Source organism: Paenibacillus sp. 276b (assembly GCF_900107875.1).
In the GTDB taxonomy this organism is placed as follows: domain Bacteria; phylum Bacillota; class Bacilli; order Paenibacillales; family Paenibacillaceae; genus Paenibacillus; species Paenibacillus marchantiae.
Map to the genome: position 1 here is coordinate 692,056 of NZ_FNRR01000002.1, position 57,671 is coordinate 749,726.

The 57,671-nt window shown below is 38.3% G+C and carries 63 protein-coding genes and 3 pseudogenes (2 of these 66 only partly in view); 60 read left to right on the plus strand and 6 right to left on the minus strand.

All coding sequences use genetic code 11. The features are described from left to right. The 9 genes from BLV50_RS13955 to BLV50_RS13995 form a co-directional block, all read left to right on the plus strand. Positions 1 to 289, plus strand: partial view of a YjbQ family protein gene (locus tag BLV50_RS13955; RefSeq protein ID WP_090808287.1) — the 3' portion only. 119 nt of this gene lie to the left of the window's left edge; only the last 289 of its 408 coding nucleotides appear in the window; the start codon falls outside the window, past its left edge; its stop codon occupies positions 287 to 289. A 28-nt stretch (positions 290 to 317) separates the two neighbouring features. Then, positions 318 to 1,454 carry a pyridoxal-phosphate-dependent aminotransferase family protein gene (locus BLV50_RS13960; protein WP_090808819.1) on the plus strand — a complete coding sequence of 379 codons (1,137 nt, stop codon included), beginning with the start codon at positions 318 to 320 and terminating at the stop codon, positions 1,452 to 1,454. After that, a complete protein-coding gene (locus BLV50_RS13965) occupies positions 1,447 to 1,716 on the plus strand; it encodes a glutaredoxin family protein (protein ID WP_090808289.1) in 270 nt (89 codons plus the stop codon). Before BLV50_RS13960 ends, BLV50_RS13965 begins: the two co-directional genes overlap by 8 nt. Beyond that, positions 1,713 to 2,384 (plus strand): metallophosphoesterase family protein, encoded by a 672-nt coding sequence (locus tag BLV50_RS13970; protein ID WP_090808291.1) that lies wholly within the window; start codon positions 1,713 to 1,715, stop codon positions 2,382 to 2,384. Before BLV50_RS13965 ends, BLV50_RS13970 begins: the two co-directional genes overlap by 4 nt. Positions 2,385 to 2,400: 16 nt before the next feature. Further along, the gene (locus BLV50_RS13975) at positions 2,401 to 3,630 is read left to right on the plus strand and encodes an ATP-grasp domain-containing protein (protein ID WP_177031187.1); all 1,230 of its coding nucleotides are present in this window, start codon (positions 2,401 to 2,403) and stop codon (positions 3,628 to 3,630) included. Beyond that, positions 3,623 to 5,932 (plus strand): hypothetical protein, encoded by a 2,310-nt coding sequence (locus tag BLV50_RS13980; protein WP_090808295.1) that lies wholly within the window; start codon positions 3,623 to 3,625, stop codon positions 5,930 to 5,932. The genes BLV50_RS13975 and BLV50_RS13980 overlap by 8 nt, the downstream gene beginning before the upstream one ends. Positions 5,933 to 6,017: 85 nt before the next feature. Further along, positions 6,018 to 7,256, plus strand: coding sequence for an ATP-grasp domain-containing protein (locus tag BLV50_RS13985; protein ID WP_218135396.1), 1,239 nt, complete (start codon positions 6,018 to 6,020; stop codon positions 7,254 to 7,256). Further along, on the plus strand, positions 7,249 to 8,502 hold the full coding sequence (locus tag BLV50_RS13990) for an MFS transporter (RefSeq protein WP_090808299.1): 1,254 nt from the start codon (positions 7,249 to 7,251) through the stop codon (positions 8,500 to 8,502). The genes BLV50_RS13985 and BLV50_RS13990 overlap by 8 nt, the downstream gene beginning before the upstream one ends. Before the next feature lie 92 nt (positions 8,503 to 8,594). Further along, positions 8,595 to 9,728 (plus strand): aminoacyl--tRNA ligase-related protein, encoded by a 1,134-nt coding sequence (locus BLV50_RS13995; protein WP_090808301.1) that lies wholly within the window; start codon positions 8,595 to 8,597, stop codon positions 9,726 to 9,728. Positions 9,729 to 9,873: 145 nt separating this feature from the next. On the opposite strand, the pseudogene BLV50_RS14000 reads toward BLV50_RS13995, so the two are convergent. Continuing rightward, positions 9,874 to 10,165 (minus strand): annotated as a pseudogene (locus BLV50_RS14000) (ATP-binding cassette domain-containing protein); the annotation flags it as partial. A 147-nt stretch (positions 10,166 to 10,312) separates the two neighbouring features. On the opposite strand from BLV50_RS14000, the gene BLV50_RS14005 reads away from it, so the two are divergent. The 14 genes from BLV50_RS14005 to BLV50_RS14065 all read left to right on the plus strand — a co-directional run bounded on the left by BLV50_RS14005 (position 10,313) and on the right by BLV50_RS14065 (position 22,544). Further along, entirely contained in the window at positions 10,313 to 10,816 is a 504-nt protein-coding gene (locus tag BLV50_RS14005) for a tyrosine-type recombinase/integrase (RefSeq protein ID WP_090808303.1), read from the plus strand. A 92-nt stretch (positions 10,817 to 10,908) separates the two neighbouring features. Next, entirely contained in the window at positions 10,909 to 11,475 is a 567-nt protein-coding gene (locus BLV50_RS14010) for a hypothetical protein (RefSeq protein WP_090808305.1), read from the plus strand. 153 nt (positions 11,476 to 11,628) lie between these two features. Continuing rightward, the gene (locus BLV50_RS14015; protein WP_090808308.1) at positions 11,629 to 12,279 is read left to right on the plus strand and encodes a hypothetical protein; all 651 of its coding nucleotides are present in this window, start codon (positions 11,629 to 11,631) and stop codon (positions 12,277 to 12,279) included. Positions 12,280 to 12,501: 222 nt separating this feature from the next. Beyond that, the gene (locus BLV50_RS14020; RefSeq protein ID WP_090808310.1) at positions 12,502 to 12,729 is read left to right on the plus strand and encodes a hypothetical protein; all 228 of its coding nucleotides are present in this window, start codon (positions 12,502 to 12,504) and stop codon (positions 12,727 to 12,729) included. A 232-nt stretch (positions 12,730 to 12,961) separates the two neighbouring features. Continuing rightward, positions 12,962 to 13,729, plus strand: coding sequence for a nucleotidyltransferase domain-containing protein (locus BLV50_RS14025; RefSeq protein WP_090808312.1), 768 nt, complete (start codon positions 12,962 to 12,964; stop codon positions 13,727 to 13,729). Between the two features lie 168 nt (positions 13,730 to 13,897). Continuing rightward, positions 13,898 to 14,302, plus strand: a complete 405-nt coding sequence (locus BLV50_RS14030; RefSeq protein ID WP_063563997.1) for a hypothetical protein — start codon at positions 13,898 to 13,900, stop codon at positions 14,300 to 14,302. 56 nt (positions 14,303 to 14,358) lie between these two features. Further along, positions 14,359 to 14,565 carry a DUF3885 domain-containing protein gene (locus BLV50_RS33795; protein WP_371129261.1) on the plus strand — a complete coding sequence of 69 codons (207 nt, stop codon included), beginning with the start codon at positions 14,359 to 14,361 and terminating at the stop codon, positions 14,563 to 14,565. Positions 14,566 to 14,635: 70 nt separating this feature from the next. Beyond that, positions 14,636 to 14,911 carry a DUF3885 domain-containing protein gene (locus tag BLV50_RS33800; protein ID WP_371129259.1) on the plus strand — a complete coding sequence of 92 codons (276 nt, stop codon included), beginning with the start codon at positions 14,636 to 14,638 and terminating at the stop codon, positions 14,909 to 14,911. Between the two features lie 158 nt (positions 14,912 to 15,069). After that, positions 15,070 to 15,327 (plus strand): hypothetical protein, encoded by a 258-nt coding sequence (locus tag BLV50_RS14040; RefSeq protein ID WP_090808314.1) that lies wholly within the window; start codon positions 15,070 to 15,072, stop codon positions 15,325 to 15,327. Between the two features lie 690 nt (positions 15,328 to 16,017). After that, a complete protein-coding gene (locus tag BLV50_RS14045) occupies positions 16,018 to 17,070 on the plus strand; it encodes a LacI family DNA-binding transcriptional regulator (protein WP_090808316.1) in 1,053 nt (350 codons plus the stop codon). A 629-nt stretch (positions 17,071 to 17,699) separates the two neighbouring features. Further along, a complete protein-coding gene (locus BLV50_RS14050) occupies positions 17,700 to 18,662 on the plus strand; it encodes an ABC transporter permease (RefSeq protein ID WP_090808317.1) in 963 nt (320 codons plus the stop codon). Between the two features lie 15 nt (positions 18,663 to 18,677). Next, positions 18,678 to 19,562 (plus strand): carbohydrate ABC transporter permease, encoded by an 885-nt coding sequence (locus tag BLV50_RS14055; protein ID WP_090808319.1) that lies wholly within the window; start codon positions 18,678 to 18,680, stop codon positions 19,560 to 19,562. A 41-nt stretch (positions 19,563 to 19,603) separates the two neighbouring features. After that, entirely contained in the window at positions 19,604 to 21,229 is a 1,626-nt protein-coding gene (locus BLV50_RS14060; RefSeq protein WP_090808321.1) for a type 2 periplasmic-binding domain-containing protein, read from the plus strand. Positions 21,230 to 21,272: 43 nt separating this feature from the next. Then, on the plus strand, positions 21,273 to 22,544 hold the full coding sequence (locus BLV50_RS14065; RefSeq protein WP_072734220.1) for a Gfo/Idh/MocA family protein: 1,272 nt from the start codon (positions 21,273 to 21,275) through the stop codon (positions 22,542 to 22,544). Positions 22,545 to 22,629: 85 nt separating this feature from the next. Here the strand turns inward: BLV50_RS14065 and BLV50_RS33445 are convergent. After that, a pseudogene (locus BLV50_RS33445) lies at positions 22,630 to 22,807 on the minus strand (transposase); the annotation flags it as partial. Positions 22,808 to 22,864: 57 nt separating this feature from the next. Between BLV50_RS33445 and BLV50_RS14070 the strand changes: the two are divergent. The 5 genes from BLV50_RS14070 to BLV50_RS14090 all read left to right on the plus strand — a co-directional run bounded on the left by BLV50_RS14070 (position 22,865) and on the right by BLV50_RS14090 (position 28,526). Beyond that, the gene (locus tag BLV50_RS14070) at positions 22,865 to 23,989 is read left to right on the plus strand and encodes a GntR family transcriptional regulator (RefSeq protein ID WP_090808323.1); all 1,125 of its coding nucleotides are present in this window, start codon (positions 22,865 to 22,867) and stop codon (positions 23,987 to 23,989) included. A 436-nt stretch (positions 23,990 to 24,425) separates the two neighbouring features. Further along, complete coding sequence (locus BLV50_RS14075) at positions 24,426 to 25,727, plus strand: ABC transporter substrate-binding protein (RefSeq protein WP_090808325.1); 1,302 nt, start codon at positions 24,426 to 24,428, stop codon at positions 25,725 to 25,727. Between the two features lie 72 nt (positions 25,728 to 25,799). Continuing rightward, the gene (locus BLV50_RS14080; protein ID WP_072734217.1) at positions 25,800 to 26,735 is read left to right on the plus strand and encodes a carbohydrate ABC transporter permease; all 936 of its coding nucleotides are present in this window, start codon (positions 25,800 to 25,802) and stop codon (positions 26,733 to 26,735) included. A gap of 17 nt (positions 26,736 to 26,752) precedes the next feature. Further along, positions 26,753 to 27,589 (plus strand): carbohydrate ABC transporter permease, encoded by an 837-nt coding sequence (locus BLV50_RS14085; protein WP_072734216.1) that lies wholly within the window; start codon positions 26,753 to 26,755, stop codon positions 27,587 to 27,589. A gap of 340 nt (positions 27,590 to 27,929) precedes the next feature. Beyond that, a complete protein-coding gene (locus tag BLV50_RS14090; protein ID WP_076290163.1) occupies positions 27,930 to 28,526 on the plus strand; it encodes a chloramphenicol phosphotransferase CPT family protein in 597 nt (198 codons plus the stop codon). Between the two features lie 173 nt (positions 28,527 to 28,699). Here the strand turns inward: BLV50_RS14090 and BLV50_RS14095 are convergent, their stop codons facing one another. Further along, complete coding sequence (locus BLV50_RS14095) at positions 28,700 to 29,230, minus strand: hypothetical protein (protein ID WP_090808327.1); 531 nt, start codon at positions 29,228 to 29,230, stop codon at positions 28,700 to 28,702. A gap of 276 nt (positions 29,231 to 29,506) precedes the next feature. Between BLV50_RS14095 and BLV50_RS14100 the strand changes: the two genes are divergently transcribed. From BLV50_RS14100 to BLV50_RS32770, 9 genes are all read left to right on the plus strand, one after another. Then, complete coding sequence (locus tag BLV50_RS14100; protein ID WP_090808329.1) at positions 29,507 to 29,785, plus strand: hypothetical protein; 279 nt, start codon at positions 29,507 to 29,509, stop codon at positions 29,783 to 29,785. Positions 29,786 to 29,921: 136 nt separating this feature from the next. Beyond that, positions 29,922 to 30,962: an ABC transporter substrate-binding protein gene (locus tag BLV50_RS14105; protein ID WP_090808331.1), complete on the plus strand. Its 1,041-nt coding sequence runs from the start codon at positions 29,922 to 29,924 to the stop codon at positions 30,960 to 30,962. Between the two features lies 1 nt (position 30,963). Beyond that, entirely contained in the window at positions 30,964 to 31,740 is a 777-nt protein-coding gene (locus tag BLV50_RS14110; RefSeq protein WP_090808332.1) for an IucA/IucC family C-terminal-domain containing protein, read from the plus strand. Positions 31,741 to 31,785: 45 nt separating this feature from the next. Beyond that, positions 31,786 to 33,510: a helix-turn-helix domain-containing protein gene (locus tag BLV50_RS14115; protein ID WP_090808334.1), complete on the plus strand. Its 1,725-nt coding sequence runs from the start codon at positions 31,786 to 31,788 to the stop codon at positions 33,508 to 33,510. A gap of 293 nt (positions 33,511 to 33,803) precedes the next feature. Next, positions 33,804 to 34,541: a UMP kinase gene (gene pyrH, locus BLV50_RS14120; protein WP_090808336.1), complete on the plus strand. Its 738-nt coding sequence runs from the start codon at positions 33,804 to 33,806 to the stop codon at positions 34,539 to 34,541. A gap of 584 nt (positions 34,542 to 35,125) precedes the next feature. Beyond that, positions 35,126 to 35,725, plus strand: a complete 600-nt coding sequence (locus BLV50_RS14125; protein WP_090808338.1) for a hypothetical protein — start codon at positions 35,126 to 35,128, stop codon at positions 35,723 to 35,725. A 599-nt stretch (positions 35,726 to 36,324) separates the two neighbouring features. After that, positions 36,325 to 36,702 carry a hypothetical protein gene (locus tag BLV50_RS33450; RefSeq protein ID WP_256337951.1) on the plus strand — a complete coding sequence of 126 codons (378 nt, stop codon included), beginning with the start codon at positions 36,325 to 36,327 and terminating at the stop codon, positions 36,700 to 36,702. 222 nt (positions 36,703 to 36,924) lie between these two features. Then, positions 36,925 to 37,338 carry a hypothetical protein gene (locus tag BLV50_RS14135; RefSeq protein WP_090808340.1) on the plus strand — a complete coding sequence of 138 codons (414 nt, stop codon included), beginning with the start codon at positions 36,925 to 36,927 and terminating at the stop codon, positions 37,336 to 37,338. 37 nt (positions 37,339 to 37,375) lie between these two features. After that, positions 37,376 to 38,014: a hypothetical protein gene (locus BLV50_RS32770; protein ID WP_090808341.1), complete on the plus strand. Its 639-nt coding sequence runs from the start codon at positions 37,376 to 37,378 to the stop codon at positions 38,012 to 38,014. 418 nt (positions 38,015 to 38,432) lie between these two features. On the opposite strand, the gene BLV50_RS14145 is transcribed toward BLV50_RS32770, so the two are convergent. Further along, a complete protein-coding gene (locus BLV50_RS14145; protein ID WP_090808343.1) occupies positions 38,433 to 38,873 on the minus strand; it encodes a hypothetical protein in 441 nt (146 codons plus the stop codon). Positions 38,874 to 38,961: 88 nt separating this feature from the next. Beyond that, on the minus strand, positions 38,962 to 39,795 hold the full coding sequence (locus BLV50_RS14150; RefSeq protein WP_090808345.1) for a hypothetical protein: 834 nt from the start codon (positions 39,793 to 39,795) through the stop codon (positions 38,962 to 38,964). 288 nt (positions 39,796 to 40,083) lie between these two features. Between BLV50_RS14150 and BLV50_RS14155 the strand changes: the two genes are divergently transcribed. The 15 genes and pseudogenes from BLV50_RS14155 (at position 40,084) to BLV50_RS14225 (ending at position 51,578) form a co-directional block, all read left to right on the plus strand. Next, positions 40,084 to 40,332: a hypothetical protein gene (locus BLV50_RS14155; protein ID WP_090808347.1), complete on the plus strand. Its 249-nt coding sequence runs from the start codon at positions 40,084 to 40,086 to the stop codon at positions 40,330 to 40,332. Positions 40,333 to 40,768: 436 nt separating this feature from the next. Further along, positions 40,769 to 40,993, plus strand: coding sequence for a hypothetical protein (locus BLV50_RS14160; protein ID WP_256337952.1), 225 nt, complete (start codon positions 40,769 to 40,771; stop codon positions 40,991 to 40,993). 227 nt (positions 40,994 to 41,220) lie between these two features. Continuing rightward, positions 41,221 to 41,685 carry a hypothetical protein gene (locus tag BLV50_RS14165; RefSeq protein WP_090808348.1) on the plus strand — a complete coding sequence of 155 codons (465 nt, stop codon included), beginning with the start codon at positions 41,221 to 41,223 and terminating at the stop codon, positions 41,683 to 41,685. 47 nt (positions 41,686 to 41,732) lie between these two features. After that, the gene (locus BLV50_RS14170; RefSeq protein ID WP_090808350.1) at positions 41,733 to 42,188 is read left to right on the plus strand and encodes a hypothetical protein; all 456 of its coding nucleotides are present in this window, start codon (positions 41,733 to 41,735) and stop codon (positions 42,186 to 42,188) included. A gap of 51 nt (positions 42,189 to 42,239) precedes the next feature. Further along, on the plus strand, positions 42,240 to 42,671 hold the full coding sequence (locus BLV50_RS14175) for a hypothetical protein (protein ID WP_256337953.1): 432 nt from the start codon (positions 42,240 to 42,242) through the stop codon (positions 42,669 to 42,671). 168 nt (positions 42,672 to 42,839) lie between these two features. After that, positions 42,840 to 44,063, plus strand: coding sequence for a WXG100 family type VII secretion target (locus tag BLV50_RS14180; protein ID WP_256337972.1), 1,224 nt, complete (start codon positions 42,840 to 42,842; stop codon positions 44,061 to 44,063). Positions 44,064 to 44,075: 12 nt separating this feature from the next. Next, on the plus strand, positions 44,076 to 44,369 hold the full coding sequence (locus tag BLV50_RS14185) for a hypothetical protein (protein WP_256337954.1): 294 nt from the start codon (positions 44,076 to 44,078) through the stop codon (positions 44,367 to 44,369). A 354-nt stretch (positions 44,370 to 44,723) separates the two neighbouring features. Further along, positions 44,724 to 45,695, plus strand: a pseudogene (locus BLV50_RS33455) (tyrosine-type recombinase/integrase). 179 nt (positions 45,696 to 45,874) lie between these two features. After that, complete coding sequence (locus BLV50_RS14195; RefSeq protein ID WP_090808356.1) at positions 45,875 to 46,165, plus strand: hypothetical protein; 291 nt, start codon at positions 45,875 to 45,877, stop codon at positions 46,163 to 46,165. Between the two features lie 177 nt (positions 46,166 to 46,342). Continuing rightward, positions 46,343 to 46,807, plus strand: coding sequence for a hypothetical protein (locus tag BLV50_RS14200; RefSeq protein WP_090808358.1), 465 nt, complete (start codon positions 46,343 to 46,345; stop codon positions 46,805 to 46,807). 218 nt (positions 46,808 to 47,025) lie between these two features. After that, a complete protein-coding gene (locus BLV50_RS14205; protein ID WP_090808360.1) occupies positions 47,026 to 47,493 on the plus strand; it encodes a hypothetical protein in 468 nt (155 codons plus the stop codon). Positions 47,494 to 47,684: 191 nt separating this feature from the next. Beyond that, on the plus strand, positions 47,685 to 48,137 hold the full coding sequence (locus BLV50_RS14210; RefSeq protein ID WP_090808362.1) for a hypothetical protein: 453 nt from the start codon (positions 47,685 to 47,687) through the stop codon (positions 48,135 to 48,137). A gap of 164 nt (positions 48,138 to 48,301) precedes the next feature. Continuing rightward, on the plus strand, positions 48,302 to 49,075 hold the full coding sequence (locus tag BLV50_RS14215) for a hypothetical protein (protein ID WP_090808364.1): 774 nt from the start codon (positions 48,302 to 48,304) through the stop codon (positions 49,073 to 49,075). A gap of 204 nt (positions 49,076 to 49,279) precedes the next feature. Further along, on the plus strand, positions 49,280 to 50,092 hold the full coding sequence (locus BLV50_RS14220; protein ID WP_090808366.1) for an HNH endonuclease: 813 nt from the start codon (positions 49,280 to 49,282) through the stop codon (positions 50,090 to 50,092). Between the two features lie 262 nt (positions 50,093 to 50,354). After that, complete coding sequence (locus tag BLV50_RS14225) at positions 50,355 to 51,578, plus strand: SIR2 family protein (RefSeq protein WP_090808367.1); 1,224 nt, start codon at positions 50,355 to 50,357, stop codon at positions 51,576 to 51,578. Between the two features lie 418 nt (positions 51,579 to 51,996). Here the strand turns inward: BLV50_RS14225 and BLV50_RS14230 are convergent, their stop codons facing one another. Beyond that, positions 51,997 to 52,284 (minus strand): DUF6809 family protein, encoded by a 288-nt coding sequence (locus BLV50_RS14230; protein ID WP_090808369.1) that lies wholly within the window; start codon positions 52,282 to 52,284, stop codon positions 51,997 to 51,999. A 153-nt stretch (positions 52,285 to 52,437) separates the two neighbouring features. Between BLV50_RS14230 and BLV50_RS14235 the strand changes: the two genes are divergently transcribed. The 8 genes from BLV50_RS14235 to BLV50_RS14270 form a co-directional block, all read left to right on the plus strand. Continuing rightward, the gene (locus BLV50_RS14235; protein ID WP_090808371.1) at positions 52,438 to 52,674 is read left to right on the plus strand and encodes a helix-turn-helix domain-containing protein; all 237 of its coding nucleotides are present in this window, start codon (positions 52,438 to 52,440) and stop codon (positions 52,672 to 52,674) included. A gap of 107 nt (positions 52,675 to 52,781) precedes the next feature. Then, a complete protein-coding gene (locus BLV50_RS14240; RefSeq protein ID WP_090808373.1) occupies positions 52,782 to 53,378 on the plus strand; it encodes a DarT ssDNA thymidine ADP-ribosyltransferase family protein in 597 nt (198 codons plus the stop codon). 31 nt (positions 53,379 to 53,409) lie between these two features. Beyond that, positions 53,410 to 54,438, plus strand: coding sequence for a type II toxin-antitoxin system antitoxin DNA ADP-ribosyl glycohydrolase DarG (locus BLV50_RS14245; protein ID WP_090808375.1), 1,029 nt, complete (start codon positions 53,410 to 53,412; stop codon positions 54,436 to 54,438). Between the two features lie 198 nt (positions 54,439 to 54,636). Further along, positions 54,637 to 55,332, plus strand: a complete 696-nt coding sequence (locus tag BLV50_RS14250) for a GNAT family N-acetyltransferase (RefSeq protein WP_090808377.1) — start codon at positions 54,637 to 54,639, stop codon at positions 55,330 to 55,332. A 180-nt stretch (positions 55,333 to 55,512) separates the two neighbouring features. Beyond that, the gene (locus tag BLV50_RS14255; RefSeq protein ID WP_090808378.1) at positions 55,513 to 56,154 is read left to right on the plus strand and encodes a hypothetical protein; all 642 of its coding nucleotides are present in this window, start codon (positions 55,513 to 55,515) and stop codon (positions 56,152 to 56,154) included. A 108-nt stretch (positions 56,155 to 56,262) separates the two neighbouring features. Next, the gene (locus tag BLV50_RS14260; protein WP_218135397.1) at positions 56,263 to 56,697 is read left to right on the plus strand and encodes a contact-dependent growth inhibition system immunity protein; all 435 of its coding nucleotides are present in this window, start codon (positions 56,263 to 56,265) and stop codon (positions 56,695 to 56,697) included. 177 nt (positions 56,698 to 56,874) lie between these two features. Beyond that, entirely contained in the window at positions 56,875 to 57,363 is a 489-nt protein-coding gene (locus tag BLV50_RS14265) for a hypothetical protein (RefSeq protein WP_090808382.1), read from the plus strand. A 151-nt stretch (positions 57,364 to 57,514) separates the two neighbouring features. After that, on the plus strand, positions 57,515 to 57,671 hold the start of the coding sequence (locus BLV50_RS14270) for a hypothetical protein (protein WP_090808384.1). The gene runs 557 nt beyond the window's last position; the window shows 157 of its 714 coding nt (coding positions 1-157); it begins with the start codon at positions 57,515 to 57,517; its stop codon lies off the right edge, out of view.

The following is a 57,671-nucleotide window of genomic DNA, read 5'->3' on the forward strand; positions in this document are numbered from 1 at the left end:
AGTGGGAAGTACGATCGGCTTAACCGTCATGCGTTATGAACCCGGTGCGGTTCAAGATCTGTTACAGATGTTAAATGAAATCGCCCCCCATGAAAAAAAATATGAATATCAACATTTTCGTACGACTGGTGATATGAATGGAAGTTCTCACATCAAGAGTTCCATTTTAGGAACAAGCCTTTCGCTTCCTGTAAGAAATTGTAAATTAGCAATGTCTCCCACTCATCGTGTTGTGTTATTTGATTTTGATTTGCAGGAAGCAACCCGTACCCTTTTTATTGATTTATAGAGAGGAAAATATAACTATGAAACTTCGTATGGCAACTCCGGGACCGACGCAGGTTCCCAATGAAATTTTAATGGCTGGTGCAAAGGAAGTCATTCATCATCGTTCACCACAAATGCAGACATTGATTGAGGAAATTAATCAGGAGCTTCCCAAATGGTTTCGGACACAAAACGATGTTTACATCTTACTTTCATCAGGGACCGGGGCAATGGAGGCGGCAATTTCTAATAGCTTAGATATAGGTGACAAGGCAATCGTAGTGTCCAATGGGTATTTCGGTGAGCGATTTGTAGATATTTGCCGCATTCAGGGTGTCGAGGTGGTTGAGATCCGCACTCCATGGGGAACATCTGCCTCAATGGAATCCATTGAGGCAACGTACGAACTGCACCCGGATGCGAAAGCCATCTTAGTCGTCTATAGCGAGACTTCTACAGGAGTTAAGAACGATATCCAAAGTATTGGGCAGTATTTTAAGGATAAAGATACGCTCGTTATTGTGGATGCAATCAGTGGTTTGTTATCTCATGCGCTAGAGATGGACGAGTGGGGGCTGGATATCGTATTGGCAGCGTCACATAAAGGATTTATGATGCCACCTGGTCTCGCTTTTGTTAGTGTGTCCCCTAAAGCATGGAATGCCATTGATCGGGTGAAACCACGCAGTTATTATTTTTCTTTTGCACGTTATCGCAAATTTTATCCAATGGCTCCTTCAAGCCCAGGTGTATCCCTGCTTCAAGCTCTGCAGGTATCTTTACAATTATTAAATAATGAAGGTTACGATGCTTGTGTACGCAGACATCAAGGGATTGCTAAGGCGGCAGGAGCTGCACTTGAAGCATTAGGTTTTGAATTGTTCGTTCAGGATCCGAAGGTAAGAAGTAATACGGTTACCGTTGCTAAAGCACCTGCTGGTATATCAGCAAAAAGGTTACTTCAAATCCTCAGTAACCAATTTGGGCTTACCGTAACAGGCGGACAAGGTGAATTAAAAGATACCGGTATACGAATTGGTCATGTGGGTGCAGTAGATGTAATCGACATAATGGGTATTTTCGGTGCTATTGAAATGAGTTTAAGCGAAATGGGCTATACCTTTGATCGAGGAAGTAGTCTGAAAGCCATTCAAAATTCATTAGAGGAGGAATCAGTCTATGTTTAAGTTATACCAAAGAGAAAAATGTCCCTATTGTAAGCCTGTGAGGGAACTGTTAACCGACCTGGGTGTTTCTTATATCAATATCAATGTTACGAAAGAAAGATCTGAAAGAACAGAACTGATTGAGCTTACGGGTGTGCCTTTTGTCCCGGCTCTGCATGATGGAGATCATATTCTTTCGGGCCGCCTAGAAGATAACGAGCATATTCTTGCCTACATTCAACAGCATTTTTCCGAAGTGAAACAGGACGTTAATGCGAAATGAAGATCGCTTTAATTGGCGATATTCATAGTCGGTTTGCTCAAGCGGAACAAGTGGTAACCACAATACGTACAGATCAAACTGAAGCGGAAATCATATGTATGGGTGATGTTTTTGAAGTGGAGAAAAAACCTGTGTATTCAGCGGATGAAACTGCGATAGAACCGAAGCCATTATCCAACTATGTTATGAATTCTACGCATTCATTTATCCATACACTTAATACGTTTCCAGGCGTTATAGGTAATCAGGAAGAAAAATTGATGAAGCTCATGCCTTCAGTGAAAATACCTGAACATATCACTATATTTTTAGGTTATCCAAGAGAAATTACCAAAGGGGATCTGCTCTTTATCCATGGTCATCAGCTGTCATGGGTAGAGAGGGACCCCGACGTGTTCCATCCGTTAATTGAAAATGAAATGTTAACTTATCGGCTTTTTTTTTATGGTCATAATCATGATCAAAGATTATTTGGTGTCAATCATGTCAATGGAGAGATGCTTTATGAAGAAATTCCAATTCAGTTGGGGATTTCGATACGTTTGGACAAATATGAAAAATACCTTATTAATGTTGGAGATATAAAGAGCACACCTTCAAAATGGGCGATTTATTGTAGCGATGCGGATACCATAACCTTTTATGAGTTATCCCCTGCCAAAGTATAGAGAGGAGTTTCTCATTGTGGCTATTTTAATAATCAATCGAAGAAATCATGCCATCACACCCTATGAAAGCTGGTTAATCTCAACAAAACAAAAACTAGTGATGTTGTCTTCCTCCGAATACCAGTTAAGTTATAATCACGTTGTAAATAACTATGAACACATGGAATGGTTCGATCATTTCTCGGTCAATGGTAATGTCGAGAAGCGAGCTATTGCCCTACATAAAATATACAAGTTCACTGCCATCATTGCTATTTCTGAATCAGATCTGATTCGAGCAGCGGAATTACGTGACTATTTAGGCATTCCAGGCCAAACAATGGAGAGTGCTTTAGCATTTCGTAATAAAGTGATGATGAAAGACAAACTAAAACATACAGACATTCAACTGTCGCCTTATTGCAAGGTAACTTCTAGTCTGGACTTATTGAAGTTTGTTGCGTCTCATTCCTATCCAATCGTAGTGAAGAAAATAGACGGGACAGGCTCCAAAGAAGTAGCGATCATTCATACAGAATCAGAACTGGAGCACAGATTAGAAGAAGGCTTCAAGGGAGAATGGATCGCAGAGAAATTTGTATCGGGACGAATTTATCACATTGATGGTGTTGCGATGAATGGCGAGCTTTTATTTTGCTGGCCTTCCGTATACATTAATTCTTGTCTCGCTTATATGGATGCGAAACCATCGGGAAGTTATATTCTAGAAGCTGATAATCCACTTGTAACGCGGCTGAATGAAATGGTAAACCAGATTTTATCCTATATGCCATGTCCGGAGGTAATTGCATTCCACGCGGAGATTTTCCACACAGAGGATGATGAATTAATATTGTGCGAGATAGCCAGTCGTGTGGGGGGGTCCAAAATCGGTATAACATTAAAAACGGCCTTTAATATTGATTTAATGAAAACATGGGTTCAAATGCAATGTGGTATCCCGATATCCTGGGAATCCGTTGAGAGAGAGCCGCGGACTATCAGTGGTAATGTGCTTGTCCATCCAGGGAAAGGCACGTTTTTGGGCCCCCCAGAAACGGAGTACCCGGATGAGATAATCGATTTTGAGCTTCTTGCATCCTCTGACCAACACTTTAACTATGGTCGTAATTGCAATGATTGTCTGGCTTCCTTTGTTTTAATTGCCAATAGTGAACAGGATATAGAAGAACGATTACTAGCAGCAGTGGATTGGTTTCAAACGTCAATGAAATGGGAAAATGGAGAAATCATTCAACATGGATAATCCTTCAGTCATGCTTCGTTCATTACCATCTAAAAATCAGTTGCGCTTTTTTGTTAAAGATCGGATTGGAACAGTGGATTCACTAAAAATGGTGCCTGTTTTCGAAGAAAATCAAGAAAGCATCTTTGCTTTTCTGGAAAAGGAAGATTGTGCACATCTATTCTCGGATCGCCCATACGTACCCGTTGCTTCTGAGATCCATTATACAGACTCCATCGAAGAATGGATTGCACAGCATAATGCTGCTTTGCCTTCTACCTGCCGCGAAGTTTGTCTGTGGGTGGAGAGTTCAACGTGGGAGGTGGAAGAATCCCTTTTTGCGTTATTATATGCTATTTATTTTAACAAGAAAGTGGTAAGTCTGAATAGCTTGGATGAGTTCACCGATAATAAAGGGCTAAGTGTCAGAAACCACGATGACTCTTGGTTTTTTATTATGCCTTACTCACTTTTAGATGGCGAAAGTCATCTTAAACTGGCTCATTTTGCAAAGCCCATGGGATTTCTACCTTTTACCGATTACACTACTTTAAGTTTGTATTTGTTAAAGCGTATCGTGCTTGAGGATAAGGTGAACAGCGGCATGCGGTTGAATTCTGTGCTGGCCAATCGGATTAAACTCCGAGAGGATGAGGCCATACAAGCCGACGCGGGTAAGATAGAAGCCCATTACTTACCTCGAGATCATTGTACCCTGGAAAGAACATCAGACTTAATGTTCCGACAAAGCAGGCTGCTCGAGTTTAACTATATGTCACATTGTCGCGAATGTGCGATCGTAATGAATGATTATTTGTTTTGTAGTGTGCAGGCAGGTGAACCCGATACCGATAACATCCCTGAAGAATGTAATAAATTTGCACCACGTTGCCTGTTACACACAGACCAATGCTGTATTGAAAATCGCAAACGGTTTTCCATCAAGGACCTGTATGCCAAATTTCTGTTTTTGAATGGTTGCAACCTTGGTGACGGAGCACAGAGCTTTATTCCTTACCGTCATACGATAGTTAGAAACCTTATTGAAGGGCATGCACTAAGCGTCATTACAACACCAAGCATTAAAATCGGTGATGTTTCTGAAAATATTCTGGCCCATAATATATCAAAATACGGGTATACCGAAGGGATCAAAATACAGTATATCAATGAATTTCTGAGGTATAGCGGTATTGAAAACAACCTTTACTATCAAATTGGAGATCCAAACTTGATGTATGGGGGTCTTAAAGTCAAGAAGACTCGTGTGTCCATGACTGATGCATCAGAGGTCAAAGTTACCCTGTCTGATATAGCTCAAGAAACATATGCTGAGGTTGATATTCAGGTGGAAGAATCGAGTTTGCATGGGCTGGATCTTGCAAAAATATCCCTTATGGACTCGGATCATAGACAAATACCTTTACATCAGAAGAAACTTTACTTCGCTTTTATTAAAAGTGATGTTTCCAGAGTGAAGTTGCTTTTGTTCTCAAACCAACCGTTTGAAAGTGATGAGATTCATGTGGTAATAACCGTACGAAATCATGTGGAAGAAGCGATGAAGCGAATTGAAATCTATCAAGATAGTCTGGATTTTTTTAAGGAATGTGTTTCCATAGGCAGCAATTTAAAAGGGAAAATAGAGGATATTCATAACTACTGGAAATCAGTCCCTTATTTATATCGTCGATATCGTTATTGTTTACAGTCGAGAAACAAGCTGGAAAAGATTATGCACAAGTTGGAACAGAAATATTCGAATGTGAGTCAAGAAATATATAGTCAGATGGTTTCCTATACAAGCAGCAAAAGAGATATATTTTTTGAAAAGATAAGTGAAAAGCGTACGAATATCACTGCGCTTGCCTTTACTTCTACTTGTTATGATTGTGGTTATGCAAGTGCTAGATTTGAATCTTCGATTATGACAGGACCAGGGAAGTCAGTGAAACGAATAAGTTACAAATGTTTTCAGTGTGGATGCATTTCTGATTTTCCTGAGGCTGCATTGTTGATCAAAGGGAACCCATATCTCCGTTTTGGGAGAGAGGGTTTAGAGGCAAAATTGTATGAGATAAGTAATCAGCAAAATGAGCCTCTCGAAATAAACATTTCAGGGATTAGCATTGATAGCGAACTTATTGATGTGGAGATTGATCAGGATAAATTGGGAATTCAGCCAGGTGAAAGTTCATCCATATTTATTAAGTTGAAGCCAAGCTCGGAATTAAAGCAAGGTGTGTACTTGTTCTCTTTTTATATCTTGGTGAACAGTCAATTCTATTACTTTTCCAAAACATTTGGATATGAAGAAAAGTAATAAATACAAGTAGTGAGCAGGCATTTACTCCAATATAAGTGGCGTATTAGAACTAATATTGGAATGCAATTATTATGGAAATGGAGTGGAGCTTGTGCGAACGGTTATCATAAATAGGTTTTCTCCCAATACAGTCAATTACGAAGAGTGGCTCCGTGGTATTAATAGTGAATTCATAATCTTTTCGAAGCATAAACATATCGAGCATTTTGGTGAGTTCTTCGATGAGAAAATTGGATATGAGAATATCGATACTGACGAAAGAGTCTTTTCCGCGATTGTGCAGCTTCATCAAACAAAGAAAATCGATTGGATCATTGCTGCTCATGAATTTGATTTATTGAAAGCGGGACAGCTTAGAGAATACCTAAATATTAAAGGGCAAACCGCGGAAAGTGCACTTGCTTTCAGAGATAAAGTTGTTATGAAAGAGATGGTTTCCGAAGTAGCTAACGTACCTGCGTTCGTAAGAATAAATCATGTATTTGATTTAATGGAATTTAAAAAGAAGCATGGTCTTCCTATAGTGATCAAGCCGGTGGATAGCGCTGCTTCTGTAGGTGTGAAAATTGTTCGTGATGAAACCGATTTTGAGCGTCTTCTAGCTAACGGTCTCGACAAGAATCTGGAGGCTGAATGTTTTGTTGATGGAGACATGTATCATATCGATGGATTATACGAGAATAATAAAATTTTATTGTATAGCCCTTCCCGCTATATCAATGGATGCCTGGCTTTTCAGGATAATAACTATTTGGGATCCGTGATGTTAGATAAAGAAGACTTGCTCTATGAAAGACTTCAGCAAACATTGCTAACCGTATTAAATGCACTCCCCGTACCCGATCATCCTATTGCATTTCATGCAGAGTTTTTTCATACGGGCAATGATCAAATATTATTATGTGAAGTCGCCTGTCGTGTGGGTGGAGGGGAAATTAATGACGGTGTAAAGTATGCGACTGGAATTGACATATTGCAAGAATCTATAAGATCCCAATGCGGTCAAACCATCAAATTAAACCAGACCTCGAATAGACTAACGGGTTGGATGTTAGTACCTCCTCAAAATGGGAAGTTGTTATCTGTTAATTCTAATCTGCCCTTTGAATGGGTACTAAAGTGCACCATAAAAGAAGAAAACATCGGAAAGTCATTTAATGGTGCCGAATCAAGCGTAGATGCCATTGCTTCATTATTAATATATGGAGATAGTCAGACAGAGATAGAAAATCGGCTGCATATGTTGTATTTATGGTTCCAAGAAAACACAGTGTGGGAATACCGCACTGACCCAGTAATCATAGGACATACCCATGAGTGAATTTTTTCAATTGCATCGTAATGTAAGACTGAGGGTTATTATTATTTTTTTTAGTACCCTCACATCCAATATGATCTTTCCTTTTATGGCTATCTATTTCGCCAGATTTATCGGAATTAGTGCAACAAGTATAATTCTTTCCATAGCCATTTTGTGTAATATTGCTGCAGGTATGTTGGGAGGATATTTCTCGGATCGGATAGGGCGTAAGAAATTGATGATTTTATCAGAGGGCTTACGTGTAATAACGTATCTCATGTTATTGTTATCTAACTTACCCGGTAACGCTTTTCCTTATATAACTATCGTTTTTTTTGTGATGAATAGTATATGTTCCGGATTATACGGTCCTGCATCAGAAGCAATGCTCCTTGATGTAACTAATTCAGCACAGAGAAAATTAATGTACAGTATATTATATTGGGCAACCAACCTGTCCATAGCTTTGGGGGGGACACTTGGAGCGTTATTATTCAATAAGCATTTGTTCTTTTTATTCATGTTGTTATTATTCACTTCCATATGCTCGTTTATCATTACTTACAAATTTATTGTAGAAACAAACTTGCCCCAAGAGGAGCAAAACAAAAAGAGAAATGTATTTAAGGACCTATTTCTTAATTATAGGACTGTAATGAAAGATTCTCTGTTTATCATTTTCATCCTAGCTAGTATGTTGTTATTTTCAATTGAAAGTCATTTGGCGAATTTTATAGCCATTCGATTAGAAAGTAACATTCAGGATTTTGTACTGTCACCTCTAAATTGGACGTTAGATGGGATACAGGTTTACGGTTATTTGAGAACAGAGAACACGATACTTGTGATTATTCTTTCAATTATTTTCACTCAATTCATTAAAGCGTGGCCTGAAAAAAGAACTATGTTTATAGGATTTTCAATGTATATTTTTGGTTATGTCATTTTATCATACAGCAATCAAGCGTGGATTTTATTCGGAATAATGGTAATAGCGGTTCTAGGTGAAGTGCTTTTTGTGCCCATTTATGAATCCCTTTTAGGAGATCTTGCCCCTGATCATTTGCGAGGTTCTTATTTGGCGCTTAACAAAATTGCCACTAAAGGTGCTAGTTTGATTGGTGCAATAGGGGTTTATTTAGCACATGTTTTATCACCAATAGGTATTACCATTTTTGTTGGTTTATCTGGTGTGATAGCGATCCTATTGTTATATATGATTATGCCCGCAATTTATGAGCGTCGTAAACAATTCAATGAAATATAGTCATTTATAAAATCAGTAGCGGGACTTTCTTAGATCACTCTGAGAGTCCTTCTTGATTTTATTTTGATTCAATCCGAAGGAGGTAAATAGTCATGTCTATACGGGTTCCTATTACAGGGGTGCTAAATGAAAAACAAGCAGATGCACTCACTTTAAAATTGGCCTACAGTATGGAGGGAATATGTGAATGTACATACGACGAAATCAATAGAGAGATCATTGTTAAAAGTGAAAACGAATCCAATACGGAATATGTACTTGGTATTATTCAAACAATGATCCTTGAAGAAAAAGAAATAAGAGCAATGGGATCTCGCTTGATTAAAACGCAAAATCAACAAAAGCAAACCTATCCTACCATTGATCAAACTGAAATAGCGAATTATTTCGATTTGAATGGAACAATGAAAAAAGAACTTGCAGTAGAACTGTATTCCATATTTGATTTGATTTTTCAAAACATCAGCCAAAACTACAACGCAAAAAACAGAAAATATTCCTCTCTTATCCCGCGTGAGGTAATGGATGTATGTAAATATGTAAATTACTTCCCTCAAAATGCATACTTTGTAGCTGAACTGCCTCATGACTATTACGTACTCAAACAAGTGAAAATTGAAAATGATATTGAAAATTTCGTTAGGTTGAATGAATTTATGCTTTCGCCTGCTGTATGTTTTCATTGTTACCAGGAGCTCAAAAATCAAGAAATAAAGGATTCGATCGTTTTCACGGCTGAAGGAAGTTGTTTTAGACACGAAGCAGCGTGGAGAGTGGGCCAACATCGAATGAACGAATTTTCAATGAGAGAAATTATTTATTTCGGACAACCAGAATTTGTTTTCCAAATACGTAATGATATTTTAGAGGAGATCTGGGATCTGTTCAATGAATTAGGTTTTTGCGGTAGGATAGAAACTGCGCACGACCCGTTCTATTTCCCTCAGGATTCCTCACGAGCCCAACATCAGATGCTTGCAGATATGAAATACGAATTAGTTGTGGAGATTCCCAATTCAGATATTTCCTTTTCCATTGCTTCATTTAATAATGTCAAAGATACGCTATGTAGGGAATTTGATATAACCTCCACAATAGATAAAAAATACCTGCATTCTGGTTGTGTAGCATTTGGTATTGATCGTTGGGTCTACGCCTTAATGTCCACTTTTGGGTTGGATATTCAATGTTACCCACAAAAAATACGTGAATATTACAGGAGATGATCAACAATATAAATTTTCATTAGCGCGCACAAAATGTTATAAAAGTGGTGGTAATGAAACCTGATTTAAAACTGTGTCACGGAATATTTCGTATCCCTAGAAGGGATGAGGGAGGTCTTTAATTGTCCCACTCAGTGCTATCTTATCATTGAAGCTGATCTTTATTTATTTTTCCATCTACAATTTCGATGATGCGGTTGCATCTTTTGGCGACTTCCAAATCATGCGTTACGATAATGACGGTTTTTCCTTGCTGATGGAGCTGCTGCAAGAGATTCATGATCTCCTCTCCGGTTTTTTTATCCAGATTTCCAGTCGGCTCATCGGCCAGAATTAATTCAGGTTCTCCGACCAAAGCTCTCGCTATGGCAGTCCCGCTGCTGTTGTCCAGCCGATAGTTCATCCGTTTTTTTGTGCATGTGCTCCATCAACTGTATTCAGTATATTTGTCCCAAGAAGAAAACCGAGCTTCCACATGTTATTATCGTAAAGGAAGTTGCTAAATTGCATAAATCGGTAACCAATCCTAAACATAAGGCCATTTTGTTTCTAGCCTATCTTCTGGACTTCGTGTAAGTGAAGTTGTGCGTTTGCGGTGCAGCGATCTTGATATTGAAAGGCAAACACTCATCGTGAGACAGGGGAAGGGGCAAAAGGATCGGAGAACGATCCTATCGAGTCTAGCGTGGGATATGGTGCAGAAATACGTCACTGAATATAGACCAACTCGTTGGCTCTTTCCAGGGAAATCTTCTGATCGGCATCTTACGGAGCGGAGTGTTCAGAAGGTTTTTGAAGAAGCCAGACAACGTGCAGACATTGTGAAAAAGGTTAGTATTCATGTCTTGAGGCACTCTTTTGCTACTCATTTGTTGGAAAACGGAACAGACCTGCGCTATATTCAGGAACTACTTGGTCACACGAGTGCACGAACAACACAGAGATATACCCATGTTAGTACGAAAAATATTCAGCGTATTCAGAGCCTATTGGATCGTTTGGATTTGGAAATTGAGTGCTTAATAAATCTCCCTTTTTCACCAATTTCTTCTTCGCAAATACTACACCATAGGTTATCATATACGTAGTTCACATATCATGCAGGATGTGTGGTATTTACGAAGTACATAAATTAGATGTTAAGTGAAATTACTAAAGTCTTATTTACGGAGGGATACATATGTTTATTTCAAAAGACCAACAAACAAAAATCCAACAACTAAATCAAATACTTGGGATGAAACATCGAAGCACACCATTTGATTTCAATAAAAAAGAAGATTGGATAGAAGCCATTGAGATGATTACTGCGGAGTACGTAGACTTTTGTGAGTATTGGGGAAGATTATCAAATTTGAATTCAAATTTAGATGAAAGTCTTGAATGTTTTTATCCAGCTAGTTGGGTGGAAATATCTCAAGAAGGCAAAGTAAAAGATGCAAAATTAAACAATGCAATCAAATCAGTAAATAAAGCCGAAGATTCTTTACGAGTATTAATGGAGCGAGCAGAAGAGAAGTGTAGAAAGATATGGATTTTGGTTTTTGAAAGTCAACAAAAAGCAGTTATAAAAGAATTTTTAGGAGAAGAAATGACATGCAGTATAGAGGATTTACAAGAGATTTTAGAAGAAGAGATCTTTGAGATGGCAACAGAAATAGAATATACAGGAAATGTCGAGAATTCGACACGAGAGTTCTCAAAAAACCTAAAACAAAAAATCGAATTGAAAAAATTAGAGAAGTAACTTCACTTAACATAATATTCAAGCGGTGGGTCCTTTTGAACTTTGGTCTGTGGTTGAATTTGAAGAGGTTTTTCAGCAGACAACCCCTTTGGGGTTCATGAATACAGAAACGTTATCTGAAAGACTACGAATTATAAATAAGGAGAGCAAGGCATGGTAACTAAACTACTATTAATTTACAAGTCAGAATTAAGTTTGCGAAATATTATTTTTAATCACTTCAATTGGAAATTGATATTTCCTCATTTATGTTTCATCCTAGTTTCTTTAGTAATAGCAATAACCCTTGCAGTTATTTTCAATCAACCGCCATATTTACTTATTTTCTTAGCAGTGATTCTAGTTTTACCAAACCTATTTAAAAGAACAGAAAAAGAAAGAGACAGAATTCTAAGTGAAGAACACAATGGATTGAATTTCTCTGATATAAGAATGAAAAGACTTAGAAAATTTCTAAAGGAAGAGAGTATTGATCATTCTAAGGAGAAACTAAACCTATTGATTAGTTACGTAGATAAGCAGGCTGAAGAGAAGAGAGTTCCATTTTTAGTAGGAAGAGGGGTAATGGCTGCTTTGCTTATCCCAATTTGGATACAAGGAATTGCCTGGATACTTAATAAACAGATAGATTCAATAGAATGGTTTGTAGTTTTTATAATAATATTATTATTAATTCTAATACTAGTTACGATGTTTTTATCTTTTTGGAAAACAATTGTTCATGATGAAATAGTAAATAGTGACTATAACAGTCTAAAAATAATTTCTAGTGATTTACGAGAATATCAGTTTAAAGATTTGTAATCTATCCAAAGGAGTTCATTCCTTCAGATAACACTATGTTCCAACTGCGGGCTGACGCTCTTGGTCCGGCAGAGGTAATAGGCAGGGAAGTTAATTCAGCCGGACACATCCGCTTATGTCGGACATCGGGAACACATGACGTTATACGACAGATTCTCATAGAAAAGCATTTTACAAAAGGGAGATCAAAAATGAATTCTGAAAATTTTTCATGGACAGAACATGGTCGAGTCTTTGAGAAATGCAGACCGTATTCACGCAATTTCTTTCGGGGAGTTTTACTTAAAAACTTATGGTGAAAAAGCTGATTGGAATGAAATAAAAGAAGCTTTTCAGCATTGGAACATTGATAAAGGATCATCTTTTATTACCCAGTCTACTACTGAGTATGACCCCAAAATATTGAAACAATTAACTGATTTGTTGAAAAATATTGCATCTAGAAAGTAATTCAAAGAAGCCAAGTTTGTTCGTCTAACAATATATCCACGTATCGGCGATAAGCCGCCTCGGTTCCGGAAGAAAAGTCGAAGAAGTGGTTGCCGGGACACATCCATTCACCCAACCGCATCGCGGCCAGCTGATCGAACTAGTCGTTTATTCTAGCAATATAGAGTGAATGGAAGTCGTGAACAGGGGAACGTTAGCCAAAAGAAGTTCTTTTATTTTAGGAGGAATCTATATGATATTAGAAAAAGTTATAAATAGAATTGTAATACAAAGTGAATATAAGGATTTTGTTGATAAGTATATAGATCAGATCCTTACCGAATTTAAAGGTATGGTTCATAGCATTTATATGTGTGGCTCGATTCCCAAAGGAACCGCTAAACCTTTTAAGTCAGATGCGGACTTTACTATTGTCTGTGTAAATCCCAAAGATATTGATTACGAAAGATTGTCAATTATTAAAGACAGGCTTTTGAAAGAATATCCAATAGTAACTAAGATTGATACGATAATTTGCTCGATTGACGATGTATTAAGTAAGCCAAATGAGTGGGGTTTTTGGGTTAAGATAATTTGTGTTTGCCTATATGGTCATGACATTGGTGAAAAAGTACCACCGATCATTATTTCTCCAGAATTCATTTTAGACTTAAATACAGAGACCAAGGAGGAAGTAGATCGTGTACATCGTTCACTTTCTAATGCTAGTGATAACAAAATGAAAACTAGATATATTAAAGGTTACTCTAAGAGATTAATTCGTGCATTATACTCTTTGGTTTTAGAAGAAACAGGGGTATGGCAAGATGACATTATGAAGATGAAGAATGCCATATTAAACTATTGTGAGATTGACTCCGCTTTAGTTGATTATCTGTATGCTTGTTACTTGGATAGTAATGTACTTGTTGAAGAGTTTCTGGGAATTGCAGATGAAGTGTATAGCTATTTTGAGAACGCCTTAAATGCAATGGCTGCTTCCAGAACTTCCTTCGACTAACAAAATATTGACGCTCCGGGTCACTCTGAGAAGCGAATGACCACATCCAGCCCCCTAAGCCCGTCGGGACGTCACTGCACTAGGTGTTCGGCAAGCCTCACAACTATAAGCAGCGACTCTAAGGGGCCAGGACGTCGTCAATACAAAATGTATTAGGAGGGAAGGTTGATGAATAATGGTATGGCATCATGGCAAGAGCTGAAAATAGATTATGAAATTAATCAAATATCTCCCAATATATCAACTAGACTAGAAGATATTGAACGTATCCCTACGCGGCTTGGAATAAAAATACTCACTATCCTTATTGAATGGGCTTGTCAGCCACAAAATACCCACCCAATTGAAATAGCGAGGAAAAAGATTAAAACAATTCCTTCTGATTGGCTAATAGAACATCTTCCTAATGTAGCTAAAACAGCAATTTGTCTTGACGATGAATGGGAGTATCGTAGGTTGTTAGAGCTACTTTCAGAGGCAATTCCAAAATTACTAGATTGGGGAATTGAATTGGGAATTAATTCTAAAAATGAAGAAATTAAAGAGGCAGCAAATGACTATAAAGAAAAATAACAGTTTGTAGAGTGCAATGAAATGATTCAAACAAGGTTTGAAATGGAGGCCACAGAATGGACCTAAAGACGTACCTGGCAGAGCATTTCCCAAACCTGACCTTAGAACCGCCTCTTTTCTATAATTGGGATGTTGCAATACGATTCGAACTTGGCAATCCTCTGATGTTTGGAATAAATAAGGAGCATTACATGGAACGAGTTTATCATCGATCGCTTGAATTATTTAAGGCTTTTCATGATCAAGAAGAAAGAGCCGATTAGAGCCTTGAGACTTGAGATACTTCCAGATTTGGATTGTGAACCGGATGAAACCCCAGATCCAAGGAACAACATGTATAAGTACTGGACTAAATGTAGAATTGAAGACTTGAAATATCGTCAGTTAATCAAAGCTATATGTAATCATGATGTTGGCATTAAGCCAACGATCTATCATAGGGTGTATTTCATTAATATAAGTAAGAAAACGATATTTCATATCTATGATGATAGAGGTTGCGATGTTATTTCACCATCAAGAGAAGCGCTAACGGATATCTATAAAGAATATAACGATTGGATTCTAGATTATGATCGAGAACGTATTAACAACGTATTTCTGGGATAGTGCGAAGTATTAGTCTACGTGGTTGATTGTGGTAAGTCATTTCAGTAAACAAATCAGTCTAAGTCAGTTGTCATGAAATCCAAGAAAGTTATATGCAATCGCGATATATGTTAAAATTACAGAAAGTAGAACTAACTCAGTAACAGGAGGTAGAACACATGAAGTGGCAAGAAGTTAGAGAACTGTTCCCTGACCAGTTTGTTTTGGTTTCTATCATTCATTATCATGAGGAAGACAACAAAAAAATAGTAGATGAAGTTGCACCAATTTGTACCGTATCCGAACAAGATGCGAATAAAGAGTTTTTTCAAGTAGAGCCTGGTAACATCGTGTATCATACTTCGAATCAAGACTTTGTGATCAACCTCCGCAGAGATCCTTTAATGAGAGTGAGACGTAATACGAATGAAAATTAACTATGATGGTCAGTTAATTACAACGTCACTTACCGTTACATTTAGAGGAAGAATATTAAGAATAGATGATGTAATTATAGATACAGGCTTTTGAATGGTTATTCTGAAACAACAAAATTTTATTATTGATCTGAAAACATTAGAATTACATAATTGAAAATAAAATTCCATCAATGAACGAGTCCTATTTATAATGAGTATCAGATAAAAAGATACATATACAAGTGAAGTTCACCTAACAATTTTTGTTAGGTTTTTTGTTCTAGAGCCTGTCCGCTTTTCAACAGTTGAATTAAGCTCTTTTGGAGATATGGCCGATGTTAAAGCAAACAGGGATGGCAGCATGAAAGAAGGCTTCTACAATCATTCGCATCCCATTCAACCTTGTATATATTCATCGTATTCACCAGATTACAATCAGACAGTGGGAACCTAAGTTGAATGTATGGACCATCCCCTAAACCATCTCTGCTGTCCGATTGGCATTGAGTGGACGGCGAGGAATTCATCAAATCGCTCGGCCATCTAGGAATTAAGGGAAAAGGGCAGTCTCGGGGGAAGTGTTGATAGTATAACAGAACTCGTATCGCGGCTTGTTTAATTGACGCCAAAATATTACAATATTATGATATGATCATTGCTAAACATGAATTTTGGCTCCAAATGAATAGAGCAAGGGGAGGTGCTGTAATGCCAAAATTAAAAGATATCGCAGAACGTGTAGGCGTATCCATATCAACGGTTTCGCGTGCGATCAGCAATGATACCAACCGACCGGTCAATGAAGGGACAAAGCGAAAAATTAGGGAAGCTGCTCTTGAGTTGGGATACAATTTGGATGAATCCTCCAAATCCATTGGCAAAGAGAATACCTCAGCCAAACGGATAGCTTGTATCGTGCCACAGATTTTGATGGATGACCATCCGTACTTTTCACAGGTACTGACAGGTTTTCACGTTAAAATGACGGAACTGGGGCTGCCTCCAGCAATTGTCCGCACTTGCGAAGAACTTAGTGACACCGAACGGATAAAGATGATGCTTCAGGAAACGGGTACTCAAGGTATAGTCGCAATCAGCTGGTACGATGAAAAATTGTTTGAGCTGCTTGAGCAAGAGAATATCACTGTACTGGGTGTAAGTCTCAATGACGAAAGACTTACTGTACCGGTCGTTGACTGTGACCGAATATTTTCTGCTCGCACAGCAGTCCGTCATTTGATCGAGCAAGGCCATACCCGGATTGGGTTTATTGGTGGCCCCGCATATTCGGAACAAATAGAGAGCGAAGAAAGGTATGTCGGTTATAAATTTTCCATGCTGGAAGCAAACCTGAATCTGAATGAACATTGGATTATCAACACCAACTGGAATGTGAATCTCAGCTACAGCAAACTGACGGATCTCCTGACCGAGACGCCCAAGTCTGATTGGCCGACGGCCATTTTTTGTGCAAGTGATATGCTCGCTATTCCTGCGATGCGGGCAGTGGTTGAACAAAATGGCCGTATCCCTCAAGATATAGCATTCGTGGGCATGGATAATATCTCTATGGCGCAGTATACGACACCACCTCTGACGTCCGTGCAAGTTCCAAAATATGAAATCGGCAAAGTAGCAGCACAATTAATTAACGATTATCTGGAAGGACGTTATTCATCTCTCCATAAAGTTTTGTTGCCCAGCACCCTTATTGTGAGGGAATCATCTGTTTATGATCGTACAAATCGTACAAATGACTAGTTAGTTGTGTGATATTATATTACATATAAATCCAGATAACTGTCATATAAAACCTACGAGGAATGCATCCGCGTGGGTTTTTTCTTGTTTTCTTAGCCAAAAGTAATCCAAATAAAACCAAAAAAATGTTTGACAATCGTCCATGGGCTATATTATGATGTATGAAATTAAGCGTTTGGCGTTATTTTTTATGTTTTTGGATTTAGCCAGAAACTAAGATTATATGTTAAACCAAATTAATGATTGCGCTTTCATCCCCTTTAAATCAATGTTTATATAAAATATACAAGAAACCTCTAAAACTCTTATAACCTATTATCCAAACTGATACCTTCCCATTTACATATAATATATTCCAAACTAGCACCAAATATATATCCAAATATATATCCAAAAAAAACAAATCCCCTTGCGTTAGATGATTAACTCATTTATTAACGTTATCCACTCACTTTGTGTAATAACTTCTAACATATAAGTACTTTAAATCAAATCTCAGAAATCAAAGAAGATCAGAAATCAAAAAAAGAAAGGTGGGAACTGCTTCGAGCAGCGTAAGGACGCTGGTGGTGTAACACAAAGACATTTTGCCAGGCAGAATTGTAGTGACGATTCCAGGGGGGATGTTCATGGCCAATACAACTGTACAACCTGCAATGAATGCAGTACAGGAAAAGAAGAGAAGAAGACGTCAAAAGTGGAACCCCATTTTACGAAATTGGCAGCTTTATTTGTTAATTTCACCAGTTGTTGCTTATTACATTGTCTTTCAGTACTTGCCGATGTATGGCATTCAAATCGCATTTAAGGATTTCATTGCAACGAAGGGAATCTGGGGAAGTCCCTGGATCGGTTTTGAACATTTTGAACGTTTTTTTCACAGTTATTACTTCTGGAGATTAATTAAAAATACGCTTGGACTTGGGTTGTACAGCTTGGCGGTAGGTTTTCCAGTCCCTATCATTTTGGCGCTTCTGATGAATGAGGTAAGGGCGGAAAAGTTTAAAAAATTTGTTCAGACCATAACCTATGCGCCGCACTTCCTATCAACCGTCGTGGTCGTAGGCATGATGATGATGTTTTTATCGCCGCGATACGGAATCATTAATCACTTCATTGGTATGTTTGGTGGCAATCCCATTAATTTCTTGTCTGAACCTTCCTGGTTCAAGACCTTGTTTGTGATGTCGGATGTATGGCAGACCATGGGCTGGAGCTCGATTATTTATTTGGCGGCATTAGCCGGCGTGGACTCTCAGCTTCATGAAGCAGCGCGTGTGGATGGGGCAACCCGGTTGCAGCGTGTATGGCATATTAATATACCGAGTATTATGCCGACAATTATCATTTTGTTCATTTTAAACATCGGAAGCATCATGGGTATTGGTTTCGAGAAAGTCCTGCTGATGCAGAACACACTGAATTTAGAAACCTCGGACATTATCTCTACCTACGTTTACCGGAGTGGGATACAAGATGCTGAATACAGCTTCTCGGCGGCGATTGGTCTGTTTAACTCCATAATCAATTTCATCTTATTAGTTACTGTTAACCAGATCTCAAAACGAATGAGTGAAACGAGCCTATGGTAAGGGAGTTGCTGATGCATGCTTGTTGAATCTAGAGGAGATCGTATTTTTAATATAATTAACCATTTTTTGTTAATTATAATTACGCTCATTGTTATCTACCCGCTTGTTTTTGTGTTAAGTGCTTCGTTCAGTGATCCGCAGGCCGTCCTGCGTGGTGAAATGTTCCTATGGCCCAAGGGGATCAATCTCCATTCTTATGAGAAGATTTTTCAGAACAAAGATATCCTCAGAGGTTATACCAATACACTGATCTATACGTCAGTGGGGACGTTGATTAATCTTGTCATGACGATTCTGGCGGCATACCCGCTATCTCGAAAGGATTTTATTGGCCGCAATGCCATCATGGCCCTGTTTGTTTTCACGATGTTCTTCAGTGGCGGACTAATTCCAACCTATATGCTAATCAAAAACCTTGGCATGTTAAACACATTTTGGGTCATGATCATTCCGAATGCCGTTTCGATCTGGAACATCATCATTATGCGGACATTCTTCCAGCAATCGATTCCAAATGAGTTGCATGAGGCGGCGACGATTGATGGCTGCTCTAATATTCAAACGTTAACCCGGATTATCCTGCCATTATCCATGCCCATAATAGCGGTGACGATTCTGTTCTATGCTGTTGGGCACTGGAACTCCTTCTTTAACGCAATGTTGTATCTGTCAGACAAGGACAAGTTTCCACTTCAACTCATTTTGCGGGAAATTCTGATTCAAGGGCAGACGAACGATATGGTCAAAATGTCAACCGAGTCTGCAATTAAGCAGCAAAGGGAAGTGGAGGGCATCAAATATGCTGTACTCGTCGTTGCCAATATACCGGTGCTCCTGCTTTATCCTTTCCTGCAAAGATATTTTGTTAAAGGCGTAATGATTGGTGCCATTAAAGGATGATTCCTTGTATGGATAACGATGGGACAAAGGGAGGAATAAGAATGACACTCAAAAAGTGGGGGAGTATCGCTCTGGTTTGTATCATGTCCGTTTCGATGCTGGCCGGGTGCAATTCTAAGGATGCTGATTCGGGAAGTAGCAAGGATAAAGGAGCTGCCAATGGCAAAGTCAATGCGAGCGGATTTCCGATCGTAAATGACACCATTACAGTAAGCGGATTTGCCGGAAAGTTTTTTGCCAATGCAGACTGGAACGATCTTAGACTCTGGAAAGAGTATGAGAAGATGTCCAATGTTCATATCCAGTGGGATACGGTGCAGAAGGATAATTTGAAGGAAAAACGCAATCTCCTGCTGGCAGGCGGCGCTTACCCAGAGCTGTTCTACGCCTCGGCGTTTTCCAGATCGGATCTGCTGAAATACGGCAAGCAAGGTGCATTCATTCCTCTGAATGATCTGATCGACCAATACGCGCCTAACTTTAAGGCACTAATGAAGAAGTATCCGGTTATTGGCAAAGGGATTACGATGCCGGATGGTAACATATATGGGCTGCCAACCTTGTATGATCCGGAATTCAAGTCGGTTCTGTACGGGACACCTTGGGTGAAGCAAGAGTGGCTTGATAAATTAGGTATGCAGGAACCGCAGACATTAGATGACTTCTATACTATGTTGAAAGCTTTTAAAGAAAAGGACCCGAACGGCAACGGGCAGAAGGACGAGATAGCCTGGGGCGGTGTGGGGACGGCTGGTGTGGTGAACTACCTGAGAGGTTCATTTGGGTTGAATAATCATGGCACCTCCAACATTAACATTGATACAGATCCTCAGACGGATAAAGTACGCTTTATTCCAACCGATCCCCAGTACAAGGAGCTGCTACAATTCGTGAATAAGCTCTACAAGGACGGATTGCTCGAGCAGGATATTGTATCTGTTAAGAGTACGGAAGTGGATGCTAAAGGTATGGAAGGCCTGATCGGAGTCGTTGATAATGTCGATCCGGTTGCGATATACAATCAGCAAGGTTATGTTGGCATGCCAGTACTGAAGGGTCCTCATGGCGATCAGACATACAACGCCTATGGTTCTCCACTCGGTAATATCGGGATGTTCGTACTGACAGATAAAGCCCAAAACCCAGAGGCGATGATCCGCTGGATGGATTATTTCTACAGTGATGAGGGCATCAAAACGTTCTTCATGGGCTGGAAAGATGAGACGTATAAAGAAGACGCAGACGGTAACGTAGATTATGTCGATAATATTAAAAACAACCCGGATGGCCTTAATCTGGACCAGGCGGTAGGTCAATACCTGATCTGGCCGGGTGGATACTACCCTGGTTTTGTGAAGCAGAAATACTTCAAGGGTGCTGAAGGTCTGCCAACTTCGGTGGATAATGCGAAAAAAGCAGAGTCTCACATCTTACCACAAGATCAAATATGGCCTCCATTTAATTTCACGCAGGAAGAGCAGCGGGATCTGACCACTTTCCAGACAGATATTGAAACGTATGTAAATGAAATGCGTGACAAATTCATTACTGGAAATGAATCCTTTGACAATTGGGATCAGTATGTGGCAGCTCTCCAAAAGATGGGCGTAGAACGATATGTAGCCATCTATCAATCAGCAGCAGACCGTTATACCCAAGCGGATTAGAAGGTTCATCCGTAGATTTCAGATCATAAAGGAGTGAACAAATATGAGTCAACTGAAAGCAGTCCTGATTGGAGCAGGTGCGAGGGGAGCGGGTGGCTATGCACCCTATGCACTTGATTATCCGCATGAGCTTACCTTCATTGCGGTTGCCGAAGCCGATCCAGTGAGAAGAGCAAGATTTGCTGAGAAGCACGGGATTCCGCCGGAACACTGTTATGAGACTTGGGAGCCCCTGTTGGCTGAACCTAAGCTGGCTGATATTGCGGTTATTTGTACACAGGACAGAATGCATTATGGCCCAACGATGCAGGCTTTAGATAAGAAGTATCATGTTATGCTGGAGAAGCCGATGTCTCCTGATCCGAAGGAATGTCTTGAGATGGAACAAGCGGCCAGAGATAATGACCGGCTGCTGACGATCTGCCATGTGCTGCGGTACACACCGTTCTGGAATACAATCAAGAAGGTGATACAAGAAGGGCGTATCGGAGAAATTGTCTCCATTCAGTTGAATGAGAATGTGGGTTACTGGCATATTGCCCACAGCTTCGTGCGGGGAAATTGGAACAATTCCAACACATCCAGCCCGATGATCCTGTCCAAGTCATGCCATGATATGGACGTATTATCCTGGCTCGTGGATCAGCCTTGCCTTAAGGTCAGTTCGTTCGGATCTCTTAAACATTTTCATGAAGGCAATGCACCGGAAGGTTCCGCTGACCGATGCTTGGATTGTGCTGTAGAACCAACCTGTGCGTATTCTGCACCAAGATTTTATTTGAGTGACCAATTCAGGGGTTGGGCAGGACATTTTACACAGGAGCTGACAAAGCCGAATATCATAGAGGGCTTGCGTGATACCGATTACGGCCGGTGTGTATACCGGAGTGACAATAATGTGGTAGATCATCAGGTTGTGAATATGGAATTTGAAGGAGGAGCTACGGCCATGTTCAGTATGTGCGGCTTTACATTTGAGCAGGAACGTAGAATCCAGATCATGGGGACGAAAGGAGAACTTCGTGGTGAGGAAGATCAAATTACGGTGTACGACTTTTTGACACATCAAAAAACAGAAATCACAATCCCTTCTCAAACCAGTGGCCATGGTGGGGGAGATAGCGGCATTGTGAGGAATTTTCTGAATGAGGTGCGTCACTATAACGGTCAGGAAAGCCTGACATCGGCTGCGGCTTCCGTCCGGAGCCATCTGATCGCATTCGCAGCTGAAAAGTCGCGGCTGAACGGGGGCGAGTCTATCGATCTGAATGAATATGCCCGTCAGCTTATGGTGAAGGAAGAGCTATCTAAATAATCAGCAGTGTATCGATAAGCTGCCCCTCAAGGTATGAATATATTTTGAGGGACGGCTTTTTTTGTTCGTTTGGAATTCGAGAGTTTTCTTCACGGACCTTCAATACCATCACATCCACTAAGATAAACGGGAATCGGCTGTCGACTTAGGGCCAGTTATTCCATGACCCTACCAGGGGGGCTAACTGTAAGCAGAGGTCTGACACAATAGACTTGGAAAACGCCATGCCACAGAAGTTCGCCGGTAAGCTGAGTGACTTTGCGAATTAGTGCTTGTGTAATATACTTAGTATACTAATATTATGATGTCAGGGTGGTTTTGTGGAATTGCATTTATACGAGCAGATATATGTCTCTATTGTACAAGAGATTAAAGAAGGTCGATTAAAAGAAGGAGACCGAGTCTCTTCTGAAAAAGAGTTGGCTGAAAAATTTGGCGTCAGTCGTATTACATCTAAAAAGGCTCTGGAGAAATTGGCAGATTCTGGGGTTATTAAACGAATACAAGGAAAAGGTTCATATGTGGCCGATGGTATAATTGGAGGACAAGAATCGAAGCACTATTCAGAGGTAATAACGAACTTGGTGCCTGAGGATGATAAGCGGTTGATCGGTTTTATTATACCGAATTTTTCTGACGAGTTTGGCCTACAACTTCTTAGATCGATGGAAAAGCGGAGTGCTGAGCATAATTATCAACTCATTATTAAACGAACTTGCGGGGATCGGGATGAGGAAAAACGCGCGATCGACTTATTTATTGGTTTGGGTATCAAAGGATTAATCGTGACCCCCATTCATGGTCAACACTATAATTCGGAGCTGCTTCGACTTGTATTAGATCGGTTTCCAATCGTTTTGGTCGATAGATATCTAAAAGGAATTCCGGTTTGTTCGGTATACACAGACAATAAGAAAGCAGCCATGGATCTTACGCGGCATCTGATTAGCAAAGGTCATAAAAAAATTGCCTTTTTATCTCCGCCGGAAGAGAACACTTCAACATTGGAGGAAAGGCTGCTCGGATATACGTTTGCCTTCACTCAAGAAGGAATGAACTTGAACAAAGATTATGTATTAACGAACTTGAAGGGCACCCTTCCTATGAACATAAACGGGACAGCGATTAATAGTGATAAAGAAACAGTAAAGCATTTTTTGAAACAAAACCCTGATGTAAAGGCGTTTGTCGCGTCGGAATTTCTAATAGCTACCATGCTGGCTCAAGTCATCCACTCCATGGGGAAATCTTTGGAGGAATTCGAGATTGTTTGTTTCGACTCCCTGAACGATCACTTGGGTCAACCCATCTTCACACATATTAAGCAGGATGAGAATCAGATGGGTGAATTGGCAGTGGATATGCTAATCTCTCAGTTGCATGGAACAGCAGTTCCCGAGCTGAACATCATTGAACATCGTATGGTCGTGAAAAATAACAGGTAGGGTTAATACAAGCGCAGCTCAACAAAAGCAAGCATATTGTTCAAGGTGTCGAAAAGTCCCCGGGGGCTTATCGGCACCTTTTTTGATTTTTTTGATATCAGAAATAAACTTCGAAGCATGGACCTTCCTTACCTGGGAGATTAACGAACCTTGAAACGTCGATTTATATATCTAATTATAACCATACGTCATGAATATTTATGTCGTAATATTGCAATTGACATGCTTTATGATGTCATATTAATATACTTAGTATAACTGGTATAACCAGTAGGATTCTTATAAAAAATTCACTTCGTTCATCATTTTCTGATTTTAATAGTTCATATCACCAGTATTGTTAGCGCTTACATAAAATGTGGATTGATCAGAAAATGGAGTGGATTCTATAGGAATTCAAGTTAAACTAATTAATTTAACTTAAGGGGGACTTTGAATGAGGAGATCCAAAAAAATCGTATTTCCAATTCTTGTTTACTTTCTGGCTATGTCACTACTTGTAACCGCTTGCTCAACGAATGGAGGCTCAAGCGATCAGGACGGAGAGGGGAATACAACGGTTACGATGTGGCATGGTCTTACCTCCATTGATTTAGATAATTTGAATAAAGTCGTGAAGGCATTTGAGGAGAAAAATCCTACCATTAAAATGAAATTGGTTTATACAGAATCCAGCGAGGGATCCGATCAGAAGCTGCTGACTGCAGTCGCAGGCGGCAATCCTCCTGACGTTGCACTTTTCGACCGTTTTAAGGTCGGTACTTGGGCTGCGCAAGGTTCTCTGACTGACTTATCCTCGATGGCAGCAGAATCCGGAATTCTTAAGGAAATGTATTATCCATTTGCTTGGGAGGAGTCCAGTTATCAAGGAAAGCTTTATGCAATGCCGATGGATACGGACTCTCGCCTGCTATTTTACAATAAGGATCATTTCACAGAAGTAGGGCTCGATCCCAACAAACCACCACAAACGATCGCCGAGCTTGAAGCGGCTTCCGAAAAGTTAACCATTAAGGAAGGTAAACGTTTCAAACGGATCGGGTTCATCCCATGGTATTCGCAAGGCTGGCTGTATACTTGGGGATGGGCATTTGGAGGAGAATTCCAGGATGCTGCCACCGGCAAAATTACCGCCAATGATCCTAAAGTCGTTGAAGCGCTACAATGGATGACCGACTTCGGCAAAAAATACAATGTCGAGGATATTGCCGGATTCACAAGCGCAGCTGGCACGGAAGAAATGGATCCGTTCATTTCCGGTCAAGTCAGCATGAAGATAAGTGGAAACTTTACGGTGAAGGGTATCGAAAAATTTAAGCCGGATTTAAATTACGGTGTTGCACCAATACCGACCCCAACAGGTACTAATTTTACGACATGGTCGGGAGGCGGGTCCGCTATTATCCCTAAAGGCGCCAAGAACGTTGCTGCTGCTTGGAAATTCCTCGAATTCTTAGGGAAAGAAGAGGGGCAAACGTTATTAAACGCTGACTCTCAAATTTCTGTTATCGATTCGGTTAACGACAAGTACGGTTACAAGGACGATCCGATTATGAAGGAATTTATTAATATTTTGCCCAATTCACACAACCGCCCGGTTATTCCTGAAGGACAGCTGTTGTGGAATGAGTTAGCTTCCGCTACGGAAAAGGCTACCCGCGGTAACGGTACTCCGAAAGAGAACCTGGATAGAGTAACAGAGACTATTAATAAGGCTTTAGAAAAATACGACAAATAGGGTGCTTGGTAGGCAGGGAGAGAACTCTCTCTCCTTGCCTATTAATGAATGACAATTGGAAGGAGAATGCAAATGGCGAAACTGGCCGATTCAGTTCAAGTAAACGCAATTCCATCGGCAAGGAAACGAGCACTCCACAGAACTAACGTGATTGGGTGGCTGTTTGCTTCACCTTGGGCTATAGGGCTGCTATGCTTTTATGCAATTCCGATGCTAATGTCCATCTACTTCAGCTTCACTACTTACAGCATTCTGCAGCCTGGTGAATTTGTCGGAATGAGTAATTATAAAGATCTTTTCCATGATCCTCTGTTTTGGAAATCCATATACAACACGCTTTATTTCACCGTATTTTTTGTTCCATTAAGTATATTTTTCGGTGTGGCACTCGCTATGATGTTGAATATGAAGGTCAAGGGGATGGCTATATTCAGAACGATCTTTTTCTTGCCTACACTTGTTCCACAAGTGGCATTGGCTGTTCTGTGGATGTGGTTGTTACATCCAAACTTTGGATTGGTGAACGGGATGTTAGCGAATATCGGTATCGATGGGCCTTCTTGGCTTGGTGGTGAGTCGTGGTCAAAGCCTTCGCTCATCTTGATGTCGCTTTGGGGTATTGGGCAAGCTGTTGTCATCTACCTTGCTGGATTAGGAGATATCCCTGATGAGTACTATGAAGCAGCACAAATCGATGGAGCTAACTGGTTTCAGAAAACGAGAAAGGTAACCCTGCCTTTGCTCACTCCCGTTATTTTCTACAACCTTGTCATGGGAATGATCGGTGCATTTCAACAGTTTACTCTTCCCTATACGTTGACCAAAGGGCAAGGAACTCCTGCAAATTCCATGACTTTTTACGTCATGTATTTATATGAGAACGGATTCAGGTATTTCAAAATGGGTTATGCCTCCGCAATGGCCTGGATCTTATTTATTATCGTTATGGCATTAACCGGAATTATTTTTATTACGTCTAAACGCTGGGTTCATTATCAAGGGAAATAAGGAGGAGGAAGTAAGGGATGAATCCTACCGCTATCAAAAGAATCAATCGTGCGTTAGCCTATGTATGTCTAATTGTTGCTTCTGCATTTTTCATTATTCCGTTCATTTGGCTGCTCTCCACTTCTCTTAAACCACTCACACAAATCTTTACATTCCCACCAGAGTGGATTCCGCATCCAATTCTGTGGAGTAATTATTCCCGTGCCGTTGAGTATATCCCTTTCTGGACATATCTGAAAAACACGGCGATTATAACAATCGTTAGTACGCTGGGTGTGATCATATCCTGTCCCTTGGTTGCCTATAGCTTTGCCAAGTTAGAGTACCGTGGGAGAGGTATACTTTTCTTTGTTACCCTTGCTGTGATGATGATCCCCGGACAGGTGACGATGATTCCTCTATTCCTGCTGTTTACTAAATTAGGTTGGGTAGGAACATCTCTTCCACTGATTGTACCCCAGTTTTTTGGAGTGCCCATTTACATTTTTCTGTTGCGGCAATTTTTCATGGGACTGCCTGATGCCCTCCGCGAAGCGGCCCGCTTAGACGGCGCTAGTGAGTTCCGCATATATTTACAGATCATGTTTCCACTAGCCAAATCCGCCGTTTTAGCCGTGGCATTGTTTCAATTTATGGGGAGCTGGACTGATTTCATGGGCCCCTTGCTCTATTTAACCAATGAACCATCTTACACGGTTTCGCTCGGATTGCAGCAATTTCAGAGTCAAAAGGGATCCGAATGGGGTCTATTAATGGCCGTATCCACCTTGATGACATTGCCTATTATTGTTTTGTTCTTTTTTCTTCAAAAGACGTTTATTAGCGGCATTACATTTAGCGGTATAAAAGGTTGAACATCATAACGCTGGATAGGTCTGTTTGAAAAAGTTAATAAGCAAATAGGCAGCGATGTGTAAAGCAGAAGCTGCCTTTTTGCGTACCAAAATAAGAAGATTCAGGAGATCCTCGGCCACTCAAGCCTTAAGACAACCTGTCGGAGATGGAGGATTAGTCCTCTCTTCGTCTAATAATATATATGGGACATTAAGCGAATTCGTATATTTGCTCCTACGCGGGAAATGGGGTAGAACACCATGGTAATAGCCCAATTAAGTGTACAGGTTAGCTCGAACTTAGCAAAACAACAATGTGATCTGAAAGGTAATGCCAAGTTTAATGATAAGGGTGATTGATATGGAACGAGGACTCATTATATTTTTAAATGGTACGTCAAGTGCGGGAAAGACGAGCATCGCGATGGAATTGAAAAATCAGGGAGAGGTTCCGTTTCATCATCTGTCTGTAGATCAATTTGCCCAAAATTATGATCAGTTTATCGACAATACATACCCAGATATGAAACCAACGAGAGAAGTGGAACACCATGTGATGACAGATATCCTGTTCGACCCCATCAATTCGTTGTACTGTGCAACCATTAAACTGTTTTCGGAGATGGGTTTGAATGTCATCGTGGATACGGTCATCAGCAATGACAAGTGGTTTAACGGTTTTTATGATTTACTATCGGATTATCCGATATTGTTTGTAGGTGTACACTGCTCGAAAGAAGAACTCACCAGAAGAGAGCAGAGCAGAGGAGATCGCGCGATTGGACTCGCCCATTCCCAGTTCGACTACATATACGCCTATGATGAATATGATCTGGAAGTGAACACGGAAGAGCTTAGCTCAGCGGAATGTGCGGAAAAGATATTAAGTTATATAAATTCTAGTCAGGAATACTCGGCATTTAAGAAATTAAGTAGAAGAGAGGTTAGTGTTTCATAGAACATGGATGCCTGAATCACATCATATTCATGCTTTAGGCGATACTGCACTTCGTTTTACTTGAGAAAAAAGAAGCCGGTGAATTAAATATCCGGCTTCTTTTTTTCGAACTCTCACAATAAAGAAAAGATTCTCCCTACACAAAGCGTTGAGTAACTGCTAAGTTAAGTTTTTCACTTTTTTATTTTGTCTAAAGGTACGTTAATAGTTGTTGACTCCATCGGGGTTACGGTTGTTCCATTTTGTTCAATCAAGGAAATCGTTAATTCTATAGATTCTTGATTGTCTAAATCAATAGAAATCGACCTGCGTTGAAACTCATCAAACAAGCCTTCAGCTTTAACAATGGTATCTTGATTATACAATTGTCCGTTTTTATCGCGGATCGTAACTTGAAAAATTCGATCTGGAATCTTTTTAGATGGATTCGGTTGATACTCTCTTTTACTGTACCATAAGCCAAATTGCAGTTTTTTTGAATTAGGCAGGTAATAGAGCTTAGTAAGATGCACTTTCGAATCAGACAAAGTCTGATTTTGATCTGTAAGTTGAATTGGCTCTTCATGGTTATTATATGGATCTTCCCATTGTAATGGTAATGTAGATCCTGTTTTAAGAGAGATGAGTTCTCTGTCTGCATACCAATAAATCCCTACTAGAATAATGATGACTGATAGAAGTAAAATGATAACATTTCTTTTCACATAACATCCCTACCATCTTTAATTGTTAGACCGTTCCGTTTTGTATTTTGATGATAATCATTATTAAACCATATAATGGATTTTAAATGAGTGAAAGTGAATTATATTCATTAGTCGGTAAAAAAGAATATTGGTATTTGTTTGGGGAGAGAGATTTCCCCGAATGAAATACCCGTCGGTTCAATCGTCTACTGTTATCCATCCAGAGAAATTGATTGATAGTTTGCTTGGATGAAGCTATATACATCTTGAAATGATGGTAAGGAGGGCGACTCTATGAATCCAGAAGATCATATCCAACACATGTTACAGGCAATCATTGAGAAAACACAATCCATCATCAACGACAGTCGTAAGCGATCTTTCGGCTCTTTGGAGTATTTCTTGAAACATGTTCTAGTGTATCGAGATAAACAGCAATACATGTCTAACGAGTGGCATATCCGCACACCGCGCTGGCTAGGAGAGTGTGGAAATACGTCGGAGGAAGAAGAGCTCCTTTCAGACATCTACCGACTGCAAGCGTATATCGCTGAGAAATTAAAGGGCGGATAAGTCGCTCGCCATGTCGCATTAGTCCGACTCAAATGTCGCAAAAGTACATGGTAACGCGATGCGGAGATCGTTTATACTCTCTTTATGTTTCGATAATGAAAATCATTATCAGTATTATACATAAGGGGGATTCATCATGAATCAAGGAACAAAGGGGCAGGCTGCCGGAAGCAAGGCATATGCTGCTCGCAAATCACGATTATTCATGGGCTTGATGTTAGCCCTTATTCTTGTCCTGACGGCTTGCGGTGCCGGAACAGGTACAGATAGCAGCAAACCGTCTGCGGCAACGCCAGCAGAGACACCTACGAATGAAGAAACTCAGACTGCCGGAGCTTTTCCCGTAACGATCACGCATATGAAGGGTGAGCTGACGCTAAACGAAAAACCTAAGAAAATTGCGGTGCTTGATGTTAAGTTTCTCGATCAAATGTTAGGGGTTGGCGAGAAGCCGGCTGGCAGTGTTATCGCTGGAGGCAACACCGATTTTCCTGAATACTTAGGCGACCAGCCGAGTGACGTACAGGTTCTGGGTACACGGGACGAGCCTAATTTGGAAGCGATTGTAGAACTAGATCCAGACCTGATTATCATGACCGACTTTCAAGAGAAGCAGTATGAGAGTGTAAGTAAAATTGCACCGACCCTTGTACTCGATTTCTACGAAGACTGGCGGGATACTTTAGCCACAGTTGCTAAGATTACAGACAAGCAGGACGAGGCAGAGAAAGTGCGCACGGCGTATGAGGAAAAAGTTGCTGGAATGAAGACAAAGCTGGCGGAGAAGCTGGGTGATGAGACGGTAGCGCTGATTCGTCCGCGTAAAGAAGGCATTCGTGTTCATGGGATTGAGCATCGTACAGGTGTTATTCTGTATCAGGATCTGGGCTTGAATATGCCTGCACTGGTTGAGGGAATCAAGGATGATACTTCTGTTGAAATCTCAATGGAGAAGGTGCCTGAGATTGGCGCAGATCGTTATTTTGTACTGTCAGATGAACTGTTTGCGGCAGAAGCTGAGGCTATGGTAAGTAATCCTGTATGGAAGTCCCTTGATGCTGTAAAAAATAACCGCACGTATGACGTAAACTCAACACTTTGGATCGCATATTACGGACCTCTTGCGATTAATCTTATTGTAGATCAGGCATCGGAAGCTCTGCTCGGATCGAATTAATATGACCCATTATCTCTCGACAGACTTATGGAAAGAGACAGTGAAGGATCATTCGATTTTGCTTGGTGAGCTGCCTGAACATAGTGTCCGTACCATTGCTTTGAGTGAGTTGCATGACGAAGCAGCATGTCGGGAGTATATCAGCTGGTTTCAGGAGTATATCGATGCACCTGAAATGAAGGTTGCCGCTTCGATGTTAGCCAAGCGAATTGGCTATCTGTGGACCGCGCCTCTGGTGATAGCGATGACTTTTCATCACCAGCATGTTACCTTTCAGTTGGAGAACAGCTTTCTCTATCATCCAACGCTCGCAGATCATGAGGGCGGTACACGGTTTCCTTTTCTAGCGGTGAACGGAATTGGGGCTGAAGCACTGACTGGAGACAGGAACGTATGGCGGGAAAAGGTGCTCGAGGAGATGTTTGCGGTACAGCTTACACCTCTGTTAAAGACGCTTGCTGCGATTGCGCCTCTTTCGATGAGTATTCTCTGGGAGAACATTATGGTACGTATCGGCCGACTATTCGCTCCTGCTGAAGCCGAGACTGAGCAGGAAAGTAAGATCATTCGAGAGGACTTTTCATATCTGACGCAGGTGGCATCCGGGGAAGTGTTCGGTGTGAGAAAGAATCCGTTGACCCGCTTCACCGATTGTAAGGACAATGTGCACGTTGCGAAAAGCGAGCGGATCACCTGTTGTTTTTATTATCAAATGTCAGGGGAATATTGCAGAAAATGTCCGAAAATTGACAATGAGAATAAATCTCAATTAAAATGACAACAGCAACCATTTTACCTTTGCTATTGTCAGGAGATGAGAGAAATGCCGCTGCAAGAACAGACAAGTCTATGGAGTGATACAACGATCAAGATGCTTGACGGGTATAGCGGTACTTTGCAGACAGGCAGTGTTCTTAGCGAAACTCAATTAACTTCAAATGTGTTGCTGCTGGCATGCGGAGGGGAAGGGGAGCTTGCAATGAATGGTGAGGTTTGCCACATTGGAGCTTCTTTTGCCTGTCATGTGGTGGAGGGCACATCCTTCACGCTGACCGCCAGATCAGACGAACTTTATTATATCGTGATCAAGTATAAGGCTTCTTCCATGGAAGGAGCCTCTCATGTTATACCCTCGTATCGCAAACACCCACTGCAAACTTCGTTTATTCAGAATCCGGTGACTCAAGCGGAATGGATCGAGAATGCGGAAAAAATCGTTGCCAAATGGCGCCGCGGCGAAGGGCTGGAACGTTTTTATGCCAACGCACTGCTCCAGGGCATGATCTACGAGCTGGTTATGGCGTATGAACGTGGTCAGGGAGGAGCGGAGTCCGACATGGTGGATGTTGTCGCTTCCTATATAACGTCGCATTTTCGCCAGAATCTGGAGCTTAAAGAGTTGGCAGTCCTTGCGGGATGCGGTGTAAGACAGCTACAACGCCGATTCAAACAAGAGAAGCAGCTCGGACCAATGGAATATGTCATTCAGCTGCGCATGGAGAGTGCCTCGCGGATGCTGCGTCATACGGATGCTTCCATTGGCGAAATTGCTGACAAAATGGGCTATCGCGACATGTATTATTTCAGCAGGGCGTTTAAGAAATATTATGGGGTCCCACCGCTGCATTACCGGCTTGCTGCCGCTTCGGAAACAGATGCAAACTATGCTCATTCCTTGCTGCGGAATCGATTGGCTTCTTCGTACGAGTCGGGCCAAGGCCCGGTGATATGCCATATGCGAGGTGAATATCCTGTCACCAGTGCTCCACAGCGTATCGCCGTACTCGATGTGCAATATGCCGATCACCTGCTTGCGCTTGGGTTGCATCCAGCAGGAAGTGTAGGAGTGGGAAGTGCAGTGTTAACGTTCCCTCAATCGCTCCGGGCAGGACTTCAGCATACCGAATTGCTCGGAACGTATGAGTACCCCGATCTGCTTGCTGTGGAACGACTGTCTCCAGATCTGATTATTTGCACCGAGGTGCATGATCAGCACGTTGAACGGTTAAGCCGAATCGCTCCAGTTCTCATGTTTAAACGCAATGAGAGCTGGCAGACCATTCTGAGCCTGTTCGGTGAACTGACAGGTAAGCGAGCAGAGGCAAAGCGAATACTTGCGGATTATCATCGACGAACCGCATTGCTGTCAGAAGAACTTGCAACAGTCCTCGCAGGTAAGAGCGTAGCACTGATTCGTCCACTAGATTCTCTGGTTCGCGTACATTCTGCCTCGCATCGTACCGGTGCAGTGCTGTACCGTGACCTAGGTTTACCAGCTCCATCATTTGTGGCAGATACTTCCGACACAGCTTATCATATTTCAGTTGAAAGACTACCAGCTGTACATGCCAGCCACTATTTTTTGCTTAGCAATGAAATGATGCAAGAGGGAATAATATCCGCGACAGAGCAGCGTGTCTGGGGGATGCTCGATGCGAGTGAGCGCCAGCACATACACTCGGTCGATGCCGCGACATGGATCGGCTGTTATGGACCAACAGGCATCAATGGCATTGTGGATCAGATTGAACAGGCGTTGTTGGCTTGAGGGGTTATGATTTTTTTGTTGTTTGTAAAGCGGCAAGGTAGCTCTTTGATACGGCTCATCGTAAATCATATTATAACTTATTGAAATTGCTTGCAGATTTAATATTGACGGTAATTGCAATTTAGTCTCACGTAATGTAAAATTACTTAACGGAAAAACATGGAAGGGGTGGGGGTATGAGGTGGAAACGGAAGACTTACATTCAGTCGACTTGCGTAATTTCATATTTCCATTCCATTAGGACACTAAAGCATTTATTGCTTTAGTGTTTTTATTTTATGGGGGTGTAATAATTGTCAAGGTACAAAAGGGTTCTCGTTAAGCTAAGTGGTGGAGCAGTAGCAGGAAACTCTGAATTTGGTTTTGAGCCAGAAAGGTTAGACCATATTGCGGATGAAATTATGTCAGTAGTAAATTTAGGCGTTGAAGTATCGTTAGTTATAGGTGGGGGTAACATTTTCAGAGGTAATATGGCGGAAAGCTGGGGGATAGAAAGGGCAGAAGCTGATAACATTGGGACGCTTGCGACTGTAGTAAATAGTTTAATGCTTCGTGGAGTTCTTAAAGCCAAGACCAAAAAGGAAGTACGAGTAATGACGGCAATACCTATTACTTCAGTTGCAGAACCATACATCCGTCTAAGAGCAATCCACCATCTAGAAAAAGGCTATATTGTAATTTTTGCAGGGGGGAACGGTCAACCTTACGTTACAACAGACTATCCTTCAGTACAAAGAGCCATCGAGGTTAATTGTGACGCTATATTAGTTGCAAAGCAAGGTGTTAATGGTGTTCTTAATGCAGACCCTAAATTTGATAAAGATGCAAGGAAATTTCGTTCGCTTCATTACAACGACGTTTTAAAACACAACTTAAAGGTAATGGACCAATCAGCTTTCATTTTAGCAAGAGACTACAATCTGCCAATGCATGTGTTTAACTTCGATAAACCAGGCTCGATGAAAGAAATTTGTGAAGGTAAGAATAACGGTACGATAATTAGTGGCGAATCAGTTTCAGAGTTGGAATGAAATATGTTAGCAATACTACTCTCCCTTGATTTAGCGAAACGATAGTTCCACAAAAGAGAAGTTCTATTCAAAATCCCACTCGGGCATGGAGTGGGATTTTGTTTATGGTTCCACAAAGTCAGACCTCCCAAGCTTAAAGCAAGTTAGATATTCAGAATCCTTTAAGTCGGGGTAATACCAGCGTTGCTGTTACCAAGTGCAAGTGTATGGGTTAGATTGGAAATTGTTGTTTGTGATTTAGATAACATAAAGTTAACCTTATTCATAAATAATGTGAATTTTATGTCATTCCTCGCTTCAATTGCTCTGATATAATTTCTGCTAGAGCGAACCTCTCAGTAAACAAGTAACAACTCAACCAGAACAAAACACTGAGGCAAAACTTTAAAGTCATCGGAAAGTAAAGAAAAAGTATCGCCCCATTTGTTATACAGTAGTGAAGAATTATTCGCTGTATGGAAGTAGCTTGTAGCACATGGTGATATAAAAAGAAGGAACAGAAGATTTTAATCCATACGGGGATTAATTCAGTTAACAAGCGAGTAAACATGCGAAATCATAACTTCATAGTAGGAGTGTGAGATATGAAAAAAACAATATTGGCTTGTATGATGATAATGTTGATGCTAGCATCGCCTTGTGGAAATGTTGAAAAGACATCCAATCCCAATACTTCTAGTGAGCCTAAACCTGAAACTCAGGAGGCTATTATTCAAAAAAACACATCCGATTATTGTACGGTAGACCGTATAAGCTTGGATAGTGAAACTGAAAAATATTTCTATGGAACTTGGAAAGTTGAGAAGCTTTTAGGATTTGCAAATTCATATAATGATGCTTCTGAATATCCAACAGGGCAAAAATTTATTGGAGATAAAGTTATAATCGAAAAAGACTTTTTTTCATCAAAAGGACTTAAAAAGTATAAGAAATATCAATATGAACTAAAAAATCCATTATATCAGATTACGGCGACATGCTATAACTCTGACTCTTTTTATAGATATTATAAAATAGATATCCCAGACTTACATATAAATGATGAAATAAAGGCAATAGATATAAGTGACTCTTCTACAAAAATGAGCATACCTGTAAGTTTAAGCTTTTTGGCTGTTAATAACGATAGGCTTATCTTGTTATCAGAGGCAACTATTTTTGAGCTTAAAAAAATTATTGATTAACTGATTAAATGAATTAAGGTTATGTAATAAGTTCTGTGCTAATTTTTAAACAAGAAAGGTCAGTCTCTTTAGGCTGACCTTTCTTGTTTATGTCGTAAAACGTGTAAACTGCAGTGTATTAACTGGATATTTGTGAGTATAACCCATGCCTTTACTAATTTTGAACAATTATCGATTTCTTCTTTTGATCCGTATGGATAAGGGTTTGAGAAAATTAATGATTATCCCTTATTCGCCAATTCACCTTCTTAAATGTAACAATATGGGTTATCATATACGTAGTTCAGGCACTAGTAGATGGGATATGTTGTATTTGTGAAATACAAAAATTAGATATTATATGAATTCAATTGACAATTACGAGGTGATTCAATGAGAAAAAACATAGCAATAATCATACTAATGGTTGGATTGATAATAAGCATGTTTTTCAACTATCAATTCAAAGCGTACAAAGACAATCAAGAAGTTGATTACACGGTTAACTGAATCATGGAACTCAAATGGGTATAAAAGAATCAATCTACAATTTAGATAATGTGATAAAAAGCTTAGAGGACAATTCTTCGAAGGAAACAGTCATACATGCATTAGGAAATGTGGCAGTATCTTTGAAAGTGGGTGAAGAATCATTCGTCTTTCTGAAATCCGACTTCCGGGAAGATCAATTATCTTCAACCTATTTAATCTATAATGTGTTTAGAGATATGTATACGCATATAAGAGTAGAAATCATAGGCGAAATATTATCGAATAAGATATCGCTAGAAAAAGAATCGAGAAATCAACTGATTAAGGATATAGGAGTTCTTAAGCAAGATTTGGAGTATATTGATAGTCAATTTAACGAGGATATTCTGAAAGAACAAAGTCCTAAGTGGATTGAAGATAAATGGAAAGAGTTAATTGGAGAGATTGTAAATAGAAATTCGGATTTTAAGTTATATGAAAGAATTAAAATGAAATACAATCTATAAGTAGTTTGTGGAAGGCAATTGACACCTAAATAACAACATATCTACAACCGCGTTGCTTTCACTTCTCGGTTTACCGAGGGTATTTGAAGAAGTGGAGTCAGCAGGTACCCTGTACTACCTTACTGATTTGCGACAAGTCGCTGCACTCTTTAAGGTAGTGAGGGTTCGTAGATGTAAGAACACTTTATGAAATTCTCGATAAAACTTTTTTGGGGAGAACTGATGAAACCATTACAAATTATCAAAATGCCTCCATATTTTAAGATTCTTAATTGTAATATCACCGAGGTTCTAGATGGATTATTAATAGAAGACAATTCTATTTTATTTTTAGACATTTACCATGAAGAAGATCTCGATACCTACTTATCTAAAAATAAAGTATTAAAGTTAGATAATGTGATACAAATAATCGATAACTCAAATAAGATGAGTTTTATACCATATATCAAATCTAAGAAAGATTTTAATCAATATAGGTATCAAGACTGGGACTTTTCTTGTATTGTCTTTGATAAAAATTTAAAGAGTCTTTTCTACATAAGAGGGATAGAGGACGCAGGAGAGAACGGAATTAGAATAAAAGAAATGGAGCCAAACTTATATAATAAATATTTTTTTAATTATCAAGAATAGAAAGTAACTCTTAAGTAGATGAGTAAGGAGGGACATCATGAAGCTTTTTCGTGGAAAAGAAGACTTAATTCAAGGTACTGATCTTATAAAACCTTCAATATATACGCCTTTTGGAACAATTGAACTTTCTCTTGCTCTCTCCAGCGAATGTTATCTTCCTACTCACTGTGCCCAGCTCAAACATGGCGGCTCACTATACCAGTATTACTACGACTCGTTTGATTACGAGTTATTGCTCTGTAATCTGGACCATAATCTTTCTTTACCTCAGGAAGTAGACGAATGCTGGGGAGCCGTATTTAGACTCAAACCCAATGCGTATAATCAGATAAGCACGTGTAGCTTTTCTGCTTTGTGGAAAGAGGGATATAGCTGGGAAGATTACGGAGATGACACTGGAGAAAATCTTGAAGCTGTCGAATATGAGAATGAACAATACCGTCTACACATAGGAACTCAAGAAAAACCACTGATAATGCGAAAACGAATCCAAGGTGATATGATTCCTAAATCTCTTGCTTTAAACTCTGATTTTGAGAAGTATAGTTTTGTCTTACATTCTGATCAAGGTATTGAAGTATCTATGACAGAGATGGATTGCTTTCTGATCGACATCTTACTGAGCGGAGCTTGCAGAAAGTATTTGAAGAAGCAGGACGACGTGCAGGAATTGTGAAAAAAGGTGAGTATTCACGCTCTGAGACACTCCTCCACCACTCATTTGCTGGAAAACGGGACAGATCTATGATACATTCAGGAGTTACTCGGTCATACGAGTGCATGAACAACTTAGAGATATATGCATGTTAGTAGGAAAAATATTCAGGTATTCAAAGCCCACTCGATGTATGGACATGGGAGTTTAAGTTTCCTGATTATTCAGAGGAACATCACTTAACATCATATTCACGCTACGCGGAAATTCGTTCTAGGTCTTGTATTCGCCGGTATGCATGATATGAAGCGTAAGAACGTAAAAGAAAAAAGAATCGGCGAACCGATTCTCAAAGTAAGTTTCATTATTAAGGCGTAAAAAAACAATTTTCACATGATAGCAAAATCTACGTCAATTTAACTGAGTAGCTAAGCTTATCTCAATCTTGCACTTTATGATAATTACCAGTCCATGGATCAAAAACGTATGAATTTACTTCTGAATTTTTTTCTACAGAAAACATATAACCTTTTTTAATTTCATTAGATTCATCTTCTATTAAAGTATTCTTCTGCTTATTAACCACATAAGGTTCTTCTAAATTCTGAGTGACCTTATCTACCGCACTTTCATACGTGTATTGAGGAAGTGTAGTTATTGCATAAATTGGAATGAATATCAAAAAGAGTGTTTGTAAAAAAAATGCTATTTCTCTACGCTTTTTACTTAGTTGAACTTTTAAGAAATAACTCAACACTATGAAAAAGACTAACGCTCCAATAAAAGGAAACAGATCTAAAATATTATTGTAACGATATTGTAAAAAAATTAAAAAAGATATTTCTATCAGAGAAGCAATAATTATTAGTTTTCTATACATCATATCTCCTTTGAATAAGTAGTTGAAGCCAAATCAATGACATCAACTTATCTTAAATATATATTGAGTGGACTGTTTCGAAATAGCCTTAGTTAAGAAGCCAAGCATTATAGGCTCCGATTATGCAAAGATCAGTATTACTTCTTCCTTCGCCTTCAACTCTAATTGGTACCCATTCAACTTTTCCGTTCTTTGTATTAATCACTTTAGCATCTACGATCGTTCGCTTACTGCGCAGTCCAATCTTCCCGTTAGATCTTACTTCCAAGTCTTGTGCAGCAAATCTTCCATAAACTTGACCAGTAATAGCTTTGGTGATCTTATCAGCAACAATAGTTGAGCCCAGCGCTGCGAGAATAGCTACAATTATACCACCTGTGCCGACTGTGATAAGGCCGATAATCACGCCTACTATGATTGAAACTTTAGTTCCTTTATCATAATTAAGATTATAAGTTTGTCCAAAAGTGATTTTTTCTTGTTTATATAAATAACCCCATTGCTTCACATTTGGATTAGAATTGTATGCTGAATCTACAAACGTCCAATTACTAGCAGCACTAGTAGCAAAAGATTCATTGTTGCTAATCATCGGATCTGGAGCAACTTTTTCAATATAGTCACTCTCATTAGAATATTCTACTTTCCCATCATTATCAATTGTCATCATATCTCTTGTTTCTTTGTTTTTAATTGTTTGAGATTCTTTTTCGCCATTTACATAAGAAGTTACAATATATTCTTTGTCTGTTTCTTCAATTGAAACTTCCAATGTACTGCCATCCTCAGTAGGGATAACGTATGTACCCGATTCATTAGTGGTACTAGTAGTGGAGCTAAATCCACTAGCCCCTGCTACTTGAACACTTAAAATACCAACAATTAGCAGGCAAGACAACAATGACGTAAATAATTTTTTCATACGAACACTCCTTTAATTAATATACTTTTAAAACGTTTTATACCCAATCATTTCCTAATATAATACATAATATCATTTAAGGCAAATGATTATCTTTTCACCATGAGTTGTTTTTAAAGAAAGTCTGACCTCCTTCCAAGCGAATTTGGTGTATAAATTGGTGAAGATGGATCCCCTCCATCTTTGTCTCGAAGGAAATGTTATGATACAGGAACAATATTTGAATTCAGGTGCATATGATAAAATGATAGAAAGTTTTAATAATACGAATAACAGGAGGTATAACACATGAAATGGCAAGAGGTTAGAGAACTGTTTCCTGACCAATTTGTTCTGGTTTCTATCATTCATTATCATGAGGAAGATAACAAAAAAATCGTAGATGAAGTTGCACCAATTCGTACCGTATCAGAACAAGATGCGAATAAAGAGTTTTCTCGAGTAGAGCCTGGTAACGTTGTATATCATACGTCGAATCAAGACTTTGTGATTCATCTCCGTAAAGATCCATTAATGAGAGTGAGACGTAATAGGTAAAAACAACAACAGTTTATTATTGACTTGAAGTTACTAGAGTTACGTAAGTAAATTTTGAAATAACGGCTATGGTGAAATCTACTTAGAAGGAGAAGCTATACTGGGCCTTGTAACTTACCTTGATCTCAAGAAACAAGAGCAGTTCATAACGGTCGGACAAATTGTAGATGTGAAGAAGAGCAAAAATATTATTATAGTCAGAGGATTGGGACGAGGTAATAGCAAAGTTTTAATCAAAGATACTCCTATTCTGAATATAATGCAGCCAAATGACCTGATTGAAATCACGAGATTAAAATATACAAAAATGATAACGAAAAAAGTGTATAAGGACCAAGAGATACAACTTTGAGCAAGTGGTGGAAGAGTTGTAGTACTTTACATAAAATAGAGGATGAATTTTGATATACGTCTAAGGTAGAAGGAGAGAATGTAAATGAACAACATAGACTCTCATAATTGCAACCTAAATATAAGGTATGACCTGCCTGATGAAATGTGGGATAAAGTTTCTAGCGTATATGAGCGTATGCCAGGGTGGATTGGTTATAAAAGTGGAATTCCATATTGGTTTGGAACTGAAGAGGAAGATGTTTTCATTGAAGCATCCGTTGAGCCCAGTGGATTATCATTTTATGCACAGATGGATAGCGATGTATGAATGTCTTGGATAGAAACATTTAAGTTGGAAGCGTCAAAAGTGTTGGGCTTTGATATTGGTGAACCTGAAGATGGATATGTGTGATGAAGCCCAGTTTTTTCTCCCAATGATGGGGGTGTTCGTATCCAGTGGCTTGTGATTACAGGAACATGATAGGAAAGAACTGAGAATAGATAATTAAAGAGACATTCAGGATTTAAGAAAAATAAAATAGAGGAGTTCCTGAATTGAAGAATCCAAAGCGTTCAATGATTTTAATATTTCTTTTAATAATAGTAGCCCTAAGTGGTTGTAGTTCAAACAGTATGAAGGCGGATGAAATTGTTGAGGACGGGTTAATAATAAACTCGATTTCAATTGGACTGGGAGGGAGTGAAGAAGATGCAGGTATAACAGTCGTAACATATAATTTCAATCTATGGAATAGAACCAATAAATCAATAATGCTAAAAACAGTTGAGCCAATCATAAGTAAGGATATTCAGAATCAATTAATCGATAGAGACATTAAATTAAACATAAATGAGAAAATTGATGGTAATAGTTCGGAAGCAGTGGCGGGTACTTTTAGATTAGATACAAAAGGGCTTGATAAAGAAGGAATAATTAAGTTAAACATTAATGTTAAAGAATTTAATATAGCAATTGAACAAGTCATAGGAATGAATGAAGTTAATGAAGTAAATAACTAATTTCAGATAACTCCAAGAAAACATATCTAACAAAGAGGTGTATCTTTATGGAAAGAAAAAAAGAGGAAAACAATCAGATGGGTGTAATTCCAGAGCACCATAGCCCTGTACGACATATCCTTAATGAAGCAAACGGACTACACAACAATCAATTTATAGATAGTTTTAAGAAAGCTGCAGATACTCCAGATGCATATGTAATTATGGAAGGTGATGATGGAGGACAAATCTACTTGTCTTGCCCTATGAAACTAGTAAATTGCAGTGAGGAGACATTACATACTCTATTAAAAGATCTAGATACCATTGCATGGGACTGTAATGAGGGAGAAGGCCAAGGACTATTTTACGAAAAACTCTTTCCTGGTGATGGGATTAGTGGAGGTATGGGGGGAGGAGATGTTGAGGAAGGACTATGGATTCATGAAGAATTTATTGATTTACAATTATATGATGAAATTCATGAAGTCATATTAGGCAATAAAGAAAGAATAACAAAGTAATAAAATGAATGAATCATAAGGCCCATCAACATCGGATAACAAAGTGTTCATGTGGATGGGCAAACTGTTGAAGTACTGCATACAGAGAAAAAGGAATATGTGAGGTTAGCTATGGGCGTAAGAAAAAAATATAAACGTAAAATCGTTCGATCCAATCGATTATTTTATTGGTATGTTGAACCGGATATTGACGATGAAGGAATAATCAAATTACATATCGTTTCTGAGGATAAGAAGTTAATCGTCACTTATGAAGTGGGACAACACAGTGTTAAGAACAAACCTCCACATATAGTCATCATCGGAGAAGAATTCGAAGGCTGGACAACAGAATATATAGGATACAGAAGAGTACTAACACCGAAATGGAGCGATGAGATCATCATGCCAAAATTGATAGGTGAAATTATTGATTGGTGCCTTTTGATAGATAAAGAGATCATCGTTAATTGGAAAGGTGAACTTCTGCGACCTATCTCTTGAATGGAGTTTAATTGCATTTGAGAAAAGGGCTCTAGTTCAAATTGTTCAGTGGCTTATTGCTGCAGGTATTTGACACAGGTAATAAATGAACAGTAAAATCCAGATATTCCCTGAATTCAGAAACTAAATATTTAATTAGTAGGTGTGAGGTATTCTATGACGAGAATTATGGTTACGCCAGAGCAACTTTTCGCAATTAGTAAACAGTTCTCTACAGCTTATACTACTCTTCAACACATGAATGAAAGTCTTCTACGAAGCATGACTGATATAGAAGCGAACTGGGATGGGAGTACTAGAGAAAGGTTCTACTATGATTTCAAGAAGTCACAGCTTGTTATGACTGAAGTTGTCACACTTATGAGTTCAATATCAACTGTGTTACATAACCATGGAGAACGATTTCTCCAAGCTGATCACGGGTCGGAAGGGCAAGTAGACATGAACTGTTTACCACCACCACCGAATGCTTGTGGCCCACAGGAAGGTGTAGACGATCGGAATGCAGTTGAGAAGTCTGTAGATAGTTTAAAAGAGCTAGGACAAGCATTTATACAATCGGCAGATGACCGATATCAGAAGAGATATGATAGTGTAGGCGGATTTCTGGATTACTGGACATTTGGTATTCCGAGTGGACTCGTAAACGGGTATGTTGATCGAGCTGACAAAGCTTTTGAGTCGCCTCAAGACACACTGAACTGGTTGACATTTGGAGTCCATGGAACGATTAGAGAAGCCGTTTTACCTACAAATGCTTGGTCAAGTGAACATTGGTCAAGTATGCTCGGTACAGGTGGTATGGTATTAGGCGTTAGCTCTGTTTTCAAACCTAAGCTGCATATGGATACCCCTGTCAAATACGATGGCGCGGTAGATTTTAGACAGATTCTCAGTGACGGACAACGCAATGAGCTTCCGCTGACGGATAACCAAAAGATTGAGATAAAGAGTTACTTGAACAAGCTTGATTTCCCCGAAGAAAATATCTTAATCGCACAACCTGGTTATTATGATACCTGGAATACAGGCATGATGTATAATCGCTTGGTCATCAATACGGATGTCTTACCAGCAGCAGCCCCGGGAGTAGGGACTTTGAGTGCGAATACACGCATTTCAATGAATGCTACACTAGCTCACGAGATTGTTGGGCACTATGAGGCTTCTATCGCAGGCAGATCGTTCCCACTTTATGATCTTCCTCCTGAAGTCATCAAAAGAAACTATGCTCTTGATGAGGCTCAGGCAAGTATCCGGGCAGCAAGGTTTGCTCCTGAACTCAATTCTACTGAACGGTATGCTTTATTGAGAGATGCGATGGTTAGACTTCGTAATGCCGATCTCAGAGTGCGAGATGTCAAAGGCGAGCTATTCATAGATCAGAGATAAGGAGGCCATACAATGGAAACTAAAATGCTGTTTGGCGTGGGGTTAGTCTTCGATACTCCGGAATTTGGAACCATCGTTATGGGGGCTAATGAAGAGTTGGATGAACTACTGCCTTCGACAATCAAAGAGATGATCGGTGAGCAGATTATCATCAAAAAAACGGATGGGGAAGAGCAAATATTTGAAGTTGTTTCTACTCAAATTAACCATTCTATAGCCGGTAAAAAAAATATCGGTATATGTTTGGGTAAAAGTATATCCCCAGACGAAATACCTGCGGGTTCAATCGTCTACTATTATCCATGAGGACAAATTGACAGTAGGTATGCTTTGTTGAAGCTACATGGAATGGCAGTTTTTTATTGCACTGGCTGCGCATCTTTACTTTTAAAGATCATATATGTTCCGAAAGCATCGGAAGGTCATCTGATTCCCTTTTTGGGATGAGGATAGCCTTCCTTTTTATTTCTCAAGATTGCGGAGAAAGACATAGACTCAAACAAAGGAGAGTTTCTTATGAACGATGATACTACAACGGAAAAGAAGATTACCATAACTAAAGGTTCTACTCATTCATTGCATATTCGTTGTCCTTATAACCCTGCATATATTCAGCGCATTCGCCAGATTACGGGCAGAAAGTGGGAAACCAAACAGAAAATGTGGATCATACCCTACACTATTGCGGCCATCCAGGAGTTTACGAGCCAGTTTGATCCAGATGAAGTTCAGATTACCCCGGAGTTGTGGGTTGACAATGAAGAACTGCAGCAATGGAAAGCTAATAGGGGAAACAACCAGTGGAGCAAAGAACCGTTACAGAAGGCACTAAAGTTACGAGGATATAGTCGTAAAACGATCAAAGCGTATTGTAATCAGGTCGAGCGTTTTCTAAGCAGCCTTAGCCTTAAAAATAAGGATGTCACTACTTCCAATGTTCAGATGTATTGTTTAGGTTTGCTGGAGCGAGGAATTTCCCATTCTAGCGTGAATCAGGCCATTAGCGCGCTCCGCTTCTATTGCAAACATGTGCTCCATCATCCTACGGATATCCAGTATATTCGTCCCAAGAAGCAGACCAAGCTTCCGCAAGTGTTGTCCGAAAAGGAAGTTGCTCAATTACTTAAATCCGTAACCAACCCTAAACATAAGGCCATATTTTTTCTGACCTATTCTTCCGGGCTTCGTGCAGGTGAAGTTGTGCGTCTGCGTTGCACCGATCTGGATATTGAAATGCAGACACTCATTGTGAGACAGGGAAAGGGTCAAAAGGATTGGAGGACGCTTCTTTCAAGCCTCGCCTAGGATATGGTGGAGAAATACATAGATGAATACAGACCCAATCGTTGGCTGTTTCCGGGGCAATCTTCTGATCGACATCTTACTGAGCGGAGCGTGAAGAAGTTTTTTGAAGAAGCTAGACAACGCGCAGGAATTATGAAAAAGGTAAGTATTCATGCGCTGAGACACTCCTTCGCCACTCATTTGCTGGAAAACGGGACAGACCTGCGCTACATTCAGGAGTTACTTGGTCATACGAGTGCACATACAACTCAGCGATATACGCATGTTAGTATGAAAAATATCCAGCGTATTCAAAGCCCGCTGGATCGGATGGATTTGGGAGATTGAGTGTTCTGATATATCTCCCTTTTTCACCAAATTTTTCTTCGCAAATACTACACCATAGGTTATCATATACGTAGTTCACATATCATACAGGATGTGTGGTATTTACGAAGTACATAAATTAGATGTTATCGGAAATCGGACAAAGAGACTATAGAAAATGAAAAGAGTGAAATTACTTTATGGGTTTAGCTGTAAGTTTCAAATTACAAAAAATCATAGATGGCAAAGCGATTTATAACTATGGCTTGAACTTCAATAATTTTGAAGGGGAAATAGAAATAGATTTAAGTGAAACAAGTAACTCTTTAACAGAAGATGAGAATCGAGCAAAAATTAAAGCAATCTTAATTACTCCTTGTAATGGGGAATGGTCAAATTCTGGTCTTGCACTTAGAGTAGTTTCAAAAATTTATAGGAGCTACATAAAGGAACAAAAGTATATTGAATCGGGAGGACACTATGCGGGATAATTAGTGTGCATGTTATCCAATGAATTGTCCGACATCCGATAACAATATATTCACGCTTCGGACATCCGTCCTTGGCCTGGCATATGCCGGACACCCGACATACGTCGGGTCGTGAATACAGGAACGTTATGCGTAATATCTGGAAAATGAAAATTATATTAGAAAGAGAGATACTTAATGAATGTATTTTCTATAGATATGCAGACAAGTAAATATGTCAATGTAGGACATCCTGTAATAACGATTGATGGAATTCCGTTTGATTTATATCTTCACAATTTGTATCCAGATAATTTATATTTAGGTTTAATTCCGACAATTATTGATTGGATTGGACTGAAGGAAGAAGCAGAGTTTGTACTAAGACGTTTTATTTCAGAAGAAGAGATTGTTATTTTACCAATATTAATGTGTCCAGATGATTGCGATTTAACATGTACACTAATTGTTGCTGAAGTTTTAAAATCAGATGATCAAGTGATTTGGAGACGGATTGGAGTGGATTCTAGTAATCTAGGAATACCATATAATTATGAGCTAGTCGGGAAAGAAGTTACCTGGTTAGATTTAGTGCCCGAAATGAAATTTAGCAATGATAAATATATTGAGAATCTTAAAACCATTTATAAACCAATAGAATGATTTTAAGAGTTTTTAGTATCTCGTAGAAGTCAGGTACTACGCATAACATAATATTCACGCTTTGGCTCCGTTGGAGCCTTGGTCTGCGGGATGGATTTCGGAGAGGTATTTCAGCAGACAACCCTTTCGGGGTTCGTGAATACAGAAACGTTATAGGAAATCAGCAAACACATAAAGAAAACTTATTTTATTCAAGATTTTTTAAGGGAAGTGATTGAGTGAATAAAGACATTCTACTTGAGTGGGACAGTAAGCATAGTGCGATGAAGAACACGAAAGAAAACTATTGGAAAACCTATAGGAAGTGGCGTGACGAGAACAAAAGCGATTATCATGATACTTTCATGGGCAAATTATATGATGAATTTATAAGCGTTGAAGAGCGAGCCATATACCTAAAATATAGTTTTAATACAACAGAAGCCGTAGTATTTTGCTCGATTAATATTTTTTACATAGAAGAGCACATAGGGACTTATGATATAGAGTTCTTTTTGAATGGTGAGATTGCTGATGATTATCTGGATTTTGGAGACGCATTACTTAAAGATCGGATCATTAAAGTAAAGCATAATTTGAAGACTGCAAGAAGCGCTATAAAACTCGGAATTGAAGTATCAGATATTTCGAAAATCACAGAAATTCCACTCAAATATATAGAAATATTAAAAGAAAAATATAGTTGATATAAAGGGAATGTTACAAGAGGGATAAGCAATTCAAAGAAGCTGCTTACATCCTATAACATAATATTCACGCTGTGGACATTAGTCCTTGGTCCGTCGTTGCTAGACACCCAGCATACGCTGGGTCGTGAATACGGGAACGTTATATGACAGAGCCAAAGATAATTTAAGACTATTAAGGAGAAGATTTAATGACTAATTTCCAAAGAGTCGGAGCCTTAAGCAATGCTCATGTAGGAAGCTCGTTTGAAGAATTAGCAGAGAAGTATTTTATCAGTCTTAACTTTGACGTAACCGCAAAATATCCTTTTGCTCTCGGATTTCAAACTAAAAAGGTTCATAAATTTGATTTTGGAGGAAGAGACGATAAAGGAAATGATGTGCTCATTGAATGCAAAAGTCATAAATGGACGTTAGGGAACAATGTTCCAAGTGCTAAACTAACAGTTTGGAATGAAGTAATGTTGTACTTCTCACTTGCACCAGAAAATACAAGAAAAATATTATTTGTTCTTAAAGATTATTCAGTAAAAAGAAATGAGACACTAGCAGAATATTATAAAAGGACCTATGGGCATCTGATACCTCAATATGTAGAAATTTTAGAGTGTGATTTGATCAACAATACGGTTAAGTTGATCTAAAACTCCATCCCTTGTGTTGATTCGAAGAAGTGACTCCGTCATATAACATAATATTTACGCTGCGGACATTCGTCCTGGGTCTGGCATTCGCCAGACACCCGACATGTGTCGGGTCGTAAATACAGGAACGTTATCAGAAATTCTAGAAAAGAGGATGAGAAATCATGAGTAAGAATATTGGTCACTGTAAGCTTTGTGGTGAATTCAGAAACCTAGTAAGATCTCATATTATTCCTGAAGGTTTTTATCTACCTCTATATGATGAAAAACAAGTAACCTATCACTCTTCACCTTCTAGAAATCAATTTAAATTCATGCAAAAAGGACAGAGAGAGTATATGTTGTGTAATAAATGTGACAGAGACTTACTAGGTCCTTATGATAAATACGGGATTGAAGTGATTAGAGACAACAAATACATAAATAAATTTTTTAGCGAGGAAGCAGAGTTTTGGACTAATGTCGAATATAATAAATTTAAAATTTTTTTGCTTTCAGTTTTGCTAAGAGCACATTTTGCTGAAAATTTATTTACCGGTATAGAGTTAGATAGAAGTGAAGAAGAAGTTTTAAAAGAGTATATTCTCAAAGAATCAGCACCATCAATTGATATTTTTCCTGTAATGGGTGTGAAGTTATTTGATCCTATTACAAATAACTTTAATTTAGATGAAATTATAACTCATGGAAATACATATCTCAGAGAAAATTATACAGACTCTCGATTAATAGTAATGATTTTTGGAGGGTATGGTTGGATGTTCATTTTACCAAAAGGAGAAAAAGATGATGTTAATTACAATCAATTTCTTAGAGAAGATGGAGTGTTTGCTTTACTTAAAGAAAACATCAGAGAATTTCTTCCTTTCACGGATATGAGAGAATCTATAGCGTATTCAAATTTTAATTTTAAAAGGCTTAATAAGGATCAATCATAAAAGATTTTTCTAAGAATCAGAATATATTTGATTTTTTACAAGTAGTTGCTTGATTCGAGCAATATAGAACTTCTGATAACATAATATTCACGCTGCGAACATTCGTCCTTGATCCGGCATACGCCGGACACTCGACATGCGTCGGGTCGTGAATACGGGAACGTTATAGGAAATCAGCGCAAAAATAAATATTCGTTTTAGGAGATGGAAATCATTAGTGGAAAGATCAGGATTGTAAATCTTTATGAGGCTTATTCGGTGGTAGCAGGTGTAATTGCAGAACTTGATGGGGAATATGAATTTTCACCAATTGAATGGATTGATTATGAAGATGTTGATTACTTATCAATTGTTTTAAAGCCTCAACGGTATACCTTATTGCATGGATATATAACAAGTGTTTATAAATATCATTTAGAGTATATAGTTGATAAACATTTCTATGATGAAGTAATTGAAGATCTAGTTAAGGTATTTGATACTTACGAATTTAATTCAGATGAATTAATTGATATAAAAAAAGAATATGAGATTAGTCAATTAGAAGACCCAGATCATAGAGATAATAACAAACTAGTATACCGACTTTTGAATTATTTTGAAAAAACACTATTGAAATATGTAGTGGAGGATGCATTTACTGTTCTTTATCAAAATAAAGTCTTCCTTAGGGATTTTAATTTAAAGATAGCAGAACTAATAATTAAATTTGAACAAGACGACTACCCTGAAGTATTGTCTAGCAATGGAGTCTTAAGAAGATGTGATTATCTTCCTGAATGGTTGAAACAAGGAGTCTTTTTCCGTGATAAGGGACGATGTCAATTATGTGGTACGGATTTATCAAGATTATTAAGTAATGATTTTGAAATACATTATGATCACATTGTGCCACTCAATATAGGTGGAACAAATGACCCTACAAACTTCCAATTAACATGTTCAAAATGCAATTTAATTAAAGGCGCTAGAAATAGTAACACTAAAAATATTGGTTCTCTTTTTTGGGATATATAAGATATGTAAGAGATGTAAGAGTTTCAATGAAGGCGCTGACATCCCATAACATCATATCCATGCATCGAAGCCTGACGGCTTCTCGGTCCGCCCAAAGTGATTGACAGGGAAGTTGAATCAGGCGGACACATCCGCACCGACTAATCGCGGCCGCCCCTGGGGGGCTATAGTCGGTAGGACATCGTGGATACAGGAACGTTATACGACAGAACTAAATGAAAAATCTATATCAAACATCATCAATTGAGAGAAGGTCATTTGATTGAATAGCTATGATGAATATTTAAAGGATTCTCTTTATAAAATTAGTACACTTCTTAATGATAGTAATAGTCGACCTATACTTTTTGTTGGTGCAGGAATCTCAAGAAGGTATATAAATTCTCCTAACTGGATTGGCTTGCTTGAGTATCTTATTGAGGCAAATCCTAATAAAATATATCCCATTGGGTACTACACTCAAGAAAAGATGGATAACCTGCCGCAGGTTGGTTCTCTAATTGTTAACGAATATTATGACTATGCTTGGCAAAAATACTCAGAAAGTGTTTTTCCGAGAGAATTATATGGTACGAATTATTCAAGAAGTATCTTTTTAAAATATAGAATTGCTGAACATTTAACATCATTAGTCAAAGGGTTTTCTACAGTAGGACATCAATATAGTGATGAATTAGATGCTTTAATGAAAATTACTCCACATGCAGTTATAACCACAAATTACGATTTACTAATGGAAGAAATTTTCCCTAAGCATAACCCTATTATTGGACAACAAGTCATTAGAGCCAGAGAGTCTACAAACTATGGACACTTACTAAAGATACATGGCTGCGTGACACAACCGTCCGAAATTGTAGTGTCAAGCGAAGATTACAGTATATTTATGGAGAAACAGAAATACTTAATTGCTAAGTTATTAACATACTTCATGGAGTACCCAATAATTTTTTTAGGCTATGCTCTTGCTGACGAAAATGTGAAATCTATTCTCTCCGATGTTTCTGAAATTATCAGATCTGATGATGATGAGCCGGTAAGTAATATCTGGTTTATAGAATGGCAAGAAAATAATATACTAAGCCATTCGAAACCATCAACTGATAAAGTTGTTGATTTAGGAAATGGAAAAACAATAAGAATAAATTATTTGGTTGTTAACTCTTTTACAGAGATTTTTAGAAGCTTGCAACAAAATATAGACGAACCAGTAGATATAATTAGAGAGTTAGAAAACAACATTTATAATATTGTTAAAAGTAAAACAGTTACTAACTTGGCAGTTGATAGAATCGATTTTAGGACAATTACTGATATTAATAAACTTGCTAATCAACTAGGTTTTAAGGCCATTGAAGATATGAAAGATATTGAAAAAATAAATGTAGCAGGTTTAGGGAATTTAACTAATCCAGAGCAGTTGCTCTTGCAGTACCCGTATTCTTTAAATGATGTAGCGATTGAAATGGGTTTAGAAAGATGGTAGTATTTAGACCCAATTATAAAGAGAATTGAAGGAGAAACAGGATACAAGATTAAACAAGAAACTAATAGATATCATGTTGATAGAGAACAGGGACGCGGAAGGGCTGCAAACCATCGTTATTCACAGGAAGCTGTCGAACTTTTTACTAAGGTTTTACAAAATCAAAGCTATGAAATTTTTGATACTATGGGGAATAGTATAGCTACGGTGGACAAAGAAGTCCAAGAAGAGAAAATAGAATCTTAATGTGGAAAATACAACAAGGAGCGATCACGTCGTATAAAGTTATATTCACACTGTGGGTATAAGTCCTCGATCAGGCATTTGCCAGCCATCTAGTTACGCTGGCTGGCTCGTGAATAAAGAGACGTTAAAAGACAGAATCAAAAACAATAGAAAAGAAGGATTATATGATCCTCTAAATGCTAGAGTTTTGCAATTCACTAAAGAGTTGTAGAGCGTCTTTGAAACCTTGTATGTAGATACTTCTTTCTAAGATGGATTGAAGAGAAATTTGAGCGTCTTCGTAAAGAAAAACCGTATGTTGAAGTTGATCGGGCAAAGCATCACGAAGTGTATTAAAGTATTGATCTGCCTCAGAAGAAAGCTGAGTGTATTCCGCATGACACTCCAAAAGCTCAGTAAAGAGTAATTCTAGACGTATTCTTATAAGTGGTTCTGTTAGCGATTCTAATGTATTAACCATATCCTATTCCTCCTTTGATTAACTCTATAGAGTCATTATATAACCTCATAAAGTTAATTACAAGGTGAATATTTGACTTTGTAGAGTTAAAACTTCGCTTTTCATTGATGATTACTAATGTGGAAGATAAGATAGAACTATGGAGGGGAAAAGATGAAAGTAATCAAGTGCAATATACGAGAACTCATGGCAGAACATCGAATAGATGATATAACAGAATTGATGGTGAGATCCGGCTTAAGTCGGAATTCAATCAACAAGTTGTATAAGGAAATTAATATCGAAACAACAAAGCTGGAAACATTATTCAAGTTATGTGACACATTCAATTGTAAATTGTCAGATTTAATTGAATATAAACCTATGAAAATTGATAGTGATGAGGGATAATAACACTGCTTTAGATTTAATAAGCTTGTCCTAGAGATCAATTTTAGGGTATGACTCTGTGATTTCATTATTATTTGCACATAAAAGATTTGTGAGGAGAGAAGACGTTGGTCGATAACAAAATTAAATTAGGAAAGCTAATTTATCACCTTACTAAATTAGACAATTTGGATTCGATACTGGAAAATGGACTTAGATCAAGAGCGGAACTATTAGGCGATCAAGAGGATTTTTGTGATGTAGCTGATAGTGATATAATAAAAGAAAGAGAAGAAATGGAGTTAGATTCTTTAGTACCTTTTCACTTTCACCCACATTCGGCTTTTGATGTTATAGTCAAGAAGACCTATAGCAAAGATGAATTTATATACATAACCCTACAAAGGGAATTTGCTAAAAAGAATGATTTTAAAATCTTAACAATGCACCCTTTAGCTAAAGGCGTTGAGCTTTACGATGATTATAATGAAGGTTTTAATAAGATAGATTGGGATACAATGGAGAAAAAGGGCTGTAAACTTGACTATACGAAACACGTAAAAATGGCTGAATGTTTATCGGTTCAAAGAATTGAAGCAAAAGATTTTCTTCAAATTTGCGTGAAAGATAAAGATACAAAAAAAATAGTAGAGCAAAAATTAAAAGATGCAGGCATAACAAAAAAACCACCTTTTGTTAGTGTACAGCCTTGGTGCAAGGCGTGAAATTGAAAGTGGTTATAAGGAGAGAAGCGCCATGATAACCTATACTACAGGTGACTTGCTTGAATCCAAAGCTGAAGCTTTGGTTAATACAGTTAACTGTGAAGGATATATGGGAAAAGGAATTGCTTATCAATTCAAGATGAAGTTTCCAAATAACAATAAAGATTACATCAAAGCTTGCAAAACAGGTAAATTGACTGTAGGGAAGCTTCACCATTTTAAGGAAAATGAAAAAATTATAATTAATTTTCCTACAAAAGATAAATGGAGAGAAAAATCTAAAATTGAGTACATTACAAGTGGATTAGATGAGTTGCTGAATTTGATTACCACTTTAAATATTTCAAGTGTAGCCATACCTCCATTGGGGAGTGGAAACGGTGGTTTACTGTGGTCAGAAGTGAAGCTTATAATTGAGAATAAAATCAACATCTTATCTAACAGCGTTGATTTTATTATTTATGAGCCATCAAAAAACTATAAAACCAAACCAACGAATGAACCAATTTTAAATCCATCTGCGTTAGTATTAATGGATATAAAATTACATTTAACTAAATTCAATACAATCAGACTTCAAAAATCAGCTTACTTTCTAAACATATTTAGTGGACAAAATTATTTTAAGTTCAAGAAATATAAGTTTGGACCCTATGATAACTCAATAGCTATAATAAGTAAAAATATAAAAGCGTACCAAGATTATTATGAGGTGAAAAATACTAAAGAAGCCTATACTATCTTAAAGAATAAGTTAGTAAGTAAAAAGGTAGAAGATAAATTATCTTTTTTCGAAGATGCGATTAATAAAGCAACAAGTTTTGTTAATGAGATTACTACTGATCATGAGCTGGAGTGCCTATCGACAGTTACATTTATCATCCAAAATAATCCTGGAATAGATCTTGATGAAATTATAATAGAGTTTCATAAATGGTCAAAGGAAAAGAGAGAAAAGTTTTCTGAAGATGAAATTAGATATTCAATCGAAAAATTAGAGAATTATGAAATTATAGAATCTACTTTGATCGGTTATGATTTAAAAAAATACACAGAATAAGAAAATCATATTGTGAAGGGCAATTCAAGAAGCAATTCCGTCGTATAACATAATATTCACGCTGCGGCTCCTTAGGGAGCCTTGGTCTGTTTGAAGCAATCAATGGAAGCGGATTCATCAGACACATTCAACTACGTTGAACATCGTGAATACAGGAACGTTACACGAAATACTTGAAAAAAAGGAGATTACTACGATATGTTTATTGAATTTGAAACTTTTGAAAACGGAGTAATGCAAATTGAAATTTCACCTCAAGTTACATTGGAGACATATGGGAGGCTGTTTGAATTCCCAGAGATAAAGCTTGATGAATATACTCCAATATATCACTCTATAAAACTTGTATATCCACTTGATCTTATTGAATCGGAATATTCTTTAACCGAAGAGGTTGAGAAACAAATTAAAGCTAAATACTATGTAGAAGATAATCAAATAATAATTGCAAGTTTAGACATTACTGAATTTCCAGATGATTGGAAAGAGGAGATGGAAACATCATGGTTTAATTGGTTAGATGTTCTAGATGGGGATCACGCGATAATTGGTGCAAGGGCAGATCAAATAGTTGATGAAGATGTTTACGATGAACATTTTGATTTTGGAAGTTTATACTATATACGGAGATTAGATGTTCACCCTAATTTTAGAGGAGAAGAGATCGGAAGAAAATTGATTAACCATACATTCAAGTATTTGTTAAGAAATGCTCAAGGTATCGTTTTTTTGATTGCTAAGCCAATGCAGTCAAAGCTTTCAGAATCTCAGTTAGACTTTAACAGTTCAAGTAGACTATCAAGATATTACAACCGGTGTGGTTTTAAGAGAGTAACAAAAGAAAGAAGTGAATCTATTTTAATGGAAGTACAAGTACATAAAATGAAAATTTGAAAGCAAATCGAAGAAGTCAAGTACTTCGTGTAACATAATTTTCAAGCAGTGGCTCCGTTGGAGCCTTGGTCTGCAAGATGAATTTCGAAGAGGCATTTCAGCAGACAACTCCTTCAGTGTTCATGAATAAAAAAACGTTAAGCGAAACCTCGTAGTAGATAATAATAAGGGGGATACATAATGAAGTTTGGTATTATCCGCATGAAAGATGTATTTCCATGTGATAATGATGTTGCTAAGTGGATAGTTGGTTTAGCGGTAATACATAATGACTTTATCTTTCTAAAGAAGAAATTATTCCAAACCTCAGATGTGATTTCGAACTTGATATCAGAAGCGCCGTCTATCCTTAAAATTCTCATTTCTTCCCTAAGAGAAGCTATTTTCTATCTAGAGGAATCTGAAAAATCAATACAAATAAAGGCATATATTGATTCTTTACCGAAGCATTTGATCCAGATGTATATGAGTCTTAAATTGCTATTTAGAAACGGTGAAAAAGCAGATTTGTTAAAGAAATTTTCAAACACAAGAAATATAACGTATCATTACTCTAAACCTCAAAGGAACGAGCTGTCAGAAGCATTAGAAGCGTTAAGTAATGAAATTATATTTTACGAAGAGAAAGATCAAAGGTTTTTGTTTGCAGAGCACGTAAGAAATACAATTTTATTAAATTCCTTATTTTCTTCTAATGAAATCAAATTAGAAGAAGAGTTGCCCATATCAGAAATAATAATAAGTATTAAAGATTCTATAGAAACCTTCCTTGATTTTTCTAACAAGGTAAGTAAACACTACTTGAAAGATTTTGTTAAGTAATTCATTGAGGCATCGACTAACATAATATTCAAGCTACGGGCATACGCCCTTGATCCGGCAGATGCCGGATACCCGACATGCGTTGGGTCGTGAATACAGAAACGTTATGTGAAATACCGTAAACCATTTATTCAAGAGGGTGAAACCATGTGTCAAGTAGATCTAACCAAAACCCTTGAAGAGCTTGAAGATGAATATTGGGGCGAACCGAATTTTGCTTCTTCATTAGTGATTCAAGTACATAAATTAAGAAAGAAAACTCTTGGAGAATTGAACGATGAAAATTTAAGACTATTGATTGGACAACAAATGAGTCTTACTATTCTTTTACCTCTAGCCTTGGAAAGATTAGTACAGAACCCATTAAGATCAGGGGATTTGTATACAGGCGATTTATTTTGTTCGGTACTCAAAGTTAGAAAAGAATATTGGAAAGAACATAAAGAGTTGAAGAACGAATTGGAGGAAGTGATTAGGACCTATGAAGAAGTGAGAAAGACATTAGAAGAGCACATAAGTAAATATAGAAGGGATCATTTGTAAGTTGATTCAAGAGACCGGTACATCACATAACATCATATTCAAGCAGCGGCTCCTATGGAGCCTTGGTCTGCGAGGTGAATTTCGGAGAGGAATTTCAGCAGACAACCACTTCGTGGTTTATGAATACAGGAACGTTATCTGCAATTTCTCAAATACATAGGAGGAGAGAATAAATAGATGAGGAGTCATGATGATGAAAAATCTGCGTTAGAAGAAGCTGCTATCCACATATTTATAGACTTATATAGTTTCAATCGCCAAGATGATTTAAAAGTAGTAGAAAAACAAGAATGCCCTGATTATATTTTGAAGAATAAAAAAGAAGAGTTGATAGGTATAGAAGTAACTCACTTATTTTATGATGCAGAAGAAGCCAAGATGTTATTGGGCAGATCTTATAAGGAACTTCATGGATTAGAAGACTCAACAAACTACATAAAAAATCTTAATAAATTGTTAAAGCAAAAGGAGAAAAAGATAGATAAGTACGATGCAGTTTACCCCATAGCCCTTTTAATCAGAAATGCTTCTCCTGTATATGGAATGAGTGATTTTCTTAAAAACAAAAGTGCAATATATAAACCAGAAAAGTACAGTCATATTTGGTTTGTTTCGAAAGATGGAAACAATAATGAATGGTTATTGAAAGACTTGCTTACTGATTAGTCGAAGAAGAGAGAAACAGCAGATAACATAATATTCACGCTGCGGACATCCGACCTTGGCCCGGCATACGCCGGACACACAGCATGCGCTGGGTCGTGAATACAGGAACGTTATCTGAAACCACAAAAAGAAAGTTAGGGGCGATAAAAATATGAAATTTTATCATTTTATTATTTCAAAATGGTATAGAATAGTGATTTTTTTATTAATTATATTTTGTGTTGTTCCTTTTGTTACAAATATATTAATGATAATTCCCAATCATTTAATGACAGTTGATACAAGTAATGTATGGATCGGATTTTTTG

What these genes read in the sequence shown, in the direction of transcription:
- BLV50_RS13960 (WP_090808819.1), top strand. Translation starts at nt 318, where the DNA reads ATGGCAACTCCGGGACCGACGCAGGTTCCCAATGAAATTTTAATGGCT.
- BLV50_RS13965 (WP_090808289.1), top strand. Translation starts at nt 1,447, where the DNA reads ATGTTTAAGTTATACCAAAGAGAAAAATGTCCCTATTGTAAGCCTGTG.
- BLV50_RS13970 (WP_090808291.1), top strand. Translation starts at nt 1,713, where the DNA reads ATGAAGATCGCTTTAATTGGCGATATTCATAGTCGGTTTGCTCAAGCG.
- BLV50_RS13980 (WP_090808295.1), top strand. Translation starts at nt 3,623, where the DNA reads ATGGATAATCCTTCAGTCATGCTTCGTTCATTACCATCTAAAAATCAG.
- BLV50_RS13990 (WP_090808299.1), top strand. Translation starts at nt 7,249, where the DNA reads ATGAGTGAATTTTTTCAATTGCATCGTAATGTAAGACTGAGGGTTATT.
- BLV50_RS13995 (WP_090808301.1), top strand. Translation starts at nt 8,595, where the DNA reads ATGTCTATACGGGTTCCTATTACAGGGGTGCTAAATGAAAAACAAGCA.
- BLV50_RS14010 (WP_090808305.1), top strand. Translation starts at nt 10,909, where the DNA reads ATGTTTATTTCAAAAGACCAACAAACAAAAATCCAACAACTAAATCAA.
- BLV50_RS14015 (WP_090808308.1), top strand. Translation starts at nt 11,629, where the DNA reads ATGGTAACTAAACTACTATTAATTTACAAGTCAGAATTAAGTTTGCGA.
- BLV50_RS14020 (WP_090808310.1), top strand. Translation starts at nt 12,502, where the DNA reads ATGGTCGAGTCTTTGAGAAATGCAGACCGTATTCACGCAATTTCTTTC.
- BLV50_RS14025 (WP_090808312.1), top strand. Translation starts at nt 12,962, where the DNA reads ATGATATTAGAAAAAGTTATAAATAGAATTGTAATACAAAGTGAATAT.
- BLV50_RS14030 (WP_063563997.1), top strand. Translation starts at nt 13,898, where the DNA reads ATGAATAATGGTATGGCATCATGGCAAGAGCTGAAAATAGATTATGAA.
- BLV50_RS33795 (WP_371129261.1), top strand. Translation starts at nt 14,359, where the DNA reads ATGGACCTAAAGACGTACCTGGCAGAGCATTTCCCAAACCTGACCTTA.
- BLV50_RS33800 (WP_371129259.1), top strand. Translation starts at nt 14,636, where the DNA reads ATGTATAAGTACTGGACTAAATGTAGAATTGAAGACTTGAAATATCGT.
- BLV50_RS14040 (WP_090808314.1), top strand. Translation starts at nt 15,070, where the DNA reads ATGAAGTGGCAAGAAGTTAGAGAACTGTTCCCTGACCAGTTTGTTTTG.
- BLV50_RS14045 (WP_090808316.1), top strand. Translation starts at nt 16,018, where the DNA reads ATGCCAAAATTAAAAGATATCGCAGAACGTGTAGGCGTATCCATATCA.
- BLV50_RS14050 (WP_090808317.1), top strand. Translation starts at nt 17,700, where the DNA reads ATGGCCAATACAACTGTACAACCTGCAATGAATGCAGTACAGGAAAAG.
- BLV50_RS14055 (WP_090808319.1), top strand. Translation starts at nt 18,678, where the DNA reads ATGCTTGTTGAATCTAGAGGAGATCGTATTTTTAATATAATTAACCAT.
- BLV50_RS14060 (WP_090808321.1), top strand. Translation starts at nt 19,604, where the DNA reads ATGACACTCAAAAAGTGGGGGAGTATCGCTCTGGTTTGTATCATGTCC.
- BLV50_RS14065 (WP_072734220.1), top strand. Translation starts at nt 21,273, where the DNA reads ATGAGTCAACTGAAAGCAGTCCTGATTGGAGCAGGTGCGAGGGGAGCG.
- BLV50_RS14075 (WP_090808325.1), top strand. Translation starts at nt 24,426, where the DNA reads ATGAGGAGATCCAAAAAAATCGTATTTCCAATTCTTGTTTACTTTCTG.
- BLV50_RS14080 (WP_072734217.1), top strand. Translation starts at nt 25,800, where the DNA reads ATGGCGAAACTGGCCGATTCAGTTCAAGTAAACGCAATTCCATCGGCA.
- BLV50_RS14085 (WP_072734216.1), top strand. Translation starts at nt 26,753, where the DNA reads ATGAATCCTACCGCTATCAAAAGAATCAATCGTGCGTTAGCCTATGTA.
- BLV50_RS14090 (WP_076290163.1), top strand. Translation starts at nt 27,930, where the DNA reads ATGGAACGAGGACTCATTATATTTTTAAATGGTACGTCAAGTGCGGGA.
- BLV50_RS14100 (WP_090808329.1), top strand. Translation starts at nt 29,507, where the DNA reads ATGAATCCAGAAGATCATATCCAACACATGTTACAGGCAATCATTGAG.
- BLV50_RS14105 (WP_090808331.1), top strand. Translation starts at nt 29,922, where the DNA reads ATGAATCAAGGAACAAAGGGGCAGGCTGCCGGAAGCAAGGCATATGCT.
- BLV50_RS14110 (WP_090808332.1), top strand. Translation starts at nt 30,964, where the DNA reads ATGACCCATTATCTCTCGACAGACTTATGGAAAGAGACAGTGAAGGAT.
- BLV50_RS14115 (WP_090808334.1), top strand. Translation starts at nt 31,786, where the DNA reads ATGCCGCTGCAAGAACAGACAAGTCTATGGAGTGATACAACGATCAAG.
- BLV50_RS14125 (WP_090808338.1), top strand. Translation starts at nt 35,126, where the DNA reads ATGAAAAAAACAATATTGGCTTGTATGATGATAATGTTGATGCTAGCA.
- BLV50_RS14135 (WP_090808340.1), top strand. Translation starts at nt 36,925, where the DNA reads ATGAAACCATTACAAATTATCAAAATGCCTCCATATTTTAAGATTCTT.
- BLV50_RS32770 (WP_090808341.1), top strand. Translation starts at nt 37,376, where the DNA reads ATGAAGCTTTTTCGTGGAAAAGAAGACTTAATTCAAGGTACTGATCTT.
- BLV50_RS14145 (WP_090808343.1), bottom strand. Translation starts at nt 38,873, where the DNA reads ATGTATAGAAAACTAATAATTATTGCTTCTCTGATAGAAATATCTTTT.
- BLV50_RS14150 (WP_090808345.1), bottom strand. Translation starts at nt 39,795, where the DNA reads ATGAAAAAATTATTTACGTCATTGTTGTCTTGCCTGCTAATTGTTGGT.
- BLV50_RS14155 (WP_090808347.1), top strand. Translation starts at nt 40,084, where the DNA reads ATGAAATGGCAAGAGGTTAGAGAACTGTTTCCTGACCAATTTGTTCTG.
- BLV50_RS14160 (WP_256337952.1), top strand. Translation starts at nt 40,769, where the DNA reads ATGAACAACATAGACTCTCATAATTGCAACCTAAATATAAGGTATGAC.
- BLV50_RS14170 (WP_090808350.1), top strand. Translation starts at nt 41,733, where the DNA reads ATGGAAAGAAAAAAAGAGGAAAACAATCAGATGGGTGTAATTCCAGAG.
- BLV50_RS14180 (WP_256337972.1), top strand. Translation starts at nt 42,840, where the DNA reads ATGGTTACGCCAGAGCAACTTTTCGCAATTAGTAAACAGTTCTCTACA.
- BLV50_RS14185 (WP_256337954.1), top strand. Translation starts at nt 44,076, where the DNA reads ATGGAAACTAAAATGCTGTTTGGCGTGGGGTTAGTCTTCGATACTCCG.
- BLV50_RS14195 (WP_090808356.1), top strand. Translation starts at nt 45,875, where the DNA reads ATGGGTTTAGCTGTAAGTTTCAAATTACAAAAAATCATAGATGGCAAA.
- BLV50_RS14200 (WP_090808358.1), top strand. Translation starts at nt 46,343, where the DNA reads ATGAATGTATTTTCTATAGATATGCAGACAAGTAAATATGTCAATGTA.
- BLV50_RS14210 (WP_090808362.1), top strand. Translation starts at nt 47,685, where the DNA reads ATGACTAATTTCCAAAGAGTCGGAGCCTTAAGCAATGCTCATGTAGGA.
- BLV50_RS14215 (WP_090808364.1), top strand. Translation starts at nt 48,302, where the DNA reads ATGAGTAAGAATATTGGTCACTGTAAGCTTTGTGGTGAATTCAGAAAC.
- BLV50_RS14220 (WP_090808366.1), top strand. Translation starts at nt 49,280, where the DNA reads ATGGAAATCATTAGTGGAAAGATCAGGATTGTAAATCTTTATGAGGCT.
- BLV50_RS14230 (WP_090808369.1), bottom strand. Translation starts at nt 52,284, where the DNA reads ATGGTTAATACATTAGAATCGCTAACAGAACCACTTATAAGAATACGT.
- BLV50_RS14235 (WP_090808371.1), top strand. Translation starts at nt 52,438, where the DNA reads ATGAAAGTAATCAAGTGCAATATACGAGAACTCATGGCAGAACATCGA.
- BLV50_RS14245 (WP_090808375.1), top strand. Translation starts at nt 53,410, where the DNA reads ATGATAACCTATACTACAGGTGACTTGCTTGAATCCAAAGCTGAAGCT.
- BLV50_RS14250 (WP_090808377.1), top strand. Translation starts at nt 54,637, where the DNA reads ATGTTTATTGAATTTGAAACTTTTGAAAACGGAGTAATGCAAATTGAA.
- BLV50_RS14255 (WP_090808378.1), top strand. Translation starts at nt 55,513, where the DNA reads ATGAAGTTTGGTATTATCCGCATGAAAGATGTATTTCCATGTGATAAT.
- BLV50_RS14265 (WP_090808382.1), top strand. Translation starts at nt 56,875, where the DNA reads ATGAGGAGTCATGATGATGAAAAATCTGCGTTAGAAGAAGCTGCTATC.